General features: G+C 67.6%; 54 protein-coding genes and 9 pseudogenes (1 of these 63 running past the window's edge). 30 read left to right on the plus strand and 33 right to left on the minus strand.

All coding sequences use genetic code 11. The features are described from left to right. Window positions 1–121: 121 nt before the first annotated feature. Together AB0D27_RS22340 and AB0D27_RS22345 are read right to left on the minus strand one after the other, a co-directional pair. A complete protein-coding gene (locus AB0D27_RS22340) occupies window positions 122–745 on the minus strand; it encodes a DUF5753 domain-containing protein (RefSeq protein ID WP_362511447.1) in 624 nt (207 codons plus the stop codon). A gap of 16 nt (window positions 746–761) precedes the next feature. Continuing rightward, window positions 762–893 carry a hypothetical protein gene (locus AB0D27_RS22345; protein WP_362511450.1) on the minus strand — a complete coding sequence of 44 codons (132 nt, stop codon included), beginning with the start codon at window positions 891–893 and terminating at the stop codon, window positions 762–764. Between the two features lie 1,092 nt (window positions 894–1,985). Here AB0D27_RS22345 and AB0D27_RS22350 point away from each other — a divergent pair. Genes AB0D27_RS22350 through AB0D27_RS22360 form a run of 3 tightly spaced genes read left to right on the plus strand, consistent with a single transcriptional unit; the run spans window position 1,986 to window position 3,588 of the window. Further along, window positions 1,986–2,237 carry a hypothetical protein gene (locus AB0D27_RS22350; protein ID WP_362511453.1) on the plus strand — a complete coding sequence of 84 codons (252 nt, stop codon included), beginning with the start codon at window positions 1,986–1,988 and terminating at the stop codon, window positions 2,235–2,237. Then, window positions 2,212–2,727, plus strand: a complete 516-nt coding sequence (locus tag AB0D27_RS22355; RefSeq protein ID WP_362511455.1) for a DUF6879 family protein — start codon at window positions 2,212–2,214, stop codon at window positions 2,725–2,727. Before AB0D27_RS22350 ends, AB0D27_RS22355 begins: the two co-directional genes overlap by 26 nt. 6 nt (window positions 2,728–2,733) lie before the next feature. Beyond that, complete coding sequence (locus AB0D27_RS22360) at window positions 2,734–3,588, plus strand: helix-turn-helix transcriptional regulator (protein ID WP_362511458.1); 855 nt, start codon at window positions 2,734–2,736, stop codon at window positions 3,586–3,588. 708 nt (window positions 3,589–4,296) lie between these two features. Here AB0D27_RS22360 and AB0D27_RS22365 read toward each other — a convergent pair. After that, window positions 4,297–4,704 (minus strand): hypothetical protein, encoded by a 408-nt coding sequence (locus AB0D27_RS22365; RefSeq protein WP_362511461.1) that lies wholly within the window; start codon window positions 4,702–4,704, stop codon window positions 4,297–4,299. 217 nt (window positions 4,705–4,921) lie between these two features. On the opposite strand from AB0D27_RS22365, the gene AB0D27_RS22370 reads away from it, so the two are divergent. Beyond that, a complete protein-coding gene (locus AB0D27_RS22370) occupies window positions 4,922–5,131 on the plus strand; it encodes a hypothetical protein (protein WP_229703532.1) in 210 nt (69 codons plus the stop codon). Between the two features lie 509 nt (window positions 5,132–5,640). On the opposite strand, the gene AB0D27_RS22375 is transcribed toward AB0D27_RS22370, so the two are convergent. From AB0D27_RS22375 to AB0D27_RS22385, 3 genes are all read right to left on the minus strand, one after another. Next, window positions 5,641–6,384, minus strand: coding sequence for a VWA domain-containing protein (locus tag AB0D27_RS22375; RefSeq protein ID WP_362511463.1), 744 nt, complete (start codon window positions 6,382–6,384; stop codon window positions 5,641–5,643). Between the two features lie 15 nt (window positions 6,385–6,399). Next, on the minus strand, window positions 6,400–6,804 hold the full coding sequence (locus AB0D27_RS22380) for a transposase (RefSeq protein ID WP_362511466.1): 405 nt from the start codon (window positions 6,802–6,804) through the stop codon (window positions 6,400–6,402). A 271-nt stretch (window positions 6,805–7,075) separates the two neighbouring features. Continuing rightward, window positions 7,076–7,633: a helix-turn-helix domain-containing protein gene (locus tag AB0D27_RS22385; RefSeq protein WP_362511468.1), complete on the minus strand. Its 558-nt coding sequence runs from the start codon at window positions 7,631–7,633 to the stop codon at window positions 7,076–7,078. Window positions 7,634–7,753: 120 nt separating this feature from the next. On the opposite strand from AB0D27_RS22385, the gene AB0D27_RS22390 reads away from it, so the two are divergent. Both AB0D27_RS22390 and AB0D27_RS22395 read left to right on the plus strand, forming a co-directional pair. Next, window positions 7,754–8,629, plus strand: a complete 876-nt coding sequence (locus AB0D27_RS22390) for an SDR family NAD(P)-dependent oxidoreductase (RefSeq protein ID WP_362511471.1) — start codon at window positions 7,754–7,756, stop codon at window positions 8,627–8,629. Beyond that, window positions 8,626–9,057: a nuclear transport factor 2 family protein gene (locus AB0D27_RS22395; protein WP_362511474.1), complete on the plus strand. Its 432-nt coding sequence runs from the start codon at window positions 8,626–8,628 to the stop codon at window positions 9,055–9,057. The genes AB0D27_RS22390 and AB0D27_RS22395 overlap by 4 nt, the downstream gene beginning before the upstream one ends. A gap of 153 nt (window positions 9,058–9,210) precedes the next feature. Here the strand turns inward: AB0D27_RS22395 and AB0D27_RS22400 are convergent, their stop codons facing one another. The 3 genes and pseudogenes from AB0D27_RS22400 to AB0D27_RS22410 all read right to left on the minus strand — a co-directional run bounded on the left by AB0D27_RS22400 (window position 9,211) and on the right by AB0D27_RS22410 (window position 10,074). Continuing rightward, window positions 9,211–9,420 (minus strand): hypothetical protein, encoded by a 210-nt coding sequence (locus AB0D27_RS22400; protein ID WP_362511651.1) that lies wholly within the window; start codon window positions 9,418–9,420, stop codon window positions 9,211–9,213. 32 nt (window positions 9,421–9,452) lie between these two features. Further along, window positions 9,453–9,707: pseudogene (locus AB0D27_RS22405) on the minus strand (VOC family protein); the annotation flags it as partial. 202 nt (window positions 9,708–9,909) lie between these two features. Then, window positions 9,910–10,074, minus strand: a complete 165-nt coding sequence (locus AB0D27_RS22410; RefSeq protein ID WP_362511477.1) for a hypothetical protein — start codon at window positions 10,072–10,074, stop codon at window positions 9,910–9,912. A gap of 96 nt (window positions 10,075–10,170) precedes the next feature. On the opposite strand from AB0D27_RS22410, the pseudogene AB0D27_RS22415 reads away from it, so the two are divergent. Together AB0D27_RS22415 and AB0D27_RS22420 are read left to right on the plus strand one after the other, a co-directional pair. Beyond that, window positions 10,171–10,752: pseudogene (locus tag AB0D27_RS22415) on the plus strand (cytochrome P450); the annotation flags it as partial. Window positions 10,753–11,149: 397 nt separating this feature from the next. Further along, window positions 11,150–12,304: a Gfo/Idh/MocA family oxidoreductase gene (locus AB0D27_RS22420; RefSeq protein ID WP_362511479.1), complete on the plus strand. Its 1,155-nt coding sequence runs from the start codon at window positions 11,150–11,152 to the stop codon at window positions 12,302–12,304. A gap of 78 nt (window positions 12,305–12,382) precedes the next feature. On the opposite strand, the pseudogene AB0D27_RS22425 reads toward AB0D27_RS22420, so the two are convergent. From AB0D27_RS22425 to AB0D27_RS22435, 3 genes and pseudogenes are all read right to left on the minus strand, one after another. Then, a pseudogene (locus tag AB0D27_RS22425) lies at window positions 12,383–13,254 on the minus strand (LLM class F420-dependent oxidoreductase). Between the two features lie 270 nt (window positions 13,255–13,524). Next, a complete protein-coding gene (locus tag AB0D27_RS22430; protein WP_362511482.1) occupies window positions 13,525–14,064 on the minus strand; it encodes a putative immunity protein in 540 nt (179 codons plus the stop codon). Window positions 14,065–14,263: 199 nt separating this feature from the next. Further along, a complete protein-coding gene (locus AB0D27_RS22435; protein ID WP_362511485.1) occupies window positions 14,264–14,575 on the minus strand; it encodes a hypothetical protein in 312 nt (103 codons plus the stop codon). Between the two features lie 308 nt (window positions 14,576–14,883). Between AB0D27_RS22435 and AB0D27_RS22440 the strand changes: the two genes are divergently transcribed. The 5 genes from AB0D27_RS22440 to AB0D27_RS22460 all read left to right on the plus strand — a co-directional run bounded on the left by AB0D27_RS22440 (window position 14,884) and on the right by AB0D27_RS22460 (window position 21,207). Continuing rightward, on the plus strand, window positions 14,884–16,185 hold the full coding sequence (locus tag AB0D27_RS22440; protein WP_362511488.1) for a tyrosine-type recombinase/integrase: 1,302 nt from the start codon (window positions 14,884–14,886) through the stop codon (window positions 16,183–16,185). A 56-nt stretch (window positions 16,186–16,241) separates the two neighbouring features. Next, a complete protein-coding gene (locus AB0D27_RS22445; protein ID WP_362511491.1) occupies window positions 16,242–17,996 on the plus strand; it encodes a hypothetical protein in 1,755 nt (584 codons plus the stop codon). Next, a complete protein-coding gene (locus AB0D27_RS22450) occupies window positions 17,993–20,227 on the plus strand; it encodes a hypothetical protein (RefSeq protein ID WP_362511493.1) in 2,235 nt (744 codons plus the stop codon). The genes AB0D27_RS22445 and AB0D27_RS22450 overlap by 4 nt, the downstream gene beginning before the upstream one ends. Next, window positions 20,224–20,724 carry a hypothetical protein gene (locus AB0D27_RS22455; RefSeq protein ID WP_362511496.1) on the plus strand — a complete coding sequence of 167 codons (501 nt, stop codon included), beginning with the start codon at window positions 20,224–20,226 and terminating at the stop codon, window positions 20,722–20,724. Before AB0D27_RS22450 ends, AB0D27_RS22455 begins: the two co-directional genes overlap by 4 nt. Window positions 20,725–20,832: 108 nt before the next feature. Further along, a complete protein-coding gene (locus AB0D27_RS22460; protein WP_362511499.1) occupies window positions 20,833–21,207 on the plus strand; it encodes a helix-turn-helix domain-containing protein in 375 nt (124 codons plus the stop codon). An 80-nt stretch (window positions 21,208–21,287) separates the two neighbouring features. Here AB0D27_RS22460 and AB0D27_RS22465 read toward each other — a convergent pair whose 3' ends face one another. From AB0D27_RS22465 to AB0D27_RS22475, 3 genes are all read right to left on the minus strand, one after another. After that, window positions 21,288–21,755 (minus strand): hypothetical protein, encoded by a 468-nt coding sequence (locus tag AB0D27_RS22465; protein WP_362511502.1) that lies wholly within the window; start codon window positions 21,753–21,755, stop codon window positions 21,288–21,290. 5 nt (window positions 21,756–21,760) lie between these two features. Next, window positions 21,761–22,048 carry a hypothetical protein gene (locus AB0D27_RS22470; protein ID WP_362511505.1) on the minus strand — a complete coding sequence of 96 codons (288 nt, stop codon included), beginning with the start codon at window positions 22,046–22,048 and terminating at the stop codon, window positions 21,761–21,763. A 709-nt stretch (window positions 22,049–22,757) separates the two neighbouring features. Further along, window positions 22,758–23,573 carry a hypothetical protein gene (locus AB0D27_RS22475; protein ID WP_362511507.1) on the minus strand — a complete coding sequence of 272 codons (816 nt, stop codon included), beginning with the start codon at window positions 23,571–23,573 and terminating at the stop codon, window positions 22,758–22,760. A 416-nt stretch (window positions 23,574–23,989) separates the two neighbouring features. Here AB0D27_RS22475 and AB0D27_RS22480 point away from each other — a divergent pair, with 416 nt between their 5' ends. From AB0D27_RS22480 to AB0D27_RS22515, 8 genes are all read left to right on the plus strand, one after another. Beyond that, window positions 23,990–24,955, plus strand: coding sequence for a zinc-binding dehydrogenase (locus AB0D27_RS22480; RefSeq protein WP_362511510.1), 966 nt, complete (start codon window positions 23,990–23,992; stop codon window positions 24,953–24,955). Between the two features lie 14 nt (window positions 24,956–24,969). Next, window positions 24,970–25,713: a hypothetical protein gene (locus AB0D27_RS22485; protein ID WP_362511513.1), complete on the plus strand. Its 744-nt coding sequence runs from the start codon at window positions 24,970–24,972 to the stop codon at window positions 25,711–25,713. A 1-nt stretch (window position 25,714) separates the two neighbouring features. Beyond that, a complete protein-coding gene (locus AB0D27_RS22490; RefSeq protein WP_362511516.1) occupies window positions 25,715–26,173 on the plus strand; it encodes a hypothetical protein in 459 nt (152 codons plus the stop codon). 10 nt (window positions 26,174–26,183) lie between these two features. After that, entirely contained in the window at window positions 26,184–27,626 is a 1,443-nt protein-coding gene (locus AB0D27_RS22495) for a radical SAM protein (RefSeq protein ID WP_355991997.1), read from the plus strand. Then, window positions 27,619–28,074, plus strand: a complete 456-nt coding sequence (locus tag AB0D27_RS22500) for a hypothetical protein (RefSeq protein WP_362511519.1) — start codon at window positions 27,619–27,621, stop codon at window positions 28,072–28,074. Before AB0D27_RS22495 ends, AB0D27_RS22500 begins: the two co-directional genes overlap by 8 nt. A gap of 155 nt (window positions 28,075–28,229) precedes the next feature. Further along, window positions 28,230–28,874 (plus strand): class I SAM-dependent methyltransferase, encoded by a 645-nt coding sequence (locus AB0D27_RS22505; RefSeq protein WP_362511521.1) that lies wholly within the window; start codon window positions 28,230–28,232, stop codon window positions 28,872–28,874. Continuing rightward, window positions 28,871–29,716 carry a radical SAM/SPASM domain-containing protein gene (locus AB0D27_RS22510; RefSeq protein ID WP_362511524.1) on the plus strand — a complete coding sequence of 282 codons (846 nt, stop codon included), beginning with the start codon at window positions 28,871–28,873 and terminating at the stop codon, window positions 29,714–29,716. Before AB0D27_RS22505 ends, AB0D27_RS22510 begins: the two co-directional genes overlap by 4 nt. A gap of 23 nt (window positions 29,717–29,739) precedes the next feature. Then, entirely contained in the window at window positions 29,740–30,963 is a 1,224-nt protein-coding gene (locus AB0D27_RS22515; protein ID WP_362511526.1) for a S8 family serine peptidase, read from the plus strand. Between the two features lie 80 nt (window positions 30,964–31,043). Here the strand turns inward: AB0D27_RS22515 and AB0D27_RS22520 are convergent. Then, window positions 31,044–31,599 (minus strand): annotated as a pseudogene (locus tag AB0D27_RS22520) (IS5 family transposase); the annotation flags it as partial. A gap of 136 nt (window positions 31,600–31,735) precedes the next feature. Between AB0D27_RS22520 and AB0D27_RS22525 the strand changes: the two are divergent. Beyond that, window positions 31,736–32,113, plus strand: coding sequence for a hypothetical protein (locus AB0D27_RS22525; RefSeq protein WP_362511529.1), 378 nt, complete (start codon window positions 31,736–31,738; stop codon window positions 32,111–32,113). An 82-nt stretch (window positions 32,114–32,195) separates the two neighbouring features. On the opposite strand, the gene AB0D27_RS22530 is transcribed toward AB0D27_RS22525, so the two are convergent. After that, a complete protein-coding gene (locus tag AB0D27_RS22530) occupies window positions 32,196–33,083 on the minus strand; it encodes a hypothetical protein (RefSeq protein ID WP_362511532.1) in 888 nt (295 codons plus the stop codon). On the opposite strand from AB0D27_RS22530, the pseudogene AB0D27_RS22535 reads away from it, so the two are divergent. Beyond that, window positions 33,067–33,800, plus strand: a pseudogene (locus tag AB0D27_RS22535) (transposase); the annotation flags it as partial. The gene AB0D27_RS22530 and the pseudogene AB0D27_RS22535 sit on opposite strands and share 17 nt — an antisense overlap. Window positions 33,801–33,979: 179 nt before the next feature. Here AB0D27_RS22535 and AB0D27_RS22540 read toward each other — a convergent pair. The 5 genes and pseudogenes from AB0D27_RS22540 to AB0D27_RS22560 all read right to left on the minus strand — a co-directional run bounded on the left by AB0D27_RS22540 (window position 33,980) and on the right by AB0D27_RS22560 (window position 37,525). Further along, a complete protein-coding gene (locus tag AB0D27_RS22540) occupies window positions 33,980–34,570 on the minus strand; it encodes an XRE family transcriptional regulator (protein WP_362511535.1) in 591 nt (196 codons plus the stop codon). Between the two features lies 1 nt (window position 34,571). Beyond that, window positions 34,572–34,796 (minus strand): hypothetical protein, encoded by a 225-nt coding sequence (locus AB0D27_RS22545; protein WP_362511538.1) that lies wholly within the window; start codon window positions 34,794–34,796, stop codon window positions 34,572–34,574. Window positions 34,797–34,800: 4 nt separating this feature from the next. Then, a pseudogene (locus AB0D27_RS22550) lies at window positions 34,801–36,094 on the minus strand (transcriptional regulator); the annotation flags it as partial. Between the two features lie 289 nt (window positions 36,095–36,383). Then, window positions 36,384–36,977: pseudogene (locus AB0D27_RS22555) on the minus strand (IS701 family transposase); the annotation flags it as partial. Between the two features lie 185 nt (window positions 36,978–37,162). Then, window positions 37,163–37,525 carry a nuclear transport factor 2 family protein gene (locus AB0D27_RS22560; protein WP_362511540.1) on the minus strand — a complete coding sequence of 121 codons (363 nt, stop codon included), beginning with the start codon at window positions 37,523–37,525 and terminating at the stop codon, window positions 37,163–37,165. A gap of 486 nt (window positions 37,526–38,011) precedes the next feature. Between AB0D27_RS22560 and AB0D27_RS22565 the strand changes: the two genes are divergently transcribed. Together AB0D27_RS22565 and AB0D27_RS22570 are read left to right on the plus strand one after the other, a co-directional pair. Continuing rightward, window positions 38,012–38,224 (plus strand): hypothetical protein, encoded by a 213-nt coding sequence (locus tag AB0D27_RS22565; RefSeq protein ID WP_362511542.1) that lies wholly within the window; start codon window positions 38,012–38,014, stop codon window positions 38,222–38,224. 175 nt (window positions 38,225–38,399) lie between these two features. Next, a complete protein-coding gene (locus AB0D27_RS22570; protein ID WP_362511545.1) occupies window positions 38,400–38,738 on the plus strand; it encodes a DUF6233 domain-containing protein in 339 nt (112 codons plus the stop codon). Here AB0D27_RS22570 and AB0D27_RS22575 read toward each other — a convergent pair. Next, window positions 38,735–39,652: a Ku protein gene (locus AB0D27_RS22575; RefSeq protein WP_362511548.1), complete on the minus strand. Its 918-nt coding sequence runs from the start codon at window positions 39,650–39,652 to the stop codon at window positions 38,735–38,737. The two genes, AB0D27_RS22570 and AB0D27_RS22575, sit on opposite strands and share 4 nt — an antisense overlap. 376 nt (window positions 39,653–40,028) lie before the next feature. On the opposite strand from AB0D27_RS22575, the pseudogene AB0D27_RS22580 reads away from it, so the two are divergent. After that, window positions 40,029–40,340 (plus strand): annotated as a pseudogene (locus AB0D27_RS22580) (hypothetical protein); the annotation flags it as partial. Between the two features lie 224 nt (window positions 40,341–40,564). Here the strand turns inward: AB0D27_RS22580 and AB0D27_RS22585 are convergent. From AB0D27_RS22585 to AB0D27_RS22605, 5 genes are all read right to left on the minus strand, one after another. Continuing rightward, entirely contained in the window at window positions 40,565–41,218 is a 654-nt protein-coding gene (locus AB0D27_RS22585; RefSeq protein ID WP_362511551.1) for a class I SAM-dependent methyltransferase, read from the minus strand. Between the two features lie 82 nt (window positions 41,219–41,300). Next, window positions 41,301–41,801, minus strand: coding sequence for a hypothetical protein (locus tag AB0D27_RS22590; protein ID WP_362511554.1), 501 nt, complete (start codon window positions 41,799–41,801; stop codon window positions 41,301–41,303). Between the two features lie 177 nt (window positions 41,802–41,978). Beyond that, on the minus strand, window positions 41,979–42,185 hold the full coding sequence (locus tag AB0D27_RS22595; protein WP_362511557.1) for a hypothetical protein: 207 nt from the start codon (window positions 42,183–42,185) through the stop codon (window positions 41,979–41,981). 548 nt (window positions 42,186–42,733) lie between these two features. Beyond that, a complete protein-coding gene (locus AB0D27_RS22600) occupies window positions 42,734–43,576 on the minus strand; it encodes a helix-turn-helix transcriptional regulator (RefSeq protein ID WP_362511560.1) in 843 nt (280 codons plus the stop codon). Then, entirely contained in the window at window positions 43,573–44,076 is a 504-nt protein-coding gene (locus AB0D27_RS22605) for a DUF6879 family protein (protein WP_362511563.1), read from the minus strand. Before AB0D27_RS22605 ends, AB0D27_RS22600 begins: the two co-directional genes overlap by 4 nt. 502 nt (window positions 44,077–44,578) lie before the next feature. Here AB0D27_RS22605 and AB0D27_RS22610 point away from each other — a divergent pair. The 4 genes and pseudogenes from AB0D27_RS22610 (at window position 44,579) to AB0D27_RS22625 (ending at window position 46,438) form a co-directional block, all read left to right on the plus strand. Continuing rightward, window positions 44,579–44,824: a hypothetical protein gene (locus AB0D27_RS22610; RefSeq protein ID WP_362511566.1), complete on the plus strand. Its 246-nt coding sequence runs from the start codon at window positions 44,579–44,581 to the stop codon at window positions 44,822–44,824. Window positions 44,825–44,828: 4 nt separating this feature from the next. Beyond that, the gene (locus AB0D27_RS22615) at window positions 44,829–45,296 is read left to right on the plus strand and encodes a replication-relaxation family protein (RefSeq protein WP_362511568.1); all 468 of its coding nucleotides are present in this window, start codon (window positions 44,829–44,831) and stop codon (window positions 45,294–45,296) included. A 572-nt stretch (window positions 45,297–45,868) separates the two neighbouring features. Beyond that, window positions 45,869–46,165, plus strand: a complete 297-nt coding sequence (locus tag AB0D27_RS22620) for a hypothetical protein (protein ID WP_362511571.1) — start codon at window positions 45,869–45,871, stop codon at window positions 46,163–46,165. Window positions 46,166–46,214: 49 nt separating this feature from the next. Next, window positions 46,215–46,438: pseudogene (locus AB0D27_RS22625) on the plus strand (hypothetical protein). A 127-nt stretch (window positions 46,439–46,565) separates the two neighbouring features. Here the strand turns inward: AB0D27_RS22625 and AB0D27_RS22630 are convergent. The 5 genes from AB0D27_RS22630 to AB0D27_RS22650 all read right to left on the minus strand — a co-directional run. Beyond that, the gene (locus AB0D27_RS22630) at window positions 46,566–46,700 is read right to left on the minus strand and encodes an ATP-dependent DNA ligase (RefSeq protein ID WP_362511574.1); all 135 of its coding nucleotides are present in this window, start codon (window positions 46,698–46,700) and stop codon (window positions 46,566–46,568) included. A gap of 224 nt (window positions 46,701–46,924) precedes the next feature. Further along, window positions 46,925–52,888, minus strand: coding sequence for an SAV_2336 N-terminal domain-related protein (locus tag AB0D27_RS22635; protein ID WP_362511577.1), 5,964 nt, complete (start codon window positions 52,886–52,888; stop codon window positions 46,925–46,927). Beyond that, window positions 52,881–53,891, minus strand: a complete 1,011-nt coding sequence (locus AB0D27_RS22640) for an AAA family ATPase (RefSeq protein ID WP_362511580.1) — start codon at window positions 53,889–53,891, stop codon at window positions 52,881–52,883. Before AB0D27_RS22640 ends, AB0D27_RS22635 begins: the two co-directional genes overlap by 8 nt. Continuing rightward, window positions 53,888–55,972 (minus strand): hypothetical protein, encoded by a 2,085-nt coding sequence (locus tag AB0D27_RS22645; RefSeq protein WP_362511583.1) that lies wholly within the window; start codon window positions 55,970–55,972, stop codon window positions 53,888–53,890. Before AB0D27_RS22645 ends, AB0D27_RS22640 begins: the two co-directional genes overlap by 4 nt. Next, on the minus strand, window positions 55,969–56,186 hold the 3' portion of the coding sequence (locus AB0D27_RS22650; protein WP_362511586.1) for a hypothetical protein. 754 nt of this gene lie beyond the right edge of the window; the window shows 218 of its 972 coding nt (coding positions 755–972); its start codon lies off the right edge, out of view — the gene reads right to left on this strand; the stop codon is at window positions 55,969–55,971. Before AB0D27_RS22650 ends, AB0D27_RS22645 begins: the two co-directional genes overlap by 4 nt.

Consider the following 56,186-nt stretch of genomic DNA (forward strand, 5'->3'; position numbering starts at 1 on the left):
AGGCCCTGCTGCCATGCGCCGGCCCTCACGCGATCACCCGATCAGGAACCCTGTTCGACCAGACCAGCCCCGTGATCGATAAGCGGATGGCGTCTGAGAGCCGCGTCCTCTTCCACGGTCCTCACGCGGGGAGCCTGTCACGCTCGGCAAGGATCAGGTTCCGCGCCGCCTGGCCATAAACGGCGACGGTCTTCAGGAGCTCGAAGGTGCGCACGTGGACAGCGATTTCGCCAGAGTCGGTGATCTGGATCAGCGTCGATGCGGTCTCGATGTCGACGAGCATGCGGTCGAACACGGTGAACGTTGTGGGCGGCGGACACGGCATCAGCGCACGAGCCGGGACGACCCCCAGGGTGAGCCCGTCGCGGTCCATCACATCGGCCAGATAGTCGAGTTGGCCGCGCATCACGTCGGTGCCGCCGATGTTGGTGCGCAGGGCCTGCTCGCCCAGGAGCAGGTGGCTGGTGCGGCCGTCCTTGCCCATCAGCGCACCCCGCGCCGTACGGGTTGACACGGCTTCCTCGATGGTGTCGTGGCTGCCGCCGTGGACGTCGGCGACCACGGTCAGCATGGCGCGGGCATACGCGGGCGTCTGGAGGTTTCCCCAGATGACGTCGGCGCAGTAGTGCATGCCCTCGCGGGTCTGCCGGTAGCGGTCCAGGTACGTGCGCTGAACGGCGTCGAGGCCGTTGTCGAGAAGCTGCTTCCACGGAGTGTTCGGTTGCTGGGCAAGCTGGTCCGTCATGGGCGGGGATCCTCTCTCAGGGCTGGCGGCTGAGCAGGACGGTCAAGGGCCGACGGGCATCAGGGATCGGTTCAGCTGCCTTGAGGATCTCGGGCCCACCGAGCCGGCACAACTGGTAGTCGTACCGGACCTCGTTGTCGGTGACCAAGGCGACTATTGGGGCTTCGTGGAACGACGCACGCAGCCCACACCGCTTACGTAGACGCCGGCTACGCCGCTGAATCGGTGAGGTCGTATGGATGGTGATGAGACTCGCTGCTGTGACCGGGGGTGCGCGCGCCAGTGACAGCCAGCGGTCACGGCCGTTCGGGTCTGCTGGCAGAGGGTGTCGAATCAGTGGACGTGCTCACGTTGCGGATTCTGGCTACGGCGGCTGTCGCGAGCATGCTCCTGTTTACGGTGCGCGGCATCCTGGACCAGCTTCCCGAAGTTGCCGCCTGGCACAGGGCCAGGCTAGCGATGCGAGATCGGGAGCCGGACAGCGATGAGCAGTAGCCCGCCGCTCTGCCGGTCCGGTCGAGCCGCCGGCGCTCGCGCCTCTTGCCCGAGCTGTCCGTGAACTCACTGTGCCGTGACCACCGCCGGCTCGAGACGGGCCAGGGCTAGGTGCGTGCGGCGCGATATGCCCTCCACAGCCTTTCGGCCTCCGCACAGCGCCTCTCTCCGTGTCCGCAGTCGTCACACACGGCGGAGTGGCTGATGTAGGCGCGGTACGCGGTCTGCATGCGGTTGAATGTGCCGCTGTCTGCGACTGTCTGCATGTGGCCGGATGCGCTTCCCGCGTCGCGCCACTCCTGCCTGAAGCCGCTCATGACGCGCCTTCCCCATGGGGGTGGTTGCGGATCTCGACGCTGCAGTCCGTCGCGCGGGACAGGTCGGCGTCGTCCACGGCCTGGGCCCGCTGCCGGGCGAGGGCGCCGCAGACGCCGCAGCCCTGCGCCAGCGCCGGCGGAGCGAGAGGTAATTCGAGTGTGACGGGTGGATCCATGGTCGTCATTCAGTGCCTCCACTGGCGTAGGTCTGCCCCGGCGCCGACATGCGGCGCGCGGGAGCAGAGTGGTGGGCCGGTCGCTTCTGACGACGCTAGGAACCAGAGCACTGCACCCGCTACGGAGTTGCACCGAATTACACAGGAGTTGAGAGTGCAGCTCGTGGCCAGTACCCGCCCTTGACTTCGTAATCCGGGGGCGTGACGGTGGTGTAAATCGCTGCAACCCACTAGCGCGGGAGGCACGCCGCCATGAATATTCAGTTCGTCGGGATCGACCCCGACACGGATGACGACGGATGCCCAACGGTATGGGTCGACACGGACACATCAGATCTGCTGATCCAGAGCTACAAAGCCGACGACGAGTCGACCGCACGGTGCGACGCACTGTCTCCGGCCCGTGCTCCGATCCCGCCTGCAGAGACGGTCATCAGGATCCCCAAGCGGATGATTCCGATCATCAGGAAGGCGTGCGATGAGCTCGATCCCGGAGTTCGGTGAACTCCTCGCCGGTGCCAAGCGGTCGGCGGTCCATCTGGAGATGCGGGACAGCTACTACAGCAACCCGCGCTTCGAGGCATGGAAGCAGGGACATCGCACCGACTGGGACGACCGAGCCTCCTGGTGGCGGTCCTTCCACCAGCAGATCGCCGATGCCGTCGAGCGAGGCGTACTCATTCGCCGGGCCCGGATCATCTCGGAGCCCGTGAGTGAGTACATCCGCTGGGAGCACTACGTCACCCGCGCCAACGTGGAGGCCGGTGAGCTGGTGCGGTGGCTGCCCCGGCACCGCACGGCGGATCTTCTCGTGCCCGGCTGCGACTTCTGGATCTTTGACGACCGGCTGATCCGCGTGCACCACTTCTCCGGCGACGGGGACTGGGAGGGCAAAGAGCTGCGCGAGGATGCCGGCATCGTGCAGATGTCCTCTGCTGCGTTCGAGAAGATCTGGGAGCGCGGCACCCCGCACGACGAGTACGAGGTCAAGTAACCCGACATGCCCCCCTTCCCCACGTCCAGCGTGCAGGAAGCACGCGCAGCTCTCGCCGCACGCCTGCGGGAGATGCGCTTGGACGCAGGCATCACCGGCTCGGAACTCGCGAAGCGCTGCGGATGGTCCGTGGCCAAGTCGTCCCGCATCGAGAATGCCCACACCGCGCCGTCGGACGCGGACATACGGGCCTGGTGCACGGCCTGTGACGCGGACGGGCAGGCGGCGGACCTGGTCGCGGCCAACCGGCAGGCCGACTCCCTGTACGTCCACTGGAGGCGGCTCCAGCGCACCGGGCTGAAGAACCTTCAGGAGGCGTCTACGCCCCTGTACGAGCGCACCCGCCAGTTCCGTGTGTACGCCTCCCACGTGATTCCGGGCTATCTGCAGACAACCGGCTACGCCACGGCTCTCATGGGCACCATCGCGGGTTTCCGTGGAACCCCCGACGACGTGAGCCAGGCAGTCGAGGCACGCATGCGGCGCTCACGTGTCGTCCATGAAGGCGACCACCGATTCGCGACGCTCCTCGAGGAGAACGTCCTCCACCACCGCGTTGGGGACACGGAGGTGATGGCCGGCCAGCTGGGCAATCTGCTTTCCTCCATGGCGCTGCCGTCCGTGTCGCTGGGGGTCATCCCCGCCCAGGTGCCGCGGGAACAGATCATGTGGCCGCTGGAACAATTCACGGTCTTCGACGATGTTCGAGTCAACGTGGAGCTGCTTGCCGCAAAGGTGACCGTTACGGCCCCGGGCGAACTGGACATCTACCTGCGCGCGTTCGCCAGGCTCACGGAGCTTGCCGTCTACGGCGCCAACGCGCGCGCCTTGATCGTGAAGGCCATCGACGCATTGAGCTGACCCCGGACACGACGAACGCCCCGCCCTCCCGAAGGACGGCGGGGCCGCTTCGCGTCGGTCTCCGCCTACGAGCGCGCCAAAAGTAGACGGAACCGCTCGTGCCGGGCGACGACGTGCATCCGGCGCCCCAAAACGAGCGTGAACAGACTCCCTCAGGGCTCGCAGGCCAGCGCTGCGACACCGTGGATGACCCAAATCGCTGACAGCGGCATAAAGACGCCGGACACAGCACGTCAAAGAAACGAGCGGCCGGGTCGGCGTGCCCAGGTGCCTGTGCCGACCGTGCACCGCGTGACGGTTGCCGTCAACTGCTGCGGTCCCCGCCGCATCAGCACGTCGTGGCTGAGGGGCGCGAGGTCAGCCATCGGCGGCCCGAGGTCTGCGGCTCGCCCCGCGAAGGTCGCTGCTGCGCCCGTCCCACAACCAGAGCGAACGCGCCTTCGCCAACGGCCTGCGCCACGCTCACTCCTACTGGCGCAACCACCAGCACCTCGACGTCCCAGCACGTCGAGCGGGACCGCGGCAGCGCCTTCCGTCTGGGGGAGTGGATCTCCGACAAGAGGCTGCGGCCCTACCGCCTGAGCCGTGAACGGCTCGATGCACTCGAAGCGCTCGACATGCGTTGGAAGACCGGCGGCATGACCCAGCCATGCGGCCGACACGGCTTCCTCTCGCGCGCGAGGATGACGGGATCTTACGGCGGGGGCATCAGCCTCGGCCGGGCCGCTCCCGCACCGAACCGTGAACGATCAGGATTCGATGTTCGGACCATCGACTGTGGCAGCCGTCGCATACGGACTTGCGCCACCCGTAGGGCGCGTCGCCGCGGGTACGGACGCCGCCGGGTGCGCCGCAGAACTCACAGGTACGCATCGATTCCGCTTCCGCGGCGGCAACCAGGGCATGCAGCGCGGGGCGGTCGATGCCCTCAGCCTCCACCTGGACCCGCAGACCACCGAACTTCTCCTTGAGGCCGGTGAGCGCATAGCCGGGGGCAAGGCCGCACAACTGCTGATGCAGACGAGTCAGCAACTGATGCCAGCCCGGCCCCACCACATGCATCCGCGCGGGAATCTGTACCAGGTGCGTACCAGGGGCAGCGGGGGAGTCAGACATTCCCTCATCCTCACGCACAGCACAGCACGACCCGGCACTGACGCGGACACCGGTAGCAGCCGCCCCGACAGCGCCGCCGAATGAGTACCTGACAAGAGCGCGAATCGAGCCGTTGTGGGCATCTTTGCTGCCACCCGTAGGCGACCGGCTACTGGGACGTGACTTGTGCGAGCTACACCTTGACGAGGGCTGTTCGGGGAGGCGGGAGGGGCTGTTCATGCTCACCATCAATGTGGCGGTGCTCCTGGCGGTCATCATCGTCTTCCGGCTGGGCCGCCGGACCGAGGCGCGAAGCCGCAATGACGAGAAGCTGACCGTGCTCATCGTCTTGGTGTTCGGCGTGCTCGTTGCTCCGACGGCGTTCGGGCAGGGGATTCTGGACGCCGTGGGGCAGCTGGCGTCCGGGATCAGCGAGTCGGGCCGCTGAGTCTGATTGCTGGCTACCCTGCAGCCGAAGAGCAGGAGCCGGTTCGTCGAGGCTCTTGCGAACGGAGAGCCCCCCATCATGCCGGTGCAGTCGGGGCCAGGCTGTCGGCGCGGAGAGCGCCGGTGTCGCTGACCTGGCCGCAGCGCTGGGGGAGTTCGTCCCGGAATTGCTTCTCGTACACGCCGATGTCCGTGGGAGCGCTGCGGGCTGCGTGAGCACGGAGGACCTCCACCCCAGCCGTCCGGCAGGTCAGCGGGAGCAGTCCGCAGTCCCGCTCATCGTCGCCACCGCGGTCTGTCCACCTGCGGCCCTGTCACTGTGCTGCGGTGCGGCGCGGCGTGGTCATTCCGGACGGTCTGCACGACCAGCTCTCCTCGTGCTGACGCGTTTCTGCATGCCGGGCGTGGGACCGGTGAAGCGGCCCTGCCGTCCGGCAGGCCTGGAACGAGGTGCCAACTTGCCCCCGGAGGACGGCGGCAGTGCCTGGGCAGGTTCTGGCCGGGGTGTTGCTACACGATCCCTGCGCTGCGGGCGGCGGTCAGCCAGAGGGGGAATTCCTGCAGCAGCCGGTCGAAGAGGACGTCGTCGCCGACGGTCAGCGGGGTGCGTCCGGCGTGGAAGAAGCCGGCGTTGTCGACGACGCGGCGGTCGGGGACGGCGAGGGTGTCGAGCCTGCGAAGGAACGCGAACTCGTTGTCGTCGGGGTCGCCGAAGCCGATGAACTGCCAGAACAGGGGCAGACGGGCGGCTTTGCACAGGTAGCGTTCAGCGGCGGGCCTGCTGGTCGGGCCTCCGTCCGTCTGGAAGATCACCAGGGCGGGGGCGTCGCTTTCGGAGTCGAGGTAGTGGTCGATGACCTCGTCCATCGCCCAGTGGTAGTTCGTGCGCCCCATGTGCCCGAGGTTCTCGTGCAGCTTGCCGATGCGGCCGCGGTGCCCGCCGAGATTGAGGTCGGTGGAGCCGTCGACATCGGTGGAGAAGAAGACCACCGGGACGGTCCCGTCGTCGTCGAGGTGGGCGGACAGCGTCAGTACCTGCTCCGCGAGATGCTGCATGGTGCCGTCCGCATAGTAGGGCCGCATGGAGCGTGAGCGGTCCAGAACGAGATACACCGCCGCCCGTACCCCTTCCAGTCCGTGGTTGCGGACGCTGGAGCCCGCCGTCTTGTAGAGGCTGACCAGGTCCGGGGCCCGTTCCAGCACCTTGGACAGACCGATGGCGGAGGAGCGCTCACCGCGGTTCGTCTCGATCACCCCTACACAGTGCTCTCAAGGCGCAGCCCGGATCCCGGCTTTGCCGACTTCGTTTCCCTCTCGGCACTTTCTGATACCGGCGGGCCGGCAGCGCCGGTTGAGCAAGCAGCGGGTGCAGTGCAGCTCTCTCGCACGGCTCGACCGGCGCGGGCGGCTGGTAGCCGTCGTGCTGTCCGCGTCGCATCCGGCGGGGAAGCCAGATGCGACGCGGAGTTCGGCATCTCGCGGGTGCCGGGTGCCGGGTGCTATCCTGGTGCGGACCGCGTCCGCCGCCGCACGGTCGGACAGGTTCTCCGCGAACTGCAGCACCGACACCAGCGCGAGCTGCCCCGGCGACAGTCCCGGCCTGCCGTCGTGCGGGTACAAACCGGCGAACTCCTCGTCCTCGAACAGGACATCCAACCGGTCCCGGATGAGCATTGCCGGGGTGCCCTTTGGACACGCCGCCCGCGCCGTCCGCACCGTCCGTACTGGGATTCGCTGGTGACTCTCCGGCCGCAGCGACACCGCGACCACCCCCACCGCCCCGCTCCCACCAGACAAGCACCCACCGGACCAGGTGTCAGCACCGGGCCAACATCACCAACAGAGTCATGCCGTTGCTTTACAAACCGTGTTGAATGGCTGGTCCCGGCTGCTCCCGTTGAAGTACTGATCCCGATCCGCGCAGGGCCCCGGCTCAGGCCCGGCGTCAGGCCCGCAACCCCTGGGTCACGATGTCGAGGAAGGGCGCCTGCGCGCTTCCCGTCGCGGCGTCCTTGGGGAGGGCGGCGACCAGGGCGAGGGCCTGCTCGGCCGTGATGTCGGTCCGTACGAGATCCAACTCGCGTGCACGGTCGAGGAGTTCGGCGAAGGCTGCCCGCATGGGGCGGCAGGCGCCGGCAAGCGGGGATGTGCCGACGAGACCGGCGCCGACGTGGTCACTGGCGCCGCGGTAGCGGGCGAGGCTCTCGTCATAGAGGCGCAGCCAGGCGACGATGCCGCCCCAGACGGGCCCCTCGGCCAGCAGACGGCGGGCCTCGGCGGCGAGGTGGGCGGCCTGTTCCTCCATGAGGGCGCCGAGGAGGTGCTGGCGGCTCGGGAAGTGCCGGTAGAGGGTGCCGCGGCCGACGCCCGCTTCCTGTGCGACCTCTTCCATCGGTACCTCCACACCGCGGCGGGCGAACACGCGCCCCCCCGCCGCGAGCAGTGCCGAGCGGTTGCGCACGGCATCCGCGCGCCGGGCCGAGGTGTGGGGGGCTGCATTCATGGGGCGACTCTATTTGACAACCGGACATGGTGTCCATATCGTCGAAACAGGTAAACGGACAGCTTGTCCGATTACTGTTTTCGCAGTTCACCATCGCTTGTCACCGTGAGGAGGCATGCCGTGACGCGATCCGGCAAGGAAGCCGTCGCCGTGGTCACCGGCGCCAGCAGAGGTGCGGGGAAGGGTATTGCCGAGGCGCTCGGCGACACCGGGGCCACGGTCTATGTGACCGGGCGTTCGCAGAGCAGCGGGGACTCGCCGTACGGCGGGTCCGTGCGCGAGACCGCCGAGGAAGTCACCCGGGCAGGCGGCACCGGCATCCCCGTCGTCGTCGACCACGCGGACGACGCCGCTGTCGCGGAGTTGTTCGCGCGGGTGCGATCCGAGCATGGACGGCTCGACATCCTGGTGAACAACGCCGCGATGGTCGCCGCCCCGGCTCCCGGCGGCTTCTGGGAGCGCCCGCTGTCCACCGCCGACCCGCTGACCGTCGGCCTGCGCTCGCACTACGTCGCCGCCTGGCACGCCGCACCGCTGCTCATCGCAGGCGGCCGCGGCCTGATCGTCAACACCGGTCACTACGGCGCCGTCTCGTACCACCAGGGCCCCGCGTACGGCGCACAGAAGGCCGGAGCCGACAAGATGGCCGCCGACATGGCGAAGGAGCTGTACCCGTACGATGTCGCCGCGCTGTCGATCTGGATGGGCAGCCTCGACACCGAACGCGCCCGCGCCCATCTGCAGTCGCTGACACTGACGCAGGAGCAACGCGCCGCGCTCCCACCACGCGAGTCGCCCTACTTCACCGGGCGCGTGATCGCGGCGCTCTACGCGTCCGACGAGTTGATGGCTTTCTCGGGGCGCACGGTCATAGGCGCCGAACTCGGCGCGTACCTCGACGTCACCGACGTCGACGGCAGCCGCCCCCGCTCCCGGCGCCATGTCCTCGGCGGCCCGCCGGAGCCCCACCTGAGCCTACGACCGGAGGCGTCGTGACACGTCAACCAGCAAGCGCCACCGACCACTTTGCCCTGACGCAACTCCTCACCGAGACCGCGTGGCGCATCGACCACGGCCGCGCGGACACCGTATGGGAGCTGTTCACCGAGGACGGTGAGATGTGCCTCGGCGGAACGGCACTGCGCGGCCGGGACGCGATCCGTAGGTGGGGCGCCGAACGCCCCGCCGCGCGGACGCGGCACGTTCACAACAACACCCGCTTCACACTTACCGGCGACGACACGGCCGAGGGTGTGTGCGTCCTGACCGTGTACATGGACGACGGCAGGGGCGGCACCACGCCGTTCGCCGTCACCGAGGAGACCGGCCGCTACGTGGGGACCGAGGACGGCTGGCGATTCGCCTCCAGGGTCACGGACGTGTTGTTCGGTGGGCCGAACGTCCCGGTGGGTCAAGGGAGTTGAATCATGAGCAGGATCTGCCACATTGGCCTTGCAGTACCCGACCTGAAGCAGACGATGGCCGAGTTCGGCCCCCTCTTCGAGCCGGCCTGGACCGCTGCCAGCGGCCGGGCCGGATAGCGTCGGGCGTCCAGGAGGCTGGTGACCAGGCGATACTCACCCGCAGTGGGGCCTGACCGTGTCTTTGAGCTGGTAGGCCAGGACACGGACGTCGACTGGGTCACGCTTGGCGGGGTCGGTGTTGGCATGGATGGAGGAGAGCCACGATCCGTCACGCAGATTTTTGCGGACCGGCAGAACGCGGTTGGCGGGCACCCTCCACAGCAGGTCGGCCCCGGTGGCGGTGAAAGCGGCTGCTTCCTGCACGGCTGGTGGTGTACTTCGAGTTGAGGCTGGCGCCGGACCATCGCGATGTCACAGCGGACGCCCTCGAGTCCGGTGCACTGGTCGGCGAAGAGACCCTCGACCTCCGCCCTGCCCTCCAGCTCCATACCGAGTTCCACGAAGAACGCGACGGCGGCATCCATGTCCTCGACGAGGATGCCGACGTTGTCCATCCGCTGAATCGCCATGCTGGTCTCTCCTTCCTCCTCGTGCGGCCGGTGGTGGCCGCTGATGTCCCTGGGACGGAGCTGGTGGCACGTTCTCGACATCCGCAGACCGCCGAACTCCGAAAGAACTTCCGTCACCGTGACACTTTCTCGGAACGGCAACTCCCGCCCCACTTCACGCACCCCCTCTGACCTGGCCTTCCGAGGGGTCCCGTCGCATGAGATCTTGTCGGTGTCTCATGAGACGTTCTCGGATCTGCGCATCAGGGACAACGTCAAGTGAGACGGGCCCTATACCAGTTCCTCAGCGGTCCGAGCGCTGGACCGCGCTGTCCGCCGAGACCGCCCAGAAGCGCAGGAACAGCGCGAGCACCCCGATCAGGACCGTCCACAGTGCTCCCCAGACCAGGTCGCCCCTGGTTCCACCATCCTGGGCTTGGCCGAGGGGGCCCAGGCTTCCGTAGGCCATGGCGCCCAGTGCCCCGTCCGGAGAAAGAGACAGGGAGCTCAAGGCGACGCAGGGAGAGGCTTGGGATGCGGCTCGTCGTGGACCTCACCCGCTCACATGCTGTCTGCGTTCGTCAACGACCCCAACCCGACCGGAGGACTCACCCGCGAGGAACCGGCGGCCACCGCAGTGCTGCTGCTCGTTGCCGGACACGAAGCCACGGTCAATCTGATCACCAACGGCGTACTCACCCTGCTGCGCCACCCCGACCAACATATGCCCCTGCGCCGCGAACCCGACCTGCTCCCCGGCACAGTGGAAGAACTGCTGCGCTACGAGCCCCCGGTCCATTTGCTGGACCGCACGCCCCTCGCCCACGTCGACGTCGCGGGCACGACCATCCCCAAGGGCGTACCCGTGGTACTCGCGCTGGCCTCGGCCAACCGTGACCCCAAGCGGTTCCGCGACCCCGACCGGTTCGACTCCAGCCGCCGGGACAACCAGCACCTCGGATTCGGCAGCGGCATCCACATCTGCTACGGCGCACCCCTCGCCCGGGTCGAAGCCCAGATCGCCCTGGGAGCACTCCTTCCCCATCTCGCCACCGCAACCCTGGTCGAAGACCCTCCCCCCTACCGGCACAGCGCCGTGCTGCGCGGCCCCCGGCACCTTCTCATCGAGCTGGCCCCGTCGCCGTAGAGGCAATGAACCGCCTCGCCGTGGCGATGGAACCGAGGTGGCACGCGGAACGGAGCTGCTCAGTCGCGGGCGCGCTGGTAGACGGTAGCCAGATCTCGCTGACGGTGGCGAAGCAGGCGATCGCGTGCCGGAGCATGTGGGCCCCGGTCTCCTGTCCCTGCCCCAGGATGCAAAGTAGAGCAGCGCCGGTCGTTCGTTCGGTTGTTCCTCGGCCGGTTCGGAGCGCCGACGAGCCGCAGGGCAGGGCGCGGCGGAGCGAACTCGCCGAGTGAGGTGCCGCTATAACGAACGGCAAGCCAATCGGCATGTAGCTGACCGGGTTGCTCAGACCGTGTCCTCCATGGCTATGGGCCGTTTTGAGGTGAGAGAGCAGGTGACCGTGAACGCTGGGGTGCACATGACGTCCACTTCCCCTCATCGGGAGCCGATCCGCGTCGGTGTCGTAGGTCTGAGCGCGAGCGGCGGGTGGGCGGCCACCGCCCATGTGCCGGCGCTGACCGGACTCGACGGATACGAGTTGCGGGCCCTGAGCGCCAGCAGCGCCGAATCAGCGCGTGCGGCCGGCGAGAAGTATGCGGTGCCGCTGGCCTTCGGCAGCGCGGAGGAGCTGGCCCGCAGTGAGGAAGTCGATCTCGTGGTGGTGACGGTGAAGGTTCCTCATCACCTGGAGCTCATCCGACCCGCGCTGGAAGCGGGGAAGATGGTGTTGAGCGAGTGGCCGCTCGGTGTCGACCTCGCGCAGGCCGAGGAGCTGGCCGACCTCGCGCATCGCAGGGGTGTGCTGACGGCTGTCGGCCTGCAGGCGCGGTCGGCTCCGCCGCTTCGGTATCTGCGGGACCTGGTCGCCGAGGGCTACGTGGGGCGGGTGCTGTCGACCAGCATGCTCGGGTCGGGCTGGATCGGGGGCGCCACTTACCACGACAACTATGCGTACGTGCTGGACGTCACGAGCGGCGCCACGCTGCTGTCGATCCCCTTCGGGCACTCGGTCGACGCGCTGGCCATGGTGCTCGGGGAGTTCCGCGAGGTGTCGGCTCTCATCGAGAATCTGCGCCCGGAGGTCACCCACGTCACGAGCGGGGTGGTCGCGGCCAAGACTGCAGAGGACCAGATCGCCGTCACTGGTGTGCTGGAGTCGGGGGCCGTGGCCGCGATGCACTTCCGCGGTGGGACGTCCCGCGCCACCGCGTTTCATTGGGAGATCAACGGCACGGAGGGCGATCTCGTCGTCAAGGCCAATCAGGCTCAGTGGTGGTACGGGGGGCTGCGGCTCAACGGCGCCCGGGGAGAGGACGGCACGTTGGCCGAGCTGCCGGTTCCCGCCCGCTATCAGCGGTCGCTGACGCAATGGACCGAGCGATCCACCGAGCCCGCCTGCAACGTCGCCCACGAGTACGCGCTTCTGCGCGAACAGATCACCGGGAACCTTGCGCCAGATGAGGACGGCGTTCCCGACTTCCGGCACGCCGTCCGGCGACACCGCATGCTGGAGCGGATCCGAGAGGCGGCGCGCGCGGGCCGGAAGGTCACACTCGCAGAGCAAGGCTCGTAGGCCCCGAAGTGAATCAGGTCGGGAGCTCGACCGTTTCGCCCTCGGCGAGGATGACCACGGTTCCGGTCCCCGAGGCCGTTATCCCAATAGAGAAGCGAGCCTGCGCCATTCCTCCCTCGGGAGCTTGTCCCTGTGGGTGCCGGTGAGCACCTGGAGGGCCACGTGGTCCCCGCCTGCCTGGTGGAAGGTGTCGATGCGGTCGCGGATGCGGTCCTCGTCGCCCCAGGCGAAGACCGCGTCGATCAGGCGGTCGCTGCCGCCCTCGGCCAGGTCGGCCTCGGTGAAGCCGTGCCGCAGGAAGTTGTTGGTGTAGTTCGGCAGGGTGAGGTACATGGCAAGGGCGTCGCGGGCCAGGGCGCGGGCCCGGACCGGGTCGGTCTCCATGACCACCTTCAGCTCCGGGGCAAGCAGCGGGCCCTCGCCGAGGATCTCGCGGGCCTGGGCGGTGTGTTCGGGCGTGACCAGGTAGGGGATGGCGCCGGCCGCCCGCTCGCCGGACAGCTTCAGCATCTTCGGGCCCAGCGCGGCCAGCACCCTGCTGTCGGCGGCGACGCCGGCCTCGTCCAGCTCGTCGAGGTAGCCGGTCATCGCTGCGTACGGGCGGCTGTAGTCACCAGCGGGCCGTGGCTCACGCCGAGACCCACCAGGTAGCGGCCGGGGTGCGCCGATGCCACCTCGGCGAAGCCGGCCGCGGTCGTGGCGGCCTCCTGCTGCCAGATGTTCAGGACGCTGGTGCCGACGAGGATGCGGCGCGTCGCCCCGATCAGCGGGGCGGCATGGTCGGCGGTGCTGTTGTTGCCGAGCCAGATGGCGCCGTACCCGAGTTCCTCCAGCTCGGCCGCAGCCTCGTCCAGTTCGCCGCGCCGGGCCGGGTCCTCCGAGCGCAGTTCGACGCTCCAGGCGCCGTACCGGCCGACTCGCTGCTTCAGGGGGACTGTGGTGTCGCTCATCGGGTGTTCCCTCCGGGTGGTGGGCTGTGCCGTGATCATCACGTCTCCAGCCACTGCCGACCGGAGGGCGTCCCGGGTCGATTCCCGCCGTTCCCTCAGATGGTCGAACGGCCCATAAGACGTCGGACACGCACGAGCCCGCCACTGCCTTTCTCTTGGGGTGGCTCGGGTTGAGCGGCCGGGAAGTGTGATGGTTGCCCAGCTCAGCGGCAGGCGCCGGTGGGTGGTAGGTGCGCGACAGGTGCCGCAGACGGCGGCGGGTGGTCTCCCTCAGCGGGACGTGCGCAAGGATGTGTCCAGGATGGTCATGAGCTGTGCAGCACGGCTCTTGCCGGTTGGTGCGAGGGGGTACCGGTTGAGGACATCGATCAGCACCGGTGTGGCGCGTTGTCGAGCCTGCTCGATCAGCTTGAGTCCGACGGCGAAATCACCGCCTGCGTTCAATTCCCCCACGAGCGCCGCACTTGCAGCGGCTCGCAGGATGTGACCTACCTGGGTGGCTTTCGCAATCGGATGAAGGTAAGCCGCAGAGGCGGCATCGCCGGCGGCGCGCGCGGCGAGCCGTTCGGCTTCGGTGGCCGCTTCCTTCGCCGCGCGGTGAGCATCCAAGGAGGTGATGCGCTGGAGCTTGGTCCTTCTCGCGCCGTTCACGAACTCCCGTGCGGCGTCGATGGCTGCACGAGGTCGAGGATCGCTGGGGTTGGCGGCCTGGAACACGGGGAGAACTTCCTCAGCGCTCTCCACAACGTAGCGTGCGACAACGCGCAGCTCGTCCATGGTCAGCTCGAAGTCCCCAAATACGGTCGTCACGGATCCGATTCTTCCACCGACCAACCGCCTGAAGCCCCAGTCCGGACGATCGGACCGTGCGGCGAGGGACGTCAAATAGGTAGTCAGCGGTTCAGCTGCGCCATCAGCTGCCCTCCGGCTCCGCCAGGAGCGCGAGCTGGAGGGACTCGCTGACCGAGGGGAGCCCCGCATCGGTGGTCATCGGATCCGCCCCTTCCTGCTATGCGGTAGCGAGTTGGAGGAGTTCTGGAACGCCCTGGGCGTCCTGGTAGTGCTGGAAGCGGGGGAGAAGGTCGTCGACAAGCCGCACGCAGCGGGGTGCTCCGATGCGACGTGCCAGGAGCAGGGATTTGGTGGCGGCGACCGTGGCGGGCTCGGGTTCCTTCAGATCGAGGTGGCTCGCGGCGCGGTAGGCGAGAAACACACCGCGGGTCTTGTCCCGGGTCGGGGGCAGCAGGCCTTCGCCTTCGGTAATCAGCTGGTGAGCGCGGCCGATGTCGCCGAGGTCCAGGAGGGCCTGGCCGGAGTCCACGGCGAGATCGGCTTTTATGTTGGCGCTTCGTTCTGTCTCACATAGCACGCAGTTATGTTCGCGTAGCTGCTGTCTCAGGGGGTCCGATGAAGCGCACCAGTTCCGGCACGTCAACTGCCACCGCTCGACAGGGAGTCGTCGCCCCCTTCGGGGAGTCGGCTCCGGAGGCCGTGGTCCTCTTACATCGGACTGCGCAGGCTCGGGCAGCTGGTCCGTGGCCCTTCGACGCGTCGGCCGTGCTGGAACGGGCGGGGGCATGCGACGGCAAGCGCTTCGTCCTCGGCCCCGACGGTTCGTACGACGTCCAGTTGAACCGGTTCGGGCGCGAACTCGACAGCTGGGGCGTGCGGTCGGACAACGGGCACGAGGGCTACATGCGTGACATCATGCTGTACTGCCGGTTCCTGCACGAATCCCGGGGAGGGAAGTCGATATGGCAGACGGACAGCGCTGATCTGCGCGCCTACAAGCTTGTCCGAATGCGCATGGACGACGAGAACTCGATCAGCGCGGCCACGTGGCGCCGGTCCATCGCGGCTCTCGACAAGTGGGTGGAGTGGTCCCTTTACGAGGAGTTGCTGGATCACGAGCCGTTCCGGTACATCGACAAGACGGTGATGACGCCGCAGGGACCGAAGCGCGTCCGGGTCAACGCCGAGTACGACGTGGATGACGACCAAGAGCCCCTGCACATCGTGCAGTTCGTTGACTACCTACTGTGGCGCAATGTCGGGCTGCGGGGCGAGCTGCCGGATGGCAGGCCGGACCCGAAGTGGCGTGGCCGGCACGGTGAGCGCAATGCGCTGTTCGCCGACTCGCTCGTCTACACCGGCATGCGCCTGGGCGAGGGGGCGAGTCTGCTGACGACCGAGCTTCCTCCCGTCGCAGGGGGACGGGGCGAGATCTACCTCGCGGCTCAGGTGGCCAAGCGGAAAAAGGCGCGCAGGGTGTTCGGGAATCGGCGGACGCTGCGGGCGTGGCACCACTACCTGTCGATCGAGCGTTCGGCCGTGGTGGAGCGGGCGCGGGCCCGTGAGCAGTACGTCGGGCTGGAGGAGTTCGTTCCGGTGGGCCGCGCGGGGCGTCACGCCTTGACGGTGGTGGGTTCTTCCCGCGCCTGGGCGTACTCGAAGATCGGCGTCGGCGTGCGGCGGAACCTGTTCCGTGTGGATCCCGCCGGCCTGCCGCGGGAGCCGTTGGCGCTGTGGCTGGGCGAGGACGGGTTTCCGCTCAAGCCTTCCACGTGGCAGTCGGCCTTCCGCCGGGCCAACGAGCGCTGTGCTTCTTTCGGGATCGACATCGAGGTCTCGCCCCATACTCTCCGTCATGTTTTTGCAGTTCAGATGCTTGGTCTGATGCTGCGGCAGACCATCCGCGCGCTGGGGCAGCGGGAGGACCGGCGATTTACCAGGGTGGAGCTGGAGCGGCTGCTGTTCGGCAGCCCCATGCGCAAGCTGCAGTTGCTTCTCGGGCATGCGCACGAGTCGACGGTCTACATCTACCTGGACCTTCTGGATGAGTTCCAGGAGATCGTCCTGTCCGCGCTCGCGGAGTGGGACACCCAGGTCGCGGCCCTGGAGGCGGTCGCTTCGGAGGCGGCGGCAGCATGAGGACGCGGCGCGTTCGGTTTCCAGCAGCGAGCGACATCCCCGCTCCTCCGGACCCGGTGCCCAGCATCGGGCCGGTCGCCTTCTCGCTCCAGTTCGGCGGGAAAGACGTCCACTACGACCTCTCGCATCTGCCGTGTACCCGCCTCGTCCGCCCGCTCACCCAGGAGTTGAGCCAGATCGGGGGTGACGACGGGACCATGGGCGGCAAGTATGCCTTCCGCGAAGCGATCCGGGCCGTGCAGTTGTTCGCCGAGTTCGTGGCGGCCGCTGAGCCCGGACACGCCGACGACTTCGCGCTGGACGACCTCGAACCCGAGCTCCTGGATGCCTTCGAAGGGCACCTGGCACGGGCTTTCCCGAAGGGAAGCGGCCAGCCGTACAAGCTGCTCGGGACGGTCGTGCGCCTGCTGCGTGCCGTCCACGAGTCCGCCCCGGACGCCTTCAGCGCCGAGATGCACGGGCGGATCGGGTTCACGGCGACGACGGTGGAGCGGCTGACCAGCAAGCCCCTCGACGCTTACCCGTTGCCAGTGTTCGAGCGTATGGAGGCCGCGGCGCTCGCCGACGTCCGCGAGATCCGGGACCGGATTCTGCGCGGTGAGCGGATGGCCGAAGCTGGCCAGGACCCCGAGACCGGTGGGTGGGGGCGGCTGGAGAACGTGCTGTGGTACGTCGCCCGCAACGGGCCGCTGAGCAACGACATCGTGTGGCAGCATCGTCCGTTGCGGGCTCTGGGCGGGATCAGAGCCGTCAACGCGCACCTGTTCCTGACCAAGGCCGACATGGTGCCCTTCTTGACCTTGCTGATCTGCCAGACCGGGCTTGAACCCGAGTGTGCCAAGACTCTGAAGGCGGACTGTCTGTCCAACCCGGCGCGCGGTTTCGTCAGCATCGCGTACGTCAAGAAGCGCGCGCACCAGCACACTCACAAAACGATGCGGGTGAGCGACGGGGGCGCCCTGCACTACCCGGGCGGCCTGCTCCGCCTCGCCCTGCGGCTCACGCAGCGCGCCCGCGAGTTCGCCGGCACCGAATCCCTGTGGGTGCTCGCCCTGGACGCCGGAGTCCGTGACGTCTACCGGGACGGACGCACCCACACGGCCCGGGACGCGGTGCCCTGGATGGCCCAGCACCGGATCGATGAGATGAAGGACCGCGGCGGCGGCCCCGTGTCGATGGACATGCGGCGCCTGCGCAAGAGCCACAAGTCGCGGAACTATCTGCGGGCCGGCGGCATCCTCGACGACTTCGTGTCCGGCCACACCAAGGAGGTCGCCGCCGGGCACTACGCCGATATCGAGGCCCACCGCGAGGTACACGAGCAGGCGGTGGAGGACGGCCTGCGCGAAGCCCTGGACGCGGCCCTGGCCGCGCCGGTCGTGCTGGACGACGACGGCAGCCGCCTGGACGACGGCGACCAGGACCTTGAGCCGGACGAAGTCCGCGCCGCGCTCGGGACGGACAACGACGTCTGGCTGGCCTCGTGCCGTGGCTACTACAGCTCCCCCTGGGCGCGGAAGAAGGGAGCAGGGTGCCCGGTCGCGATCTGGGGCTGCCTGGAGTGCCCGAACGCCGTCTTCACCACCCGGCACCTGCCGAGCCTGCTGTCCTTCCTCGACTTCCTCGAAGCACAGCGCGAGGAGTACACCGTCGCCGAGTGGAAGGCCCGCTACGGACTGGCCTGGGAGCGGATCGTCAACGACATCCGGCCGAAGTTCAGCACCGAGCAGATCACCACGGCCACTGCCATCGCCGAAGCCGACGGGCCGCGCCTGTCGCTGCCCGCACAGTTTGTGGAGCTCATCTCATGACCACCGCACCTCAACTGCGAGCCCGTCCGGCGACCCCGGTCCCGGACGACGCGTACGTCGTGCCCGAGCACCTCACCACCGCCGCGACCGGCCGCGGGCCGCGCGTCGGCGACATGGTCTGGGACCTGCGCCCCTTCGTCCCCCGAACCACCCGCAAGAACGCCCTCTGCCACTTCTCGGGATTCGCCGACGACACGGCCATCCGCACGGCCAAGGAATACCTCTACTCGCGGTTCCGACGGGGCATCCCGGCCAGCTACCTGAGCGTCTCGACAGTGAAACCGATGAAGATCACGTGGGCCGCGCAGGAACTGGCCCGCGTACGTAACGCCATGCACGACCTGCGCGAACTCGGCATAACACGGCTCTCCGCGGTCACCCGGGAGGATCTGGCGGCGTTGCTGGACCAGTGGAAGAAGGGGTCTCTCTCCACCGCTGCGTCGCTCGTCACCACGATGAAGCAGCTCGCCGCCCATCGCGCATTCCTCCACAGCGACGGACTGGACGTCCATCCGTGGCCGGGCCGGACAGCAGCGGCGGTCGTGGGCAAGGAGCCGAGACCGGACGAGAACAGCACGGACCGCATCCCCGAGGAGATCATGGCTCCGCTGCTACGCGCGGCCGTCTTCTACATCACCATCGCCAGCCGCGACATCCGCGCCGCCCGTGCCGAGATACAGGCCCTGCAGGAGGCCGGACGCCTGCGGCCCTACAGCATGGGCGGAGCGAAGGAAGCCGCGTTCACCTCCTTCATCGCGAAGCGCCGGGCGGCCGGGCGCGGCCTGCCGGCCCTGCCGCTGGAGGCGGTTTCACGGCGACCAGGCGCTGAGGTGGTCGGCGGAGTCGTCCAGTCGCCGAACATCACCTTGATCGAGCTGATGATCGGCGGCTACGCCCGTATCGATCACCTCGTGGCACGGGTGGCGGCCGAGTTGGGATTTGAGGAGGGCGGCCTCGACACTCCGATGTCGCCCTGGCCGGAGTCCGGCCGGCCGTGGCGGCCACGGCTGGACCCCACGACTGTGAACCGGGAGACCGAGTACCTGCGCACGGCCTGCTGGATCGTGATCGCGTACCTTTCTGGACTTCGCGACGACGAGGTCCGCCTCCTGGGCCGCGAGTGCGCGTTCACCGAGACCGGCGACGGCGGCCGGATCCGCTACAAGCTGCGCGGTCGGGTCTACAAGAACCGCAAGATCAGCGGCGATGAGGCCGAGTGGGTCGTCCTGGACATCGTTCACCAGGCCGTCGACGTCCTCCTCGGCCTCCATGACGATCCCGACCATCTCTTCGGCTACTGGGGCACGGACATCACCGGCTATCAGCTCTTCGGGTCCGTTCCCTACCGGCTGGGCCGCTTCCGCGACCATGCCAACGAGCTCTTCAGCACGGAAGCCGGGTTGTTCATCCCCAACGACACAAGCGGCGTCGAGGACTACGACACCCCGGACACCCTCGATTCAGAAATCCATCAACACGGCCGCGGAGGCGAGGACCCGGACGGGCCGCTCGGCCTTACCGAGGAGGGACCTGATCCAGCAGGGGTTCCCTGGAGTTTCGACACGCGGCAGTTCCGTCGAACTTTGGCCTGGCATATCGCTCACCAACCCTTCGGCGTTGTCGCTGGCGCACGGCAGTACCAACATGCCCGAATAGTCATGTTCGAGGGATATGCGGGTACATCGGAGTCCGGCTTCGCCGAGGAAGTAGCGGCCAACGACGCGGTCGCGCGACTGGACTACCTGGAGGATATCTACCGCGACTGGAACAACGGTGGCGCCTCCTCCGGCGGGGCCGCCGAGCGTATCTCGGCCGAGTTCGAGCGAATCCGCCGCGAGCTCGGCGACCTGCCCGGTGTCGTCGCGTCCCCTGCCCGGCTGCGGACGATGCTGCGGCACCTGACCAAGACGCTGCACCCCGGGGTACTCAACGACTGCTTCTACCAGGCCGCCACCGCGGTCTGCCGCAAGCGAGCCAAGGCGCTCGGCCGCCCGGTACCGCTGCACAACATGTGTCTGAACTGCCCCAACGCCCGCCGGTCGGCAGTGCACTTGCCCCGGCTCACCACCGCACGGGACCAGGCCCTGACGGTGCTCGACCTGCCCAAGAAGGAACGCGAGGCACTGCCCCGGCTGCAGGTGATTGCCCTGACCGACCACGCCGCCGAACTTGACGAGCTCATCCAGAGCATCACCACCGACGACACCAAGGAAGGCGCGAGGTCGGCGTGAACGACGAGACACGACTGCGCATCCGACACACCTTCGACCGGCTCTCCGCGGGCGGCAGAGGGCTCACCGACGTGGACCGCGCGCTGATAGAGGCGTTCGAGCGGCTGATGCACGGGCTACCCGAACTAACCGACGGCAAGATCACGGTCGTGAACGTGTGCACCGAGGCCGGCGTCTCTCGCGCCTCCTACTACCGCTCGCCGGTGGCACAGGCGGTGAAGGAGATCCTGGAAGCGCCGCAGACCCGCCGCCCGGAACCGGAGGAGCTGCGGGCAGAAGTCGCCCGGCTGAAGAAGGCGGAGCGCGAGCTTCGCAGCGAGCACGCCGCCGAGATCCGCGAACTCAAGGGCACCGTGGCCACCTACGCCGACCAGATCCAGGTCCTGGCCTTGCGTAATGCCGAGCTGGAGACCCAGAACGCCCGTCTCCTCGAACGGCTGCGGCAGTCCGGGGACAACGTCGCGGTCCTGTCGGCCCCGAGCCCTCCTTTGCCCTGACCAGGCGCGTCACCTGCCAGTTCGCGCGCCCTTCAGCGGTGTGACTAATGTGTCGCGCGCCAGGCATATGCGTCCTGCCACGGGGGACCCGACCCTCCACTGAACGGGATGCATGGACCTTTGTCCTGGCAGAGCACGGTCCGGGCGAGTGGGTATGCGAGCAACCTGGTGATGCGCGAGCTGGACGAGACTGCCGCCGGCGGCCCGATTGGGGCCCGCCTGGCCGCCTGGCGCCGCCAACGGGAACTGACTCGGGATGACCTTGCCTCCCGCACCGGCCTGGGGCTCGATTACCTCGCCGAACTGGAGACCGGCGGGGAGTGGGTCGACCGCCGCGGCCGACTGGCGGTACTGGCCAACGCCTTGCGGCTGGATGTCGCGGACCTGACCGGACAGCCCTACCCGCCACACGGTCAGGAGCACGCGGCGGTGCGGGCGGTCGCCTTCCACCTGCGGCGTAGCCTGGTCCGCCGGCCCAGGTGAACTCGACATGCCCGCGTCCTGCGACTCAGGGACGGGCACCGCCGACCGCGTGCGGGACCGGCCGGGGTGGGAGGGCCCGATCAGTGCGGGGCGTACGCGGCCGCGGGCGGATCGGTCTCGTTCACGATCCGCAGCATGTCGGCAGACGGCAGATACTGCTTGGTCACGATCTGCGGGCAGCGCCGGCACATGTCCGCGCCTTCCTGGTGGAACCAGCGGCACCGCGCGCGGATCAGACACTTCGGCAGGTGCGCCACCACCTCGTCCAGCAGCACGGTGCTCCGCGCGGCGATCTGGCAGGCCGCATCCCTGAAGTGAATACAGCCTCCGGTACTGCACGGGGCCGCGAACCGGAAAACCTCGGTGGGCGCCACCGGGTGTGCCAGATCGATGACTTCCTGCGTCACCGGCATCTGATCGGTGGGAAGCACCCGGGGAGCATCCGCCGAACCCGATACGACGCCAATCAGGACCGAATCGGAATGAGCACCCGCGCTGGGACAAAGGAGCTCTTCCTGCGGCCTGTCTGGCTGCTCGTCGTGCGACATGACGGCTACTGACCCGACTGGTAGGGCTGGATCCCGCGTACCTGGACTGCTCCCGTGACCTCGTCCCTCTGCAGGCTCACTTCGAAGAGTGCGTCCGGGAACTGCCCGGCCACGATGGGTCCACCGAATTCCAGATCCTCCGCCACGTTGCGGGCGGCGAGAGCGATCGCGACGCCTTCGGCAGCGGCACGCGCGATCTGCTCGGCACCAATTGATTTAGCGTTCACGAACTGGCCTCCGTAGATGATGGCCGGAAAATTGCTTATGAGTTCGAACGAACCGGCGCCGCCCATGCCATCAGCCGGACCGGCCGACGCCACGCTGCCGCGCCGACGCGACGGGCACGTCACCCGCCCGGCCCCGGCCCGACTGCCCGCTCGGGCGAAGGGCCACGGCGACGGATCCGAAGACAGGTATCCCAGCGGTCCTCGGCCCGGTAGCACACGGCGCGTGCGTGCAGGTATTCCGTCTGGATCGCCCGCACCCGTTGCGCATACCGGCCGAGTCCTCCCCGACAGCGTCCGATTCGACGGCTTGCGCGGCGGTGACGCCGGTGACGAGCGCCGTGAGGATGCCCCGGCCGGCAATCGGGTCCGCGGCGGTGGCGGCGTCACCGACCGCCGCCCGACCAGGCCCGGCTGCCGGGAGGGTGCGGGCAGTGGCGGCGCGTACGATCCACAGCCGACCGTGGCCCACATGCGCGCGGGCTGGCCTGGTGGCGGGCCTGCCGATGCCGTTTCCAGCACACGATAGATATGCGTCGATGCGGCCCCGGTCGAATCGGTTCGCACGCTCATCAGTTTCCCCCCCCAAAGATCGACCTGTACGGCTCCTTCACCGCGGTCCCGACGCACAGTGGCGTGGCCTCCGGGTCACCGAGCACGTCGATATCCTGGTGCCCGGGCCGTTGATGGCCTTCACTTTCAACCAGGGCTTTGCCGCACACCGGACCACGTTCACCAACCTCCGCGCCAAGTTCACGGCCGCTGCAAAGTAGCGGAGCTACCCATCGTCGTCTCGACGCCGATTGTGGATCGCGTCATTGATCGCCTTGACGCTTGTCAACAGGGGAAGGTCGATGCTGTTGGCGGCCGCATGGCCGATGATGCCCGCGACGTCCTTGGGTAGGCACTTGCCACTGTAGCCAGGTTCGGACGCGAAGGCGTCCGAGTGGTCGCGCTCGACCCTGGGGTCGAGCAGCCACCCTTCTCGCACGCTCTGCCAGTCCAGCCCGAGACCTTCGGCGAGGCGGCGAAACTCGTTCACGAATGTCACTTTCACCGCGAACCACGAGTTTTCCATGTACTTCGCGAGTTCCGCCTCCGCCGGATCGACTCGATGGAGTCGCACGAGCGGCCCGAACGTCTCGGCCATCAGGTCCAGCCAGCAGGTCGTCACGCTAGACTTCCATGCTCCCACGAGCTGAAACGGCCGGTCCTCGGCGAGCACGCGCCAGGTCGGCGTGGCGAACCTGGTCTCGCCCACGTACTCCGGCCAGAAGATCACCTCGCGCCCATACCGTTTCGCGAGCGCGTCCGTCGTCCCGGGCGGCACGGTAGACCGCAGGATGACCGGAATGCGCGATGGGAGCGGCTCGAACGCCCCCTCGACCTGGCTGAGATCCACCGTCCCGCAGGCCAATGCGGGGGTATTCACGCACACGACCACGAAATCGCACTTCGCTAGTTCCGCCCCGGGGTACGGCTGCGCACTGATGACATCGTAGGTCACCAGATCCATGTGGTGGGCGAGCAGGTCTGCGGTCATGCTGCCGACATGCCCCAGACCGACAACCCCCACTGTTGTCTTGCCGGACATGGAACGCCTTCCTGGAGTTGAGGTTGCGCCACCACGAACTATCACAAGGAACCTCGCGCCCTATCAGCTCTTGCGTGACAATTTCGTCGGGTTGCGTCCAATAGCGTGGTGTACGAACTGGACGCCTGACTGAAGTCTGGCGTGTCGATTCCGGAACGATGACGGTCACCGTGCGATCCTTCAAGACGACCAAGTCAGAACCAGTTTTCACGCGATGACCGCTGTCCAGCGTATCGAACCCGTCCAAGGTTCTGTCCGACCAACTCGCCCTGCTGATTGCATAGTCGGCGTTGGTCCGGGACGGTGGCCAGCATCCGTCGGCGTCGGTGATCTTTTGCCGGAGCTCGGCGACCGTGGGACCATCGTCGCCAGGTGATGTTCATGTCTGCGACTTTGTCGGATTGGACTCTCGAGCCGTGACCTACCAGCAACGCGAGGTCGTCTTCGAAGGCGAGGGCAGAGTCTCGATAAGATCAGGTGATCCGCTCCCCGCGCCGTCGCCTTACGACCTTATCGTTCGTGCGCGGCTATCGATTGTGAGCGCAGGCACCGAAACGGCATTCCTCGATACAAAGTATCCGACCCAACCGGGGCCGGGGATAGTCGGCGAAATTGTGCAGGTCGGCGATGCCGTGACAGCAGTGCGCCCCGAGTTGACGCCGGGCAGCCGAGTATTCGTAAGGCAGAGCCATCGCGCTTATGTGCGATGTAATTCCTTGCGCGACTGCGTCTATGTCATTCCCGTTGATCTCAGCGATGAAGCCGTGCTCCTCGCGCGCCAGGCGATCGTCGGAATCCACGCGGTCAAGCGGGCAGGCCTCAGGCTCGGCGTCTCTGCGCATGTCATCGGGCTCGGAATAGTGGGGCAGTTGATCACACGCCTTGCAGTCATAGCCGGAGCGCGCCCGGTGACGGCCGCAGACCACCACAAGAACCGCCGATTCGCGGCGGAGAGTCAGCGAGTCGTGCAGATCCGACAGCCCGGCGAGACCCGGCCGCAGGAGGCGGACGCGGTATTGCTGGCCTGTGGCAGTGCCTCCGCACTGGCCGAAGGGCTTGAGATCGTGGCGAGCGGGGGTGCCCTGGTGCTGGTCGGCGCAGGCACGGGAGCGATGAGCCTCGATATCCACGACCTCGTGTTCCGGCGAAACATCCGGATGATCGGCGCACACGAAATCGGTGCCGTGCAAGGTGCCGGGAACCCTGCTGAATGGGAAAGTCTGCTCGACTTGCCGGTGCGTCTGATACGGGAAGGCTCGCTCGAGATTGCGGGTCTCATCACCCATTACGTCGCACCCGGTGAACTGGCGCAGGCATACCGGATGCTTCGCGCGGACAAGAGCGAATGCATTGGTGCCGTGATCGACTGGAATATCGCCTAGAGGATGGTCCCGGAATGTCGTCGGTGGGAATCTGGTGCGTAGTGTCGGAAGCGGATTATCCGTTGCTCGGCCTCACCATGCGGAATCTGCTGGAGCACGACGGGGTCGGCGTCGCCCTCGTAGTCCACACCGGAGATCGCCGCCCGCCCGACTACGGCGCTCTCGCCGCTCGCTACGCCAACGTTCGGGAGGTTCACCGAAATTTCGGCGAGGGTTATTCCAGAAGCCTCGCCGACGGCGGCTACGACCAGCTCTCCGCCCGAAATTTCGCCTTGGACCTGCTCGAAGATCTCGGCGTGGAGTGGGTGTTCCAGTTCGACGCCGATGACTACTACAACCCCGATGTCATCACCGAAATTGCGCAACTCGACGAGAGATTCGACGCCGTGAGTTGTTCGTGTTACACGCTGACCTCCGAGACGAGCTACTGGTACGAGCCGCGCCTGGAAAGGGACGTCGGCGGAAGGCGACTCCTCGATCCGCACACCAGAATATGGCGCAGTCACCTGGCCAAGCGGTTCGAGCTCTGTCCGATCGCATCGAAGCGGTACGCCAACGTCACCCGACACTGCGGCGTCGCATTCCGCGGCCATCCGCATTGGCACTTCCAAGCCTTGGAGGGACCGTTCCACTTTCATCTCCACTGTCTGCTGGGCAAGCGCCACACTGCGGCTCGTGCGGCGAGTCGGGAGCTCGGCGGACCTATCCCGCCGCAGCTGTCGGAATGCATCAATGAGTTGGCACGATGGAAGGACTGACATGTCGGATGAGGGTGCGGACCGGGGGTACATCTCGGATCCGGTCGATCTGAGCCGTCAGGTCTACGTGGACAACAGCGACTACCAGCTTTTGTGCTGCGGCCCGTCCGGCGGCGGGAGCTTCGGTGGCGGGGGCGCGTCGGGCTCCTGGCTGACGGCGGCCGAGCTGGTCTACGACATGACGGGGAACCCGGGCCGGGCGGTCAGCGACGTCATCACCTTCGACTACGACTCTGAGACCAGGGTCGAGATCAATGTGCTCGGCGGAGATTTCGCGATCATTCGACGTGATGACGTAATGCACTCCGGGAGAAAGGCTTTGGAGTTGCTGATGAGGTTGCAGGAGCTCACCTTCGAAGGCGCGCTCGAGTGGATCGCCGAGAAGTACTCCGCTGAGAAGGCCGAGTTGCTGGCACACGACTACGTCGCGAGGCGCTTGGGGCTACATCATGACGACTAGGAGCTGGAACATGGACGTAGACAGCAGCGGCGGAGGCGGCACGCGCGTCGACCTGCCTTGGCCTGCCATGTCGCCGCCCACGTGCGGCGCAGACGCAGGCCAAGGCGTGGCCGAAGGAGTTGCTCGAGCGGCCGGCGAAGGCGCGGTCAACACCGAAGTGTCGATCTTCGATGCGTCCGATGGAGGCGCCATCGTTCACCTCCCGCTGAAGGGCCGGGCCTTCCGCGTCGACGACCGCACCGGGCGGATCATCGAGAAAATTGTCGCAGGACAAGCGCTTCCGGAGGACGACGTCAGTGCGAGAGTTCTTGCCGCACTCGACAAGATGGGAATTATCGGCGGCGAAATGGCGCCGGAGCCGACGACGCGGCCGCTGCAGGAGTTCCGCCCCACCGAGGCCACTCTCATCTTCACCGAGAGCTGCAATCTCGGGTGCACCTACTGCTACGCCAGCGCGTCGCCGCAGAAGTCTCCGCCGATGAGCGAGGAGATCGCCCGGGCAGCAGTCGATCTCGTTCTCCAGAACGCGAGCGAGACAGATGAGAACCTGGCGCTGATCCGCTACATCGGCGGCGGCGAACCTACCATGGAGTGGAAGCTCCTGCAGTCCGTGACTGACTACATCCGGTCGGCATCGCAGGCCATGGGCGTTCGGTATCGCATTCGACTCATTACCAACGGCACCCTGCTGACGCCGGACCGGGTGGCATGGATTCGCGACAACATCCAGTTCGTGACTCTGTCCTTCGACATCCTGCCCGAGCTGCAGGCGCAACGGTCCTACGCCGATGGCCGAAGTACCCACGGCAAGCTGGTAAAGGTCATCAGGGAGTTGGTGGAACAGGGCGTCGACTTCCACCTGCGGACGACGGTATCCGCGCGGGGCGCGGCCCGATTGGTCGATATGGTGAAGTTCGTCCACGACAACACCGGCGCCGCAAGCGTGCGCTTCGAGCCGATGGCCGAAATCGGTCGTTCGGTGCCGCAGGGCATGGCCAAGCCACTGCAGCAGGAGTTCGTCGAGTCGTTCAAGGCGGCCTACAAACTCGGCCGCGAGCTGGGAATCGACGTTACCTGCAAGATGTTCCAGAACACGCTGAGGCGAAGCTCCCGGTTCTGCAACGCAGAGTTTTCCGTGACACCCGAAGGGATCGTTTCCGGGTGCCACCGCTACAGCAAGGAGGAGCATGACGGATACGATCTGTTCCGCATCGGGCGATACGACGGCAGTCGCTTCCAGTTCGACATCGATCGAGTGAACGCCCTGCGGGCCATCGACGTCCATTCATTCTCCGAGTGCACCTCGTGCATGGCGCGGTGGAACTGCGCGGGCGGCTGTCTGTCGGCACGGGTAAGCCGCCAAGGGATTTCGCAGAGCGGCCCGTTGTGCGATCTCACCAGGGACTTGTTGAAGTTCTCCATCGAGCAAAAAGTAGGGGATCCGCATGGATGAGGGTGCGGACCGGGGGTACATCTCGGATCCGGTCGATCTGAGCCGTCAGGTCTACGTGGACAACAGCGACTACCAGCTATTGTGCTGCGGCCCGTCCGGCGGCGGGAGCTCCGGCGGCGGGGGCTCGACGGACTCCTGGCTGACGGCGGCCGAGCTGGTCTACGACATGACGGGGAACCCGGGCCGGGCGGTTAGCGACGTCATCACCTTCGACTACGACTCTGAGACCAGGGTCGAGATCAATGTGCTCGGCGGAGATTTCGCGATCATTCGACGTGATGACGTAATGCACTCCGGGAGAAAGGCTTTGGAGTTGCTGATGAGGTTGCAGGAGCTCACCTTCGAAGGCGCGCTCGAGTGGATCGCCGAGAAGTACTCCGCCGAGAAGGCCGAGTTGCTGGCACACGACTACGTCGCGAGGCGCTTGGGGCTACATCATGACGACTAGGAGCTGGAATTTCCTGGGAAGGCGACCATGATCCTCCGATTGGCGGCGAGATGGGCGAGACCGTCCGGGGCGGGAACCGGGCTACGTCCGGCCGGCCCGGTCTGCCCTACCGAAGCGGCAGGAGTACCGGGGCTGATCGCCGCCGAGCATGGAGGATGGAAGCGAGGGCGGCATGCCCGCCGGCTCGACGGAGGGCCGCGGAACATCGGTTGGATGCTCCGCGGCGGGGTGATTCCGTCGCAGCCCGCGCCGTTCTTGAACACGGCTGCGGCAGCGGCATGGCGTCCTACCTGCTGGCTGAGCTCGGGTATCACGTTGCGGGCATGGATATCGCCGATACGGCGATCGATTGGGCGGCCGGCCGATTCCGCGCGGCGGGCTGGGCCGGAGATTCCCAAGTCGGTGACGTGTGCGAGCCGCTGCCCTTCCCAGATAGCCGGTTCGACATCGTGATCGACGGCGACTGTCTGCATTGCATCATGGGTGACGCGCGGCGTGCCTGTCTCGCCGAGGCGTATCGCGTGACCAGACGCGGCGGTCACTTTTCGCTGAGCAGCATGTGCGGCCCGCCGCGGTCGAAAACCGTGAAGCGCCTATACGATCCGACTGCCCGCTGTCTCCTTGAGGACGGCCGCCCCTTTCGATACCTGCCGAGATCGCGAGATCTTTCCCGGGAGGTCAGCCGGGCGGGGTACCGAGTGTCGGCCCGACACATGAAAGGCAACCCCTGGTGGAAGCATCTCACCCTGTTGGCGCAGCGACCGGAGACCGGATGCCCCCCGAACGTGTCCTCGAGGTGACCACCAACATCGGCTGTCGACTGCAGTGCTCCTACTGTCCGCAGTCGACGGTCACCGGTGCCTATCGAGAAGCGGCAGCTGCCAGCAGAACTGCTGCGGGAGCGTCGGTCCGCACCATGACGCGGGAGCTGTTCGCGACTTACATCGCGACGGTTCCGTCGTCCGTGCGCATCCACTTCTCCGGCTTCAGTGAACCCTTCCACGCAGGCGACTGCGTGGACATGATTCGGATCGCACACCGGCGCGGTCATCCGATAGCCGTTTTCACGACGGCGGACCGGATGATGCCCGAGCAGGTAATGCCGCTTGCGGACATCCCGTTCAAGAGATTCCTTGTGCATCTGCCCGACTACGGCGGTGAGATGAGAAAAGAAGTGACCGCGGACTATGTCTCGCTGCTGACTCTGCTGGCGTCGAGCGGGATTTCGAACCTACAGTTCTATACCATCGGCATTCCACATCCGGCGATAGCCACCGCACTCAGCAGAATGCCGTCAACCCGCCGCGTTCACAGCCGCGCGGGCAATGTCGATCTGTCCGCCACGACGGTCGGCACGGCATTCAGCGCCGCGGAGATCGCCGAGCGGAACGGCCACACCAGTTTGATTTGCCGCAAGGACCGCATCTTCGCAAACGTTCTCCTGCCCAACGGCGATGTTCAGCTCTGCAGCATGGATTACGGCCTGGAGCATAAGCTCGGCAATCTCGGCACGCAGACCTATCGGGAGATCGTGGAAGGCCCTGGTTTCCAGCGCATCATGGCCATGCTCGCAGATCCGGACTCGACCGTTCTCTGCCGCCGGTGCGAGTACGGACTTCCCGGCGCCTATCGGCGTCAGTGATTCGTGATTGTCATGGAGGCGCGGTGCGAGATATCGATATCGACAACCCGTACTATGCACGGCAATGGCATCTACACACCGGGTTCGAGCACGTCGAGGTGGATGTTCGCTCCTCCATGCGCTGCGACGAGGCCTGGTCGAGGTTGGCAGGCTTCGGCGACCCCCTGATAGTGGTCGCCGCCACCGACAGCGGGTGCAACCTCGACCACCCCGCCTTCGGCGGGATGGGCAAGTTCGCCGGGTGGGGATACTTCGACGGCGGGGAACTGCGGACGATGGGCATGCCGGGCAGCGCCGCCGCCAAGATGTATCTGCCGGGCGCGCATCACGGAACGTCGATGTGCGCGTTGACTTCGGGGGCGGTCGGGCACAGCCACCCGCTCGGGGTCGCCCCCGGCTGCCGGCTGCTTCCGATCAGGCTCCAGACCGAAGCGAATCGCGCGCGCATTTCCGAGTACGCAATGCACCGCATCCTCGACTATGTGTCGGAACGGGCGGACGTGCTGTTGGTTCCGTGGTCGAAACTGCCGCACTTCATGCTGTCGAAATCCGTCGTCGACCGAGTCGAGGAGCTGACCTCGAGCGGCGGGCGCCGCGGTAGCGGGCTGGTATTCGTTTGTGCCGCAGGAAATTCAAACTGTCCTATCGACATCGACGCCGACGTTGCCGTGCCCTACGAAGTCGTGTTCGGCGGCGATGCCCAGGCCGAGCCGCTCATCAAATTATCCAAGACATTTCGAAATGTTCTCGCATCTCTGCCTGGCGTCTTGCACGTGAGCTCGATTTCCAGCCTGGCGCAGCGATGTCACTACTCCTGTTACGGACCGGGAATCGATCTCTGTGCGCCGTCGAGCAATTCGCGCGCCTTCCGTGGCGATGCCTTGAGCGGGTTGGGCCTAACCACGTCGACGGGGGACCCGGAGAAGCCGACTAACCGATTCAAGGGCACGTCGGGCGCGGCGGCTCTGGTAGCCGGAGTAGCCGCCTTGGTCTTGAGCGCAAACCCCGGCCTCTCCGCCTTGGAGGTCTGCCGGATCCTGCAGTCTTCGGCCTCGAAGGACCTGAGCCACACGGGTTACGACCTGCCCCCGCCGACGTCGCCCGACGCCGCTTGGGACCACCCCCTTGTCCCGCGGTGCAGGCGTGGTTCCTTCGACGAAACCGGGTGGAGCCCATGGTTCGGTAACGGCAAAGTAGACGCCCTCCGCGCCGTGACGGCGGCCCAAACCTGGCAGACCACGGGTTGATTAGATTGCACTCCAACTTTTCTCGGCCGTCCTGCTCGGCCTCAGCGTCGACGACCGCCGGCCTGGGCTAAGACGCCATTTCACTTGGTCAGTCGGCGGTGACATATGAGGGTTGCGGCGATGGCGGTGAAGGCGAGGAAGTGTTCCGGCTTACGTTCGTAGCGGCGGTGCAGGCGTCGGCAGCCGGACAGCCAGGACACGGTCCGCTCCACGACCCAGCGGTGTCGGCCCAGGTGCCGAGATGACTCGATGCCTTTGCGGGCCAGGCGATGCCGAATGCCACGGGAAGCGAGCCATCGGCGCAGGTGGCGATAGTCATAGCTCTTGTCACCGTGCAGCTTCCCGGGGCGCCTGTGCCGTGGGCCATGACGGGAGCGGATGGGCGGGATGCCACGGACCAGAGGGATGAGGGCCTGGCTGTCGTGGAGGTTGGCGGCGGAGATGCCGATCGACAGGGGCAGTCCCTGGCCGTCGACGATGTGGATTTTCGATCCCTTCTTGCCGCGGTCGGTCGGATCGGTCCCGTCAGCTGCCCCCTTTGAGGGCCCGGACGCTGACGGAGTCGATCGCGCACCGCGACCAGTCCAGCTCGCCCCGGGCGCCGAGTTCGTCCAGGACCAGGCGTAGGCTCCTTGCCTCCGACTCCGACCGAGACACGTTCCTGTCCCTTCTGCATGGACAGATCGATGTCCTGCGCCCCGCTGTCGATGCCACCCCTGACGTCGACAGTTTCGTCCTTGGCTACCTCGGTTCTGCCTACCTCAAACGGTTCATGACCGCGACTCGGAGCAGCAGCACCGACCTTGAGGACGCGGTCCTCTTTCTGGAGCGTGCCCTTGAAGAGAGCACGGAAGACCTGGGCCTGGACAGCATGTACCACGGTTTGATGATGGCTCGCAGTCTCCTCCGCGAGCGCAACACGAAGGACGCTCACCTGAGCGACCGCCTCATCCCCATCGCCGGGAAGGCCCATACACTGACAGATCTCCAGGGACCGCTTAATACACATGAGGTGCCGACCTCCGCCCTGCTCGACCGGCATCACACGACGGGCGACGGTGACTGGCTCGCCGAAGCAACACGTCTCCAGGATCAAGCCGCTCGCCTCTTTGGCGAGAACGCCTTCCGCGGCCTGGCCGAAAATGCGTGATCTCGCTTGTCCTTCCAGTTGCGCGGCACAGGCAGCAGGGTCCACGTGGCGCTCGAATACTCAACGGATTCAACGGCGATGATCACGCCGCCGCGACGTAGATGAGCTGTGAGACACCTCGGCGTTGAGGCAGGTTGACAGACCGCATAACGGCTTCGGATACCCAGGCGCACCAGGCGGGCCGGTCGGCGCCGGCGTCGCCCAGGTGTTTCTCCGCCGCGGCAAGAGCGCGCAGCACGACGCGTCGTTCGCTCCGGTCGCCCTGTGCGGCGAGGGTGCGGGCGAGGCGTAGCTGGAGCAGGCAGCGGGCGGCGGGGTTCTGGGCGCGGGTCAGGGCGTAGTTGAGGATGTTTGCCGCGGTGGTGTGGTCGCGGCGCCAGGCTGCCTGGTAGGCGAGGTCGCCCAGGAGGCCGGCACCCATGTCGTGGTCCCCGGCTGCGTGGGCGTTGTGCAGACCGGCGATCCAGTTCTGGCTGGCGTGGGTGTGGCGGCCCAGGTCGAATCGGTGCCAGGCGACAGTCTGGGACAGGGAGGCGGCCAGGGTGTGCAGACGCAGCCCGAGGGCGGGTGCGTAGCGGCCGTGTTCGAGCAGTTCGGTCACCGTGGACAGGTGGGCATCGACCAGCGTGGCGGTGTGCTGTCGCTGCTCGGTGGCGTGACTGGCGAGTTGCTGGGTGGTGTTCTCCAGGAAGGCGACGAAGTCCTCGCCGATTGGTTTGCCGTCGCGGGCCTGGGCGAGCTCGCTCGTAGGGCCAGCGGCCCAGTCCGCGGCCAGCGCGGACAGGGTGGCGCCGGAGATCGTGAAGAAGGTGCGGCGGTCCATCGCTGTTCGCAGGGCCTCTCTCAGGGCGGGCACGGAGCTGTGGGGTCCGAGCGGGACCACGCCGTTGGCGGTGAGCGGCAGCCAGTTCGGCCAGTCGTCGGCGCGGACGATGTCAGCGGGCCAGCCGAGCGATGCCCTGGTAGGCATCTGCCCCGCTCTGGAGCGGGCCTTCGACTACTCAGCGGCCAAGGGGCCGGTGGTCATGCTGACCGAGTACCAGACTGCGTCCGCCCTGCAGCGAGCCGGTGCCAAACGGCTCGCGGACTGGCTGGCACGACGTGCGGTACGCAGTGCAGCCGATGTCGCCGCCCGCGCGCTCGAAGCAGCCCGATCCCAGGTAACCGCTCTGCCGGGCGAAAAGCGAGCCGCCAAACTCGTGTGCGACCTCGCCCACCAGCTCCTCATGCTCGACGAATGGATCAAAGACACCGACCGGGAGATCCGCGAAGCCTTCCGCCTTGACGAGCGCGCCGAAGTCATCGAATCTCTCCCTGGCATGGGACCCATCCTCGGGGCCGAGTTCCTCGCTATCGTCGGAGATCTGTCCAGCTACGCAGACGCCGGCCGCCTGGCCGCCCACGCGGGACTGGCCCCGGTGTCACGCGACTCCGGCCGCCGGACCGGCAACCACCATCGGCCCAAGCGCTACCACCGCCGCCTGCGACATGTCTTCTACATGGCCGCCCAAACCGCCATGATGCGCCCAGGCCCTCCCGGGACTACTACCTCAAGAAACGCGCCGAAGGACTGATCCACACCCAGGCACTGCTCGCCCTCGCACGCCGCCGAGTCGACGTCCTATGGGCCATACTCCGTGACAAGAGGCAGTTCACCCCCACCCCACCAGCCACCCAATCGGCTTGAAACCATCATTGAGACTCACTCCACGAGCGTATGCGGCAGGTCGAGTGCGGCAGGATGGATGACCAACGAGGCCCCCGAGCAACGTGATTGAGACGTCAGACATCTCGATCAACGGCCCGGGGGCCTCGCTCGTTGCGCTTCACGGCCCATCACCCGATCGGTGGCCAACTCGAAGAAGCTCAGTAATCGACGTCGAAATAGTCGATATCCGTAAATTCGACTTGAAGTTGGTCGGTGCGGTAGCCGTTGTCCTTGAAGTAGACCTCCTGGAAGCCTTCGGCGATCACCTCGTTCGGTGACTCGGTGCTACGGCCCTGCTGGGCGTCGAACAACCGCCTGGCGTAGGAGGCGGGCAGACGGACGGTGAGGCGGCGGAAGCGGCCGTCGTCGGTGGTACCGCCGGGAGCGTCGTAGCCGAACCGCGCCCGGGTCTCCACGGTGATCCCGCCCGTGGTGGCCGCACGCTTCTGCCGCTGGGACCGCACCCGCGGCTGCCAGCGGGTGCGTACCGCGGCGTCGATCCGGTCCGCGATCGCCCTCGGTGGGTGCTTGCGCTCACCCTTGCGGTGGCGCTCCACGGAGCGCTGGCTGATGCCGAGCTCCGCCGCGACGGCCTTGGTCGTCTTGAGCTGTTTGAGCAGGAAGTTGACGCGCCCCTGGAGGGTCTTGGGCGGCTCGCGCGTGAATTTTTCCCAGCTGGCGCGCTCCACGGCCTCGCCGATCAGCGCATCGTCGCGGTCCTCGTTCGTGGGACGGATCAGTCGCACCATGTCAGTTCCCTCCGGTCGTCGTCGGGTCCTGGCCGTCGGGGTCGACCAGCCGGAACCAGGTCTCGCGCATCTTGCACAGGTCATGCCGCCACAACTCCAGCCGTGGCGAGCGGCGCTGGAGGCGCATGGAGAGCTGCAGGGCCTCCATGCGCGCCTCCAGGCGGTCCAGCGTCCGCTCCAGCTCCGCGCCGGCCTCCAGTGAGGGCGTGCCGGTGTCGGTGGCCACGGCTCTACTCGCCGTCGTCCAGGACGGCGTCGCCGCCCTTGATGTGGCGGGCCGGGTTGAGGCCCTGCTCCATCAGGTCGACCGCCCACAGCATCGACTGGACGCCCTTCCAGCTTCGCCAGGCCCGGGGTGGGTCCGAGGCGGAAGGCGCCGGGCTGCGGTTTGCCGGACTCCGCGTAGGGCAGGAAGTCCAGCGGGCTCGGGATGGGAGCGGGGTAGACGACGCAGTCGGACAGCACTGCCAGCGGGTACAGGCCGGTCATCTTGGCCATGTTGTTGAGCTTGCGGTGCATGTTGACCCGGGCCTTGGAGATGACGGCGGCGCGGATGTCGGGGCGCCAGGTCGGGCGCTGCATGGCCGGCCACGGGTCGCCGTCCTTGTAGCCCTTGCCCTGCGGGTTCTCGAACAGCTTCCCGATGCCGCCCTTCACCGTCGCCTTGATCGCCGACAGCACGGCCGCCATCGCCGGGTCGACGTCCTTGTGCCGCTCCATCGCCGCCAGGAACTCCGCGTCGGTGAGGTCCTTGGTGACACCGAGGTCGGCGAGGGTGTCGACGTACGCGGTCTTGAGCCGGTCGTGCCACGGGTCCAGGTACGCGCCGGTCTCGCGGCGCAGGTACGCCTCGATCGGCTCCACGTTGTAGCCGAGCTCCTGGGCGTAGGCGACGGTGTGCGTCTGGAACCAGGCCGGGCCCGTCGGACGCTCACCGGTCGGCGTGAACGGCGACGGCAGACGCGGGTCCAGCTCCACGTGGGAGAGGTCGACCAGCCAGGAGCCGGGGATCTTCGGGTTGAACTTCGGTGCGTGGAAGTGGTCGGGCTCGGACAGACCGACGACCAGCCGGGCGGCGGCCGCGAGGAAGGCGGTGTTCAGGTCCAGGCCCACCGCGTACGGCAGCGTGCACTCCTCATCGGTGAGCAGGTCCACCGACCGCACCCACTGGTACGCCTCCTCATGCAGGAAGCCGCCCTTCCATCCGGAGTGGTAGATCGCGGGGTGCTCGGGCTGGCCCTCCGGCGGCGCCGGGTCCATCGGCTCCGTACCCAGCGAGCCGGGGTTGGGGCCGGAGATCCAGTTGCCGGTCTCCTCATCGCGCACCGGCCGGGTGGGCGGGCGCAGCGCGGTCATGAGCTCCAGCCCGGACACGGCCGTCGACCCGCGCGGGGTGATGACCCGCTGGGCGTAGACACCGAGGACGCGGGCGACGTCGGCCGGATCCATCTCGGAGACTCCGGGCCAGGCCCGGGAGTCGAGGGCGTCCCACGGCAGGATGGCGAGCTGCACGCACCGCCTCTCGTGTGGGACCGGAAGGCCAAGGGTGGACGGGTGTATATGACCGGCGTCACCGTCGCCGACGGCATCACCCTCGAGGACATCCTCCCCGACCACCGCAATGCCGAGGACCAGGCGCTGTACCACCTGCTCGGCGACGAGCGAGTCCGCGCCGTGCTCCGCAACCTCAAGGCGGAGGACGCCACGGTAGCCGCCTACTGGGCCCAAGGTGCTGGCACGTGGTCAGATGCTGCCCTCGGAGCGGGGTTCCCGGAGGCGTACGGCGAGCGGGTCCGCCGCAAGCTTCATCTCCTTCCAGCGCCGCCCGCAGTGTCGGGTTGCCGCCGTAGATCTCATCCCCGGCGATCCAGGTGGCGTGATGGTCGGCGTCAAGGAACCGCTCGATCATCTGCCGGGCGAGGTCTGGCTTGGTCGCAAACGCCGTCGGCTCGGGGAGGTCCGCGGCCCGGCAGCGATCCGGATCGTTCGTCCAGGAGCGCGGGATGTACAACTGCCGGTCGACGGCCGCATGCCCGCGCCTGCCCGCATAGACGAGGTAGACGGCGACTTGGGAGTTCTCGATGCGCCCGGCGGTGCCGGTGTACTGGCGCTGAACGCCGACGGTATGGAGGCCCTTCTTCACGTCCCCGGTCTCGTCGACCACCAGCATTGCCTGCTCGTCGTGCAGATGCTCCACGACGAAGCTGCAGACGTTATCGCGTACCGCGTCGGCGTCCCAAGAGGCCCGGCACAGCAGATGCTGCATCCCGTGCGGGGTCTTCTCCCCGGCCCACTCCGTGATTGTCCAGCAGTTCTTGCGCGGCAGGTCTGCCAGTAGTCCGAGCACCAACCGCTTGGCCCGGCGCCGGGGTTCGACCCGCGCGAAGCGCCCCGCTATCCGTCCCATCAGGCCCTCGAACGCCTCCCGCCAACGAGCGGGATCTATGCTGTGACCTGCGGCCACCGTCTCATCGTCAGTCCACACAACTCACGATGATCAACGGTGGTCGTGCCCCATTCCGCACCAGCCCCCAGCAAGATCACGGTCTAAGCGGGGGGATACAGGGGTCTATCGCGTGAGCGTGCGGCGCTTCACTGCTGAGGGGCGTCGATGAGGACGTAAACGCTCTTCACGACGCCGTCCTGGACGGTGATGACGTCCCGTCCGGTGGCCACGGGTGCCCCGCCGGCCGGTCCCAGGGTCCAGGAATACGTCGACAGGTCTTGAGCGGTCTGAATGGGGCCGTCCAGTTCGAGCCGCATCCCAGGCATGGCGGCCTGCAGTGCGTCGATGGCCTTCTCGGCCCCCTCATGGCCGTGATACACGGCGTCCGCCTCGGCGACGAGCACATCGTCCGAGTACGTGGAGGCGATCGAACGGCTCCGCTCCTCACCGGCAGGGGAGTTCCAGATAGTCAGGTGCTCGGCGACGATGTGAGCGATGGGCTTGGTCATGTATATCCCTCGATCAGAAACACCCGTTATGAGATGTTTACCACTTTAGTGGCGGATCGGCTGCTGCGGCGGCAATCGAGCGCACGCGTCGGTGGGAACCTGGCGACGGGCCGGGCGGATGCTCGACGGGCCTCCGCCCGGCCCATCTCCGGGTTCCCACCGACTTCGCTGGTCCGACTGGCGCCGCCACCAGGAGCGATCACGCACCAGCCGTCACCGGCAACAGGACAGGCCGCATCCCAGACATGAAGATCACGATCTACAGCTGGAGTATTAGGCGTCTGATCTGGTAGCTCCGTGACGGTTCGCCTGGGCTTGGTTCCCTTCTTGTGGTGAGCGGGGCGGCTCGCCGGTGGCGAGGACGCGGCCCATGTTGTGCCGGGTGGCCGGGTGGCGGTTCTTCGAGCCTTCCTGGCCTTCCGGGGCCTGGTCGTGAGGGTTTCGGTGCGGTGGTGACGGTCGTACGATCCGGTCGTTACACAGGTCATGAAGATCACCTCTTGCACCCTCGCCGTGGCCGCCGCGAGCGGTGCCCTGCTGGCGGCCACCGCGCCGGCGCACGCCACCGACGTTCTCAACCTGGTCAACGCCAAGCGCATCCCGGTCTCCGTCCTCTCGGAAGGCGACACCAGCGCGGACAACATCCAGGTCACCAGTGTCGAGCAGGACTTCAGCCTCATCGACGGCGGCGGCGAGTAGCCACGACGGCGGTCGCGGACTGAGCCCTGGGGTCGCCGCGTGCGGCGACCCCAGGGCGGTTCTGCCACGGCACGCGTGGTTGCTCAGAGCTCGATGGCACACGCTCAACCTTCGGGACACAGGTCATCAGACCCCGTGGCGCTGACCCAGCCTAAACAGCTCTAGAATCGAACGCGTGAACGACTCTCGTCCCCGCCTCGACCTGCTGCGCTTCCTGGAGCGCGTGCAGGAACGAGACCTCGCCCGGACGAGGCGCTGGATCGCGGACGAGGAACGGCGTGAAACCGAGCGGCGGCGCGGCGAGCAAAGACGGCCGCCGGTCCCGGACTGGGTTCTCCAGCTCGGCATCGGCCAGGGCCGCCCGCCGGTCTCCGTGCACACGGGGGACTGCCACATGGCGAAGGGAAGCCGGATCAAGCCGATCACCGAGGACCAGGCACGGCGCGCCCTGTATGAGCACGTGCCGGCCTGCACGCACTGCAACCCGGACACCATCCTCGGGGTGCTGGACTAGGCACTGCGGGGCGGCTTCTTCGCGGCCTTCTTGGCGGTCTTCTTCGCCGCCGTCTTCTTTGCGGGCGCCTTCTTCGCCGTCTTCTTGGCCACCGTCTTCTTCGGCATCTCGTGGACGGTGGCGTCTTCACCGCGGAATGCCTGCGCCTTCGCCACGGATTCCTTGAGGGCGGCCATCAGGTCGACCACCTTCCCCGCCGGTGCCTCCTGCTCGGGCGGCGCAGACAGCTCTTTCCCCTCCCGCTTGGCCTCGATGAGCTTGGCGACCGCTTCGGTGTACTGGTCGGTGAACTCGGGTCCCTCGAGGTCGTCGCGGGACAGCCGCTCGATGAGGTGCTCCGCCTCGGCGATCTCCTCATCGGTGAGCTCCATCGCCTCGGGGGCCAGCTCCGCCGGGTCGCGGATCTCGTCGTCCCACTTCATCGCATGCAGCACGATCACGTCGTCGCGCACCCGCAACATCCCCAGGCGCTCGCGGCCGGACCAGGCGAATTTGGCGACAGCGACCTTGGACGACCGCTCCAATGCCTGGCGCAGCAGCTTGTAGGGCTTCGCCGCGACCTGCCCGTCGGGCTGCAAGTAGTAGCCCTCGCCGATGCGGATCGGGTCGATGCTCTGGACCGGCACGAAGGCCTGGATCTCGATGGCCTTGGCCGTCGGCAGCGGCATCTCCCGCAGTTCCTCGTCGAGGACCGGAATGATCGTGTCCTTGGTCAGTGGGTAGCCCTTCCCGATCTCCGCGTTCGAGACTTCGCGGTCCTCGACCTCGCAGTACTTCCGCACCCGCACCCGGCCCATGTCTTCGAGGTGCACCTGGTGGAAGCGAATGGAGTGATCCTCGGTCGCGCTGACCACGTGAATGGAGATCGTCACCAAGCCGAAGCTGATGGCGCCTGACCAGATGGTTCGTGGCATGGCACACCTCCGCGACGTGCCCCGAGACAGCCAGCCTATGGGCGGCGTATCGGTCCGGCATGCGCAGCAGAGAGGGGTATGCACAGGCCGGCGGGGGTTTCCCGGGTGAACCTCCGTCCGTCGATGTCGTCGGTCTGGGTGGTGGTCTGATCCGGTTCCCCCAGATTGGGAATCGGATGGAGGCGAAGACTTCGAGGGTGGTTGTGGTCGGATAGACGGCCACAATGTTGATCAGGCAGTTTCTTCCTAATCACTGGATCGTTCGTCTGGTGTGTCGATCACTGACGAGCTGGGCTGGGGTCAGTGGCTTCAGTCGGACGGGACACTGCGTGGGAGCGGGCTTCGGCCCCTCCCTCTACTCCTGATCTGCTGTCTCCTGGGTCTTTTGACCAGCTGCACGACTTCGACGCCACGCCCCGACCCGGACGTAGTGATCAAGGCCGCCACTCAGCGTCTCACCGACGCCTGCCTCATCCGGCAAGGTCTTGCACCGCCCCGGCCCGGGCAGAGCACGACGCCGGCCAGCGAGCAGCAGCGGGTCACTGCCGCGCTCTTCGGCACGGATCCGGCCGAGCTGTCCATCGCCCTGCCCACCGGCTATGTCGTACGCGGCCACACCGACGGCTGCCTGGCCGCCGCCCAGCAGCGGCTCTACGGCGACCAGCCCGGCTGGTTCCGGGCGTCGGTCCTGGGTCAAGCTGCACTGCGCCCCGCACGCGCGGGGATGGTCCCCGGCCTGCGCGCTGCCGCGTGCGGCCACTGTCGGACTCTCTCCGCAGAACTGTGCAGGACCTGCGCCCGTCGGCCGCGGCATCTTAAGCCGATGTCCACCGGGCAGATCAGGATGCGCAGAGTGGTCCGGGATGCCCGGGATTCTCCCGGCAGGGGTTCCGGTCTGGCCGGGACCGCGGTTCAGGCACGGGCCGCGACGATCAGCGTCCCGATATGGCCGGGCTTCGGAGCCTCGAGGACTTCCGCCTTGGCGGTGGCGAAACCGGCCCGGGTCAAGAACCGCTCCCACACCTGGGGCCGGTAGCTGTACCGGTAGGCGTACATCGCCTTGCCCGCGAAGCCGCCCTTGTACATGCCCTGCGGGCCGTAGGCGCCGGGGATGGCTGTTGGGTGGGAGAAGACGAACATTCCACCGGGCTGAAGCCGGGCACGGACGAGGGGGAAGAGCCGGCCCGGGTCGGTGAACCAGGCCGCGCCGAAGATGCTGTACACGGCGTCGTAGGTCTCGCCGCCGGCCGCCAGGTACTCGAGGATCTCGCCCTGATGGAAGACGGCTCCAGTCGTCGCCCACTTCTCGCTGGACTTCTTCACCATGACCGGGGACAGATCCACGCCGTGCGCAGTGACGCCCCGCTCGGCCAGGTACGCGAGGGCGCGGCCGGTGCCGCAGCCGAGTTCCAGCACCTTGCGAGAGTCGCCGAGGAGTTCAGGGCCGGGGCCATGGCCGGTGTACTGGGTCCAGCAGAAGGACGGCTCGGCGTCGTCCTTGAACGCGGACTCGGCGTAGGTGTCCCACAGCTCGGTCTCGGCGGCGATGTCGTGCGGTACGGGCACAGCGCGTTCCTTCGGGTCGTCGGGATGCGGGAGCCCCCGCCCTCGGGAGCCGTCAGGGCGGGGGCGACTGTAGCGGGTCGGGTCAGTGGCTGTCGGGGACCTTGTCGTCGCACGGCGAGCAGTCCGTGCCGTCGATGGCCCACAACTCCTGGTCGACCGGCCAGCCCTGGCTCTTCAGGAAGTCGCCGGTGCGCAGGCACAGGCCGTCGCGGCGGCGCTCGATGAACGGGGCGTGGTGCTTGAACCGGCCGCCGTTGTAGAGGCGGCAGATGCCCCACCAGACGGGTGTGTCGAGGATCAATTGGTGGACGCCGATGTCGACGACCTTGCCGACGCCGAGGTGCGTGTCCGGGTTTTCGATGGAGCCCATGACGTACATGACGGCGTTGCCGAGGATCCGTTCGGCCATGTCGCGGACCATCGTGTGATCACGCAGGAGCAGCGCGATCTCGCGGTCCCACAGGCTCAGTTCGGAGTCGAAGATGTTGACGGTCAGCTCCGTGATGTGCGGGGCGACCGCGTTGAGCAGTTCTTGCGGGTCGCGGGTGCGGGTTGTGGCGGAACGCTCTAACGCGACGGTCACGTCTTCCTCCTGTTGCGGTTGTTTGCCTTTGGTGAGGGGCGGTTGAACCCGTCCGCCCTCCAGATGAGCGTGGGGTGCAGAGGGCGGGCGGGCGTTCATCCGGCGGTCCGCCCCGTACGCCGTCGTGAGGGCGGGCCGCCGTTCTCGCTGCCCGACAGGGGAGCCGACAGCGAGAGCTCAGGAGTTCGCGGCGCGGTACGCCTCCCACAACGCCTCGGCGGTGGTGCACCGCGTGGTGTCCACGTCGCACGTCGTGCACTCGCGGCCGTGGTCTATGTATGCGCGGTACGCCCGCTGCACCCGGTCGAAGACGCCTGCACTCGCGACGCGCTGCAGGTGGCCATAGCCGGTGCCCGTATCCACCATGGTGGTCTGCTGTGTCATCCGAAAGCCTCCGCTGGGAGTCGAGGGCCACCGCCCGGGCCGAGCGCGGCGCCGAGCAAGACCGGATCCGTGAGGCGCCCGGATCCTCGGGGCCTTCCACCCACACGCGGCCGCGCACCGAGTACAGGACGGGCGGGCACCTCAAGGTCCAGCCGCGGGGCTGGACAGTGAGGAGACGGACGTCGTCCAACTCGTCGCCGAGCCCGGGCGGGAGGAGCCACCACGCGCGCTCCGCGGTGACGTCCGCGAGGACCGGGCCGAGGCGGTCGGACCCGATGCGCCTGATGGCGGCCATCGACTGCATCAGAGGCGCCTCAGCGGCCCTCCAGTACAGTCCGGTCAGGAAAGGCGCGAGGTCCTCGGCGTCCCAGGCCTGCTGTGTGGAGGCGGGGTCATCGGCGCAGGAGAGGAGCCAATCCTGTCCTGCCTGCCGCAGAGAAGGGGCGGGCTTGGTGGCCATGACCCAGGACCGTAGGCAGTCGAGCTGCACGCGTGCGCGCCGATTGCGCGGGATTGCGCCCGCAGTCAGGGCAGTTGTCGCGGATTGCTCACGCGAGGTTGAACTGAGCCCGCGCCCGCACGATCAGACGGTGCGCCTGGTGGTCGAAGACTGCGGACTCGCGCATCAGATCCCACACCTTGCGGTAGAACGCCACGTCGTCCGCGGCGTCGAGCCACAGCTCCGCGTTCCACGTGTCGGCGATGACGAGCCGCTCGTCGATGATCCAGAACCCGTGCTTCGGGGAGAACGGCGTACGCGCACCGAACGGGATCACGCCGAGGGTGACCGTGTCGAGGCCGATCAGCGAGCCGAGCCTGTCGAGCTGCGCCGCCATGGCCTCCGGGGCACAGCGCACGACGTGCAGAGCGCCCTCCCAAATGAGGGCGTGGAAGTGGTGACCCGGCTCGTACAGCGCCTCTTGGCGCTTCATGCGGGCCCGCACCCCTTCCTCGATGTCGCGGGGCGTACCGAGCCGCGTGGACACGTCGGTGAGGACACCGCGCGCGTACTCCGGGGTCTGGAAGACACCCGGGATGATGCCGGACTCGAAGAGGTGGATCGTCTCGGCTTGCGCCTCCTGGACGACGTGGCCCTCCTGCACGGCGCGGTGGCCGGCCGCGAGCTGCCGCTTCCAACTCCGGTACGCCATCTCGAGTCCGCGCAGGCTGCGCTTCAACTCCTCGACGACGTCTGACTGTCCGGCTCCGTGTGCCCACGCCTCGACGTCGGCCTCGGTCGCGGTCTGCTTGCCGTTCTCCAGGCGGCTGACCTTGGAGCGCTGCCAGCCGAGGCGTTCGGCGAACTCCTTGCCGTTGAGCCCGGCCTCGGTGCGCAGCTCACGCAGCCGCGCACCGAGAGCTTCACGGGCCTGCTGGTAGTCGGTGCTCACACAGTCGAAGCTACCTGCGCCACGAACTCCTCGCGCCGGATCGCGAAGTGCCAGGCGGCATCCCGGATCTGGCAGAACCGCACGATGCGCTCGGGATCCTCGACGAGCTCGGCGCCGAGGTACTCGTCGGCGTCGTCGAAGTGAAGGACCAGGGCGCGGCGGGAGTCAAACAGCCAGAAGTCCTCAGCGAGCAGGCCGGCCTTCTCCGCGTCCGTACGCCACAGGTTGCGGATGTCCTCGCCCGCCGCGTTGTTGACGGCCGCTGCCGCGAGGAGGAAGCGCTGTTCCCAGGTGGGCGGGGCGTCGACGATCCGTACGCGCTCGATGCGCTTGCCCTGCGCGGTCTGCGCCCGAACGTTGACGCACCATGGGCGCTTCGAGTCATCGGGCACGTCACCGGTCTCGAGGTATCGGCGGTACTTCTCGCCTGCCCGGTCCGAGCCGTAGCCGCGGCGGGACTCCAGCCGCCACGCCGTGTGCTCGAACTCTTGATGTTTCACAAGGGTGCGCCCGCCCGGTCACCTCACGGTGCAAGCCCGGACCTGTGGACAGAGACCAGCGGCGCGACGGGGCACCGACCGTGGCGTCCGTCACGGACAAACCCGACCGGTCGACCATCAGTCCAGGTCAAAACGGACACCATGCGAGCCAGAGAGCAGGACGCGGACAAGGGGTGCTTTCTCACGGTGGCTTCGGCCCGTACGCCTTGCGTGTGCGGGCCGGACCTGTCACCGATCCGGCCGCGTACGGCCGGAGAATCCCGAGGACGCGATGACCACCGCACCCCTCCCGCCGACCCCGCCGACCGGGTCGGACGGCGCTGCGACAGCGAGCCCCGCAACGAGCCCTGTAGTAAGCCACGCTCCCAGCCCCGCAGCTCCGAGCCGCCGTCTGGCGGTTGTCGCTGATCAGGCCCCCTCTTCGCCCGCGTGGGCCGGTTGCAACTCCCCTTCTCCCAGCACTGATGTGCCTGGAGAAGCGTCCCGGGCCCGGAAGGCGGCGGTGACGAAGGCCGGCGCGGACATCCGCGGCGAGGTCCTGCTCACCCTCGCCCAGTTGCGTCTGGCCACCCCCCGCCAGCTCAAGGCACTGCTGCTGCCGCACCAGCAGGACACCGACTACGTCCGTCGCGCGCTGCGCAACCTGCTCGACGAATCCCCGGCCCTGGTCGGCCGGACCCACCGCGCCCAGCAGAGCTACTGGTACTGCACCCCCGGCGGGCCTCGCCGAAGCCGCCTCCTCCGGTGAGCTCGTGCCGAGGGCCGGCCGAACGACAGGTAAGCGCGCGGCCAGCAAGACGGGCCTGCGGGAGCACGGCCTCGCCCTGGTCGACACCGTCGTCGCCTTCCACGAGTCGGAGGCGGCCGACTGCGCCGACTGGCAGGTGGAAGTCGCCCACCCCACCCCGGCCGGGAACCTGGTGCCCGACGGCGTGGTGCTCCTGAACAACGGCTCCAGCGCGTTCGTGGAGATCGACCGCACGATGTCCTACGCCCGCCTGGTCGCCAAGCTGGAGCGCTACGACGCCTACCGCAACGCGCCGCCGTCCGGGCGAGGCAACGGCGCCCGGGCCCCGCGCAGCCACTGGCAGGAGACCTACGCCGGGCCGTCCCTGGCCCGGCCCTTCCCGCCGCTGCTGTTCGTCTTCGCCCCGGCCCCGCGCCGCGCGGCCCCGGCCACCAGGGAAGCGGGCTTCCAGGAGCGCGCCCGCCGCGTCTAGGGCGTGAACTACCGGCTCACCGTGGCGACCAGACCCTGGCGCAGCTGACCCGGCAGGGGCCCGATCAGCCGGTGTGGCGGGTCGTCGGCCGCGGCGAGGGCCGCCTCGCCCTGGACGCGCTGCCGAAGGCACGGTGAACACCTGTTTCTGAGGACATGCCAAGCTCGCCTGTGCGCCCTCGCCCCACGCCCTTGCGCTGGGACAGGATCGGTAGTTGACAAGGCGTCTGTTTCAGAAGGAGCACAGCGTGTCGATCACGAAGAGGGCTGCTGTGCTGATGGCCGCCGCGGGCATCGTTCTTGCCACAGGTACCGGGGCGTTCGCCGACGGCGGCGGTGGGTACCCCGGGTACCGCGGCGGTTTGATTGACGCCGATGTCAACGCCAATGTCCTCGGTCTCCTCGACCTCGGCCTGGACCTCAACGTCGGTGCGGGCGGCACTACGGCCACTACGGCGAGCCCATCTACAACATCCCCCCCTCCTCCTACTGAGCACCGCGGGCCCGGCTTCCACCCGGGCCGGGCCCGCCGCCCGCGCCCCCGTTGTCGGTGGCGGCTGGAACGCTGGTCGGATGAACGGAGACGAGCAGCTGCTTCGAGGCCGGGTCTACGGCCACGACCACGACGCCCCCGACCCCGGCCCGCTGCCGCACCAGACGTACGCCGCGCTCATCGGCGGGCCGCTGGACGGACTGTTGCTGGACATCACGGGCTGGCGGCCGGAGGAAGTCGACGACGGCGCCGCCCTGTCCACTGAGCTGTCGCGGTGGCCCGGCGGCCGCGCCCTGTACGACCCGCGCCCCGGCGAACCCCGCATCCCGGGCCCGGGTGTGATGTGCCGCTTCTACTACTCTGGGGACAGCCCCTGACCGTCGCAGTGGGCCCGCCGTGCGGGCCTGGCAGGGGCACGCTGGAGGCGTGAGTAGCGCGCCGATCGTCGTACAGCCGTCCTCCCGCACGGGGGGCCGGAGGGTCACCGTGCACTCCCAGGGTCGGGACGAGATTCTCGGCACCGCCTACAGCGATCACGATCTGGTGGTGTTCCTCGAGGGCGCGGGCATCCAGGATCCCGACAGCATGCTGGACGACGACCGGTGGATCGAGTGCGCGGCGGCCGCGCACACCAGTGGAGCGCGGCCTGAACGGTCCTCTCTTGCCGGGACGCTGCATACGAGGCGTGGTGGTCGCGCCGGACCAATGAGCTCCCCGACCCCGACCACACCACTGAACGGCACGCCGCGGGCCCGTGGACCATGGGGACAGCGCGGGTCAAGTGCTGAAGCGGGCGACGTCGCTGGGGGAGAGGTCGGGTCGGGCGCGGTACCAGCGGGCAGGGTGGCGCCAGCGCCCGGCACTGTCCTGGGCGACGTCGGCGCCGACTTCCACCACCAGCTTGGGTCGCACGAGGGCGACAGTCAACGTCTCCCTCGTGCCCCACCCGGCGGAGAACCTCCAGCCCGTCCACGGATGCTCGCTTCCGGCCGGGGCCAGCAGCCCGGCGAGAGCGCGGCCGGCGGCCTGCGAACTCGCTGACAACGGTAAGGTCCGGCGGATGAGGGCCAGCCCACCGCTGCCCTCCGGTCTCCCACTCCCATTGCCCTTGCCGGCAGTGCCGTACTCAAGGTCAGTCACCTGTGCCGCCACAACCATTCGGCGAACAGCCCTACTACGACCTGGTAGCGATCCCCGGCCGTACGGACGATGATCTCTTGGTGCAGCAGGGCGTCGATGACACGGCTGCCCATCGGCAATTGGCGTGCCATGTGGCCGTCCAAGTGCAGGTTCCCAGGGTTTCCCGTCAACCCGGCGGTCAGTACCTGCTGGACGACCGCGGCTGGCAGACCACCGACGGCGGCGTCGCCCGCATGGAGAAGGTTGTCGAAGGCTTCCGGGCGGAGCGACATGTCGCCCTCGACGAGCAGCGCCGCGACCTCATCGACGTCTGCTGGGCCGATCAGTGGCTGTCGCCGGGCGTTCACGCGATCGACGAGAACACGGCAGAGCATCTGGATGTAGTACGGGCTGCCCCCGGTCAGGTGGAGGATCCGCGCCACGGCATCCCCGCGGTAGCGGCTCGCTCCGTCGCCAAACACGATGGGCTCGGTGATCAGTTCTTCGGCGGATCTTTCGTCCAAGTATGAGAGACGTTGCTGGCGCGCCGAGCGGAACGCGTCGGGGAACGCCTTGAGGAAACGCGTCATCCTCTCGTCCCCGGCTACCACGCTCCCGAACAACCCGCCTTCCAGCATCGAGCGCCAGGAGTCCATAAAGTCCCCGGGCAGAGAACCACGTTCGATGGCTGCGTACAACATGGTGAACTCGTCCAGCAGCAGCGCCAACCGGAGGTTCCGGTATACCTCGTCCGCTCTCATGCGCCGGAGGACCCCGTGCATGTAGCTCTCGAAGCGGGCCTGAGGGGAATTGTTGTCGCGGAAATCGGCGAATACTGGCCGAGGGATGCCCAGGCCCGGCAAACCCTCATCCTCCAGATCCTCCAGGCGGTCGAAGAACGCGACGGCGATCTTGTACAGCAGTACGGCATGAGTCAGGTCGGGAGCGAGCTCGAGCAGGCTGAACTTCGCGGCGAGCAGACTGGGTGGAAGCCTGCGCTGCAACTGGTGGAAGACGGACGACTTACCGGCCCGTCTTTGGCCGTGGAGTACTACGTGCTCGCCGCGCTGGAGCGAGCCCGTCAGCTGCCGGATCAGCACATCCCGGCCGATAAACATGTTCTCGTCGTCCACAGGTCTGGCATCGTCATACGGGTTAGGGATCGGTACCCAGTCCTCGTGGTCGTTCGACTGCAGCGTGAGTGGCTCCGGCTCCACGGCTGCCTCGGCTGTCGACAGACGGCTCTCCGTCCTGGCCTGACTGGCAGTAGCGCGACGCTCGGCTTGCTCCGCTTTGGCGAGCTTTGCGGCTAGGTCCGCCGCCTCCCTGCGGTACTTGGCAGCCTTGGCACTCCAGATACTTGCCTCGTGAGCGGCTTTGTTCGCTTCGGCGTCGTGCCGCTGCGCGCTGTGCAGTCTGGCCGACTGGATGCTGGCACTGGCGGTCCTGGCCGCGGCCGACCGATCTCTTGTGGCTTTTGCTCGCCGGTCGGCTTCCTTTGTCTGGAATTCGCTGACCTTCTTTTCCGCGTCGGCGAGGGCCCGGTGCTTCGTGTCCAGTCGATTTCGGTAGGAGCTGGCCGCTGTGGAGGTGCTCTTGCGTGCAGAACCAGCTGCGAGCGCTCGTCCCAGTTCCTCGGTGGATCCCTGGTAAAGCCAGCCGGCTTCGGGTTCCGGTTGGGCAGGCGGTTCGAGCTGCACAAACCAGTCCTCCAAGATAGGGTCCAGCATCCCCGCCATCAGGGCGCGCAGGGTGTTGGACACGGCGAAGTGCACAGGTGAGGCGGCGAAGAGCTCCGCCTGGTGCACCTGCTGCCTGTAGGACGTGTTGCTGGCAAGCCGGACGGCCTGCGACACGGCTTCACCGACAAGACCCCTGGGCGTGTCCGCCACCTCTCCAAAGGAGGCCCCGACCTCGATCGTCACATCGTGATGCGCGATGACGGCGGTCTGCAGTTCGGACAACACGCGGCCCATGTCCTGCATGGGCGTCGGGCCGTCGAGCTTCACCAGCAGATCTATTCTCCGATCAGCCGCCACCGGTTCCTGGGCGACTACACCGTCGATACCTGCGCGGCGCATGATCGCGGTCAGGGAATCCCTGATGCCATGCGCCAACTCCAGTTGCAGGTGGGGAGCGTCTGTGCCGCTCCGACCGCTGACAATGTGAACTTCGACGGCGAGGCACACGGCATTTGATGCGGTCGAGGAATCGTCGGGCGGCCCGCTTTCTATGTCCTCCAGCTCGTACGGCGTCCTCATGTGTGTCGCCAGTGTCTGGCGGAAGCCCTGGTTCTGGAGGAGGAGCGCAGCAGGCAACGCCATGAGCTGGGGGCGCTGGGGGTGCCGTCGGGTGACTATTCCCGCGAAGAAGCCGTCGCATGACACCAGCGCACCCGGCGACGTCGCCAACGCGCCTACAGTGAAGGGCTTTGTGCCTTCGATGATGAGCATCACGTCAGTAGGCCGTGCCTGACCGTGCAGCTGAGTTGCTTTGCCCGACTGCCCGAAGCCGGTGACGCGCACAGGTGACATAAGCCCTTCGGGCAGGCGCCCCCACTTCAATCGGAGCGGCAGAAGTCGCTCCCAGCCGTCGCTGTCGAGGATGTTCTCGTCCGTAAGCACCAGGGCGGCGTCCATCCCCTGCCCCTTCCACACGGTTCGGAAGGTGATCTCCGTGCCGTCCGGGCCTACGATTCGCGACCGCGACCCCGCGGCATCCGTCATGTGGGCGCACGTCAGCACGAGACGGGGGGTCAGCATGATGCCAGCTTCATTGCCTGTGACTGTGCTGTTCGCCCCTCTCACCATGACGACACGCGGGGACTGATCGAAGGCCCGTGACTGGTCCACGGCCAGGGGGCCGGACGCCGGGTCGGTGTCTGTAGACAGATCCGCAACCGGCGCCGTCAGACGCTCTGTGGACGGCTGTTCCTCGCCTACCCGGCTGCCGTCTTCCGGGTCGATGGCGCTGCTGTGAACCTGCTCTCTGAGGCTGTTGGTGACGAGAATCTTGGCCTTCTCGTCAAGGGTGATCATGAAACCGTCGTCGAGTCGAGAGGAGCCCTGCTCAAGATGGTCGAGCAGCTGCCTGGTCGTCAGATCCGTCATGACCCGGAACTGGGAGTCGAGGCGGACCTCCTTGCGGTGGTGCCCGATGAAGTCGAGCACGGTGAGTACGGGCTTGCCCGGGAAGCGTGGAAGGCCGACACTCAGCTGCCGCAGGAACCGAGCGGTACTGGACGGTGGCCGCAGCAGGAGCAGGGTGTCCACCTCAGGAATGTGGATGCCTTGGCTGAGCGCGTCGACACAGAAGACGACTTGCAAGTCGCCGTTCCTGAGTGAGGAAAGTGTCCCGTGGCGCATTGCCGGGCGATCCCTCGCCGTGAAAGTAGCGACACGGAAGCCGGCGTCACGGAAGCGCCGAGTCATGAATTCGGCGTGTTCCACGGACTCGCAGAACCCCACAGCCCGCATGGCCCTCACGTCGGGAACCGTGTCCCGGACAGCGCGGATCACCAGCCCCGCCCGCGCGTCGTCACCAGTCAGCAGGTCGTTCAGCGAAGCCCGGTCGTACCGTCCTCCCTTCCAGTCCAGCCTGCGAAGGTCGGTACCGTCTGCAAAGCCGAAGTAGTGGACGGGAGATAGCAGATCACTTGCCAGGGCCTCCGGAAGACGCATCTCCGCAGCGATACGACCTTCGAAGAACACCTCGTGGAGGCCGGGGCCGTTCGCCCGTTCGGGAGCCGCCGAGAGGACGAGCAACTCTTTCGGCGCGAAGCGCTCCAGGATGTTGGCGAACATCCGCGTTCCTATGGCGTGGGAGTCGTCGATGACGATCACATCGAAGTGATCAGGCGGCAGCTGGTCCATGACTCGGTTGAGGGACTGCCACGTGGCGAACACGTGATGCCCCCGCTCGAGAGTCCCCGCGCCGTACAGGAACTCTCCGAACTGCGGGTTTGAGAGGACGACTTGGTAGGTCGGGCGTGCCTGGTCCACTGCTTCTACCGAACCCGCGACGAAGAGCAGACTCAGGTCTTGCTGGTGCTGCTCGCACAGATGCTGGTAGTCGAAGGCGGCCATAGTGGTCTTGCCGGTGCCGGGAGGAGCGACGAGGAGATTACGGTGCCGGTCGTGGAGTTCGCGCTCGGCGTTCAGACGGTCAAGCATGTGGCGCTGGTGGGCACGCAACATGAGCGCCCCGTCGAACTGGGGGTCGTGCGGCGCGACTTCCACGTCCGGTGCAGGCTCGGGGGGATCGTCCGGCATCGCTGGGGCGGGGGTCTGCTGGGCGTCGTCCTTCTGGCCATCGCCGGAACGGGCCGCGAAGCCGGGCAGGGCGTCGGGACCGGAGTAGGGCTCGATGGACTCGACGCCCAGGAGACGCGCTGTTGCCGCAGCCGCTCGGGCGACGGGCCGCAGCCCGGTGGGCAGCATCTCCTGGCTTGTGGGTGAGTGAAGTGCGGCGACGATTCCGTGCGGGGCCTGAGGGTGAGCCTTGAGGTGGTCGGTGAGGGCAAAGTGGGCGTCCCACGCCTGGTCGCGGCTCAGCAGCCCGCGCAGGTGTTCCGCCGCAGCCGGGTGGAACCGGTACACGATGTCTGCCCTCTCGTGCCGTGTTGCCGTGAGCAGTCCGGCGGTGAGGAACTCTGCGGTGTCGGCCAGGGCGGCGTCGGGGACAATGCGTTCACGCAGGACGTCGAGAACGGGGAGGGTGAACACGTCGAGTGATGAAGCGGCGATCGCCAGCCGGACGGCGGGGGAGTGCAGGTTGTCCGTGAAGGCCTGGGCCGCGGCCGTGACGTGTGCGTCGGTCGTCGGCGCATCGGGCGAGGCGGCGCTTGGCCGTGGACTGCGGTTTCTGGGGGGCACTCGCCCTGATGCCGGGACGAGGACGACTTCGCAGCCACTGGGGTCGGTACGCATCACGGCGTGTGCCCAGGCGAGGATCTGGTGGGCATCTATCTGCAGTACGGGCAGCGCCTGCCAGGGCTGCGTCCCTGGGGCGTCATTGCGGAAGAGGCGGGGACGGCGGTAGGCGAGGAGCCGTCCGGGGGATGCCGGGACCGAGGTGGTTGCGGTGGTCCGGGGCAAGTCGAGGCCGGAGCGTTGCCACAGGCGTTTGGGAAGCGGGTTGATCAGGGCCACGGGTGCCGTCCGCCCCCACGTGTGGAGCGTCTGCCACAGCTTGCTTCGACGCCAGGCGGGAGCCGCGCAGTCGGAGACGACGAGCAGGAGCCGGTGGGCGGGCTGGCTGTGGTGGGGATCGGACGGGTCCATGGGCAGAAGCCGGCCGTGGTGGTCGCGCAGTACGGGTTCGGCCTGCGGTGGATGCTCGAGGTGCCACACGCGGATGCTGCGGAAGGCGGACAGAGTGCGCAGCATCTGGGTGAGGGCGAGTGAGGTCTCGTCCCAGACAGCCATGGAGGTGCCGCGATCCACGACCACGACGGCCTCCAGCCAGGGCTCTGCGGCAGGCGCGAGCTGGGGGACGAGCACACCGGTACGTGTGTAGTGGTCGACGGTGGCGTCCAGGTCGAGGCGCTGGTGAACCCGGGATGGCCGAAAGCGGCGCAGCGGGCGCAGGGCACGGCCGATGCCGAGAGCGTTCGGCAGGGCCGGGGCGCGGCCGATGCTCAAGGGGCTGCCGGGGATCGAGTGGCTGCTGCTGTCGTCCTTCAACCAGACCGAGGCGACCCCTGAAGCGCCTGCGTCCGAACCGGGTCCAGGGGCCGGCGGGTCATCGCCGGAGTCATCGGTGTCCGCGTCGGGCTGCAGGGGCGCATCGGCGGCTGGCCCTTCGGCGGCCGAGGGCGGATCGGTGGGAATGTCTCCCATCCGGCTGGCGCCGGATCTGGCGGCGGCGAGAACAAGAGCGTCGAGAGCCTCCCGGATGTCCCCCTCCGCACCGGCGTTGATGTCGTCCAGGCCGACACGGGCCAGGGTGGCCAGCAGCTGTGCGGCCCGGTTCTCAGCCACGCCCGAGCCCTTGGAAGAGCAACTCCTGCAGCCGTGTCCGCTGCCCGTCGTCCTGGATGCGGTCGCCGCGCAGGAGGTGGACGGCGCTCAGCAACTGATCGACGGCGAGGTTCTCACCGCGGTTCAGCCGGTCCACGAAAGCGGTCACCAGAGTGTGGGTGGTGTCTTCTTCGACCTTTTCCAGGTGGGCCTCAACGACATTGGTGAGAGTCGAGACCGTGAGCGCGGGCATGTCGAAGCGCACACAGCGCCGCAGGAAGGGGGCAGGGAAGTCGCGCTCGCCGTTGCTGGTGAGGACGATGACCGGGAACTCCTCGCACTCCACCAGGCCGTTTTTGACGTCATGCCGGATACCGGGGTCGGCGGTGCGGACGGTGACATGCCTCCTCGAATGCCGGGCCAGTTCGGGAATCTCAAAACACCCGCGTTCCAGAACGTCGAGGAGGTCGCTCGGCAGGTCCAGATCGCTCTTGTCGATCTCGTCGATCAGCAGGGCGCGGGGGAGGGGGCCGGGCAGCAGGGCTGTGCCGAGAGGGCCGAGTTGGACGAAGTCCCCGATGTCGTCTCGTGCGGCACGGCTGGCGCGGCGCGCGGCCCGTCCGCGCTTGGACACGGCGGGACGATCGACGGCGCGGAGGTTGTAGGCGTGGATGCGGCCCAGGGCGTCGTAGCGGTAGAGCGCGTCGGCGAGGGTGCTGCGGGAGGTGATGTGCCAGCGCAGCACACTCCCGAGCCCGAGTTCGGCGGCGATCTGCTCGATGACGGAGGACTTCCCGGAGCCGGCCGGCCCGGTCAGCAGCAGAGGCCGGCGCAGATGGAGCGCGGCGTTGACCGCGTCGACCAGTTCGGGATCCGCGCGGTAGGTGCTCGCCGGGGACGGTGACTGCACTGCGTCGGCCACGCCTGCCGTGCCCGTCGGCGCGCGCCACGGAGGCGGGGGAGGAAGCCTCTGAGGCTGCTCAGGAATGCTTCCCGTACCCGTGTAGTACGGCGTCCAGTTCATGCCTGCTCCTTCGGCGTCACGTCTTGCGGGGCGACGACCGCCCGGCCGGCGCGCCGTTGGCAGAAGTCCTGCCAGTGTGCGTCGTGCCATGTCGTACGGATATCGGCCAGATGGCCGGGAACACCCTCCAGCTGCTCCTGGAAGGCACGCAGGAGCTTCTCCGGCAGCGAGTCCCAATGTTCCGCGACCGCATCCTGCAGCGCCGATGTGTCGCAGACGCTCCCATGCCGAGGCCAGATCAAGGCCGGGGTATGGATGAGGAGTTCCTCCAGCATGAGGTCGAAGTCCTTCTCCGGCAGGGCGCCCACTCCCCATACACAGCCGCCCACACGACGACGGTCGAGCAGCTCCTGCAGCCTCTCGACGCTGCTGAGGTCATCCAAGCCGAGCCACGAGGGGCCGCAACGGGCCTTGCTCTGCAAGGAGGACAGCAAACGACTGCCGGCATGCAGCATGTCGTCGAGGGGGACACCGGGCGGGGGCGTCAGCAGACCCGACCAGCGGGTCGTGACGTCGTAGTCGACGCCCAGCATGCGTCTGCCGCGGACCACTTTCCACTCCTCCGGAGGGGAATCCAGAAGCAGGGACGTCGGGACCGACACATCGACCGCCACCAGCCGCTCGCCCGCGGCCGCCAGCCAGGACAACGCCCACAGACGGGCCTCATCCAGCGCGGACACCAGGGCACCCGGCACCGGCCCGGGCTCGCACGGGAACTCTGCGGTGTGCACCACGGCCGAGCCGAACAGAAGCGAGGCCTCCACCCGGACGACGTCCTCACCGCCGTCGTCGGCGGCCACCAGGACCAGGCGGGGTGTTGCCCCGCTCAGTTCGATCAGCCGGCTGTTCAGAGCAGTGCCGGCACCCGACCTGGCCGCCCAGATGGCCAGTTGCCGCGGAAGGTCATCCTGAGGGCTGATCAGGTGGGCAAGGGCGGCGACGAAATGCACCAGCGTCCGGCTCTGTCCCGCAGGGGCGACGGCCGACTGGCACAGGACCGCGTACTCCACCATGTCACGCAGGGAAGGGCAGGGCAGCCGTACCACCACCTCCAGCGGGAACCCGGCACGCACCGCCGCCTTGCGGAGCAAGTCATCGGTTAGAGCGTCCCCGAAGGTCTCCTCGAGGACGGTGACGGCCACAGCGCAGACACTCAGATCATGCTCGAACTCCACCACCCGTTGGAGCGCGGGGTGGCCAAGGCGCTCCGGCTCCAGCCCGCCAAGCCACTCCTTCAGCTGTTCCTGGCTGATGATGCCGTACGTGCCCTCCAGTGGGTTCAGCAGCTTGTGCAGCCTCTCGCACGCCAGCGGACCGAGAGAACCGGCGGCGCGCCGGCTCGCGGACCGGACATTGTGGGCCAGCCACAGCGATTCACCGGACGCGGGGGCGCCGTCGAACATGAAGCCGCCGGGCTCCTGGGTGTGGATACGGCTGCGCAGTTCCTTGATCAGCTGGTCGTCGACGGCCAGGAGCTCGCCGGCGTTGGGCACCCCGCTCTCCAGCAGCTTGGCGAGCTGGACACTCAGGTTCATGTCCCAGGCCGGCAGGTGGGCGGAGGCGGCGAACAAGAGCGACAGACGCAGACCGCCCTGCTGAAGCCCCGCCGTCGCGGACTGCGGATCCAGAAGTGCGGCGGCCGCGTGGCAGGTGTCGATGACGGCTATCAGACCACTGGGTCCGGTCTCGTTCGTCACCGTGCCGATCAAGGAGGGCACATGCACCTGGCGGATCGCTCCGTCCTGGGCGCTGCCCGAGGTGACGAAGTACAACGGGCCACCACAGCCCCCCATTCCGTGGCCCAACAGCGCCAGGATCAGCGGGCTGCCGTCGTCCTTGGCCCGGCCGACGGCGGTAGCGAGGGCCTTTTCGACAGCCGTTTTGCCCAGGGCGGTGCCCACTAGCAGGGACCCTGCTTCACCCTCACCGCGGTCGCGGCAGGCACCGAGATCCGGGTCCACCAGCGCCCGGTGCAGGCGGCGCGCCGCGTCTTCCAGACCCGGCAGTTCCTCCGCGCCCCGGCACTGAGCTCCGATCACCAGCACATGGCGGGACACCACTGATGTGACAGCGCCTGTCACGGCACAAGAGCCTTGACGATCGGCCCGGCCACCTCCCCGTGCTCCAGATACTTGGTTGCCGTATGGGTCCACACCCCAGCGGACTTCACGGCCGCGGTGTGCGCCTTCACCCCTCGGCCGCTCGGCGCGATCCAGTCCGCCAACCGGGGACGCCCGACCACAATGTCGTTCCGGTCCCAGAAGTTGAGCCACGCCCCCACCTCTTCCGGGCAGG

Origin of the sequence: Streptomyces sp. NPDC048415 (assembly GCF_040651675.1) — a bacterium.
In the GTDB taxonomy this organism is placed as follows: domain Bacteria; phylum Actinomycetota; class Actinomycetes; order Streptomycetales; family Streptomycetaceae; genus Streptomyces.

Coding starts and splice junctions, on each gene's coding strand:
- AB0D27_RS22460 (WP_362511499.1), top strand. CDS start 20,833: ATGCATGGACCTTTGTCCTGGCAGAGCACGGTCCGGGCGAGTGGGTAT.
- AB0D27_RS22475 (WP_362511507.1), bottom strand. CDS start 23,573: ATGTCCGGCAAGACAACAGTGGGGGTTGTCGGTCTGGGGCATGTCGGC.
- AB0D27_RS22420 (WP_362511479.1), top strand. CDS start 11,150: ATGACGTCCACTTCCCCTCATCGGGAGCCGATCCGCGTCGGTGTCGTA.
- AB0D27_RS22500 (WP_362511519.1), top strand. CDS start 27,619: ATGGATGAGGGTGCGGACCGGGGGTACATCTCGGATCCGGTCGATCTG.
- AB0D27_RS22365 (WP_362511461.1), bottom strand. CDS start 4,704: ATGTCTGACTCCCCCGCTGCCCCTGGTACGCACCTGGTACAGATTCCC.
- AB0D27_RS22640 (WP_362511580.1), bottom strand. CDS start 53,891: ATGAACTGGACGCCGTACTACACGGGTACGGGAAGCATTCCTGAGCAG.
- AB0D27_RS22410 (WP_362511477.1), bottom strand. CDS start 10,074: ATGGCCTACGGAAGCCTGGGCCCCCTCGGCCAAGCCCAGGATGGTGGA.
- AB0D27_RS22385 (WP_362511468.1), bottom strand. CDS start 7,633: ATGAATGCAGCCCCCCACACCTCGGCCCGGCGCGCGGATGCCGTGCGC.
- AB0D27_RS22470 (WP_362511505.1), bottom strand. CDS start 22,048: ATGGGCGGCGCCGGTTCGTTCGAACTCATAAGCAATTTTCCGGCCATC.
- AB0D27_RS22355 (WP_362511455.1), top strand. CDS start 2,212: ATGAGCTCGATCCCGGAGTTCGGTGAACTCCTCGCCGGTGCCAAGCGG.
- AB0D27_RS22505 (WP_362511521.1), top strand. CDS start 28,230: ATGGAAGCGAGGGCGGCATGCCCGCCGGCTCGACGGAGGGCCGCGGAA.
- AB0D27_RS22360 (WP_362511458.1), top strand. CDS start 2,734: ATGCCCCCCTTCCCCACGTCCAGCGTGCAGGAAGCACGCGCAGCTCTC.
- AB0D27_RS22565 (WP_362511542.1), top strand. CDS start 38,012: ATGAAGATCACCTCTTGCACCCTCGCCGTGGCCGCCGCGAGCGGTGCC.
- AB0D27_RS22370 (WP_229703532.1), top strand. CDS start 4,922: ATGCTCACCATCAATGTGGCGGTGCTCCTGGCGGTCATCATCGTCTTC.
- AB0D27_RS22560 (WP_362511540.1), bottom strand. CDS start 37,525: ATGACCAAGCCCATCGCTCACATCGTCGCCGAGCACCTGACTATCTGG.
- AB0D27_RS22540 (WP_362511535.1), bottom strand. CDS start 34,570: ATGGTGCGACTGATCCGTCCCACGAACGAGGACCGCGACGATGCGCTG.
- AB0D27_RS22380 (WP_362511466.1), bottom strand. CDS start 6,804: ATGCTCATCCGGGACCGGTTGGATGTCCTGTTCGAGGACGAGGAGTTC.
- AB0D27_RS22525 (WP_362511529.1), top strand. CDS start 31,736: ATGACCGCGACTCGGAGCAGCAGCACCGACCTTGAGGACGCGGTCCTC.
- AB0D27_RS22530 (WP_362511532.1), bottom strand. CDS start 33,083: ATGCCTACCAGGGCATCGCTCGGCTGGCCCGCTGACATCGTCCGCGCC.
- AB0D27_RS22490 (WP_362511516.1), top strand. CDS start 25,715: ATGTCGGATGAGGGTGCGGACCGGGGGTACATCTCGGATCCGGTCGAT.
- AB0D27_RS22340 (WP_362511447.1), bottom strand. CDS start 745: ATGACGGACCAGCTTGCCCAGCAACCGAACACTCCGTGGAAGCAGCTT.
- AB0D27_RS22485 (WP_362511513.1), top strand. CDS start 24,970: ATGTCGTCGGTGGGAATCTGGTGCGTAGTGTCGGAAGCGGATTATCCG.
- AB0D27_RS22350 (WP_362511453.1), top strand. CDS start 1,986: ATGAATATTCAGTTCGTCGGGATCGACCCCGACACGGATGACGACGGA.
- AB0D27_RS22620 (WP_362511571.1), top strand. CDS start 45,869: ATGAACGGAGACGAGCAGCTGCTTCGAGGCCGGGTCTACGGCCACGAC.
- AB0D27_RS22495 (WP_355991997.1), top strand. CDS start 26,184: ATGGACGTAGACAGCAGCGGCGGAGGCGGCACGCGCGTCGACCTGCCT.
- AB0D27_RS22450 (WP_362511493.1), top strand. CDS start 17,993: ATGACCACCGCACCTCAACTGCGAGCCCGTCCGGCGACCCCGGTCCCG.
- AB0D27_RS22595 (WP_362511557.1), bottom strand. CDS start 42,185: ATGACACAGCAGACCACCATGGTGGATACGGGCACCGGCTATGGCCAC.
- AB0D27_RS22575 (WP_362511548.1), bottom strand. CDS start 39,652: ATGCCACGAACCATCTGGTCAGGCGCCATCAGCTTCGGCTTGGTGACG.
- AB0D27_RS22465 (WP_362511502.1), bottom strand. CDS start 21,755: ATGTCGCACGACGAGCAGCCAGACAGGCCGCAGGAAGAGCTCCTTTGT.